67 protein-coding genes and 1 tRNA gene (2 of these 68 only partly in view) are annotated in these 52796 nt (G+C 64.7%); 34 read left to right on the forward strand and 34 right to left on the reverse strand.

Annotated features, from left to right (window positions below; translation table 11 throughout):
- The 9 genes from I6I07_RS19195 to dapC all read right to left on the reverse strand — a co-directional run.
- Positions 1 to 854, reverse strand: partial view of a TonB-dependent receptor plug domain-containing protein gene (locus I6I07_RS19195; protein ID WP_198483277.1) — the 5' end (the start) only. Its footprint begins 1786 nt before the window's first position; 854 of the gene's 2640 nt are visible here — the first part of the coding sequence; it begins with the start codon at positions 852 to 854; the stop codon falls past the left edge of the window.
- Positions 855 to 981: 127 nt separating this feature from the next.
- Positions 982 to 3612 (reverse strand): TonB-dependent receptor plug domain-containing protein, encoded by a 2631-nt coding sequence (locus I6I07_RS19200; protein WP_198483278.1) that lies wholly within the window; start codon positions 3610 to 3612, stop codon positions 982 to 984.
- Between the two features lie 265 nt (positions 3613 to 3877).
- Complete coding sequence (locus I6I07_RS19205) at positions 3878 to 4810, reverse strand: FecR family protein (RefSeq protein WP_198483279.1); 933 nt, start codon at positions 4808 to 4810, stop codon at positions 3878 to 3880.
- Entirely contained in the window at positions 4807 to 5295 is a 489-nt protein-coding gene (locus I6I07_RS19210) for an RNA polymerase sigma factor (protein WP_198483280.1), read from the reverse strand. The genes I6I07_RS19205 and I6I07_RS19210 overlap by 4 nt, the downstream gene beginning before the upstream one ends.
- Positions 5296 to 5419: 124 nt before the next feature.
- Positions 5420 to 7354, reverse strand: coding sequence for an ABC-F family ATP-binding cassette domain-containing protein (locus I6I07_RS19215; RefSeq protein WP_104021776.1), 1935 nt, complete (start codon positions 7352 to 7354; stop codon positions 5420 to 5422).
- Complete coding sequence (prmB, locus tag I6I07_RS19220; RefSeq protein WP_198483281.1) at positions 7351 to 8247, reverse strand: 50S ribosomal protein L3 N(5)-glutamine methyltransferase; 897 nt, start codon at positions 8245 to 8247, stop codon at positions 7351 to 7353. Before prmB ends, I6I07_RS19215 begins: the two co-directional genes overlap by 4 nt.
- A gap of 10 nt (positions 8248 to 8257) precedes the next feature.
- Entirely contained in the window at positions 8258 to 9397 is a 1140-nt protein-coding gene (gene dapE / locus I6I07_RS19225) for a succinyl-diaminopimelate desuccinylase (RefSeq protein ID WP_198483282.1), read from the reverse strand.
- Positions 9397 to 10218, reverse strand: coding sequence for a 2,3,4,5-tetrahydropyridine-2,6-dicarboxylate N-succinyltransferase (gene dapD / locus I6I07_RS19230; RefSeq protein WP_006395964.1), 822 nt, complete (start codon positions 10216 to 10218; stop codon positions 9397 to 9399). The genes dapE and dapD overlap by 1 nt, the downstream gene beginning before the upstream one ends.
- Positions 10219 to 10246: 28 nt before the next feature.
- Positions 10247 to 11443: a succinyldiaminopimelate transaminase gene (gene dapC / locus I6I07_RS19235; protein WP_198483283.1), complete on the reverse strand. Its 1197-nt coding sequence runs from the start codon at positions 11441 to 11443 to the stop codon at positions 10247 to 10249.
- A 46-nt stretch (positions 11444 to 11489) separates the two neighbouring features.
- Between dapC and I6I07_RS19240 the strand changes: the two genes are divergently transcribed.
- Positions 11490 to 11576: transfer RNA gene (locus I6I07_RS19240), tRNA-Leu, on the forward strand.
- Positions 11577 to 11608: 32 nt separating this feature from the next.
- Here I6I07_RS19240 and I6I07_RS19245 read toward each other — a convergent pair.
- From I6I07_RS19245 to I6I07_RS19270, 6 genes are all read right to left on the reverse strand, one after another.
- Entirely contained in the window at positions 11609 to 12856 is a 1248-nt protein-coding gene (locus tag I6I07_RS19245) for an Arm DNA-binding domain-containing protein (protein WP_198483284.1), read from the reverse strand.
- A 142-nt stretch (positions 12857 to 12998) separates the two neighbouring features.
- Positions 12999 to 13268: a hypothetical protein gene (locus I6I07_RS19250; protein ID WP_198483285.1), complete on the reverse strand. Its 270-nt coding sequence runs from the start codon at positions 13266 to 13268 to the stop codon at positions 12999 to 13001.
- Entirely contained in the window at positions 13261 to 13686 is a 426-nt protein-coding gene (locus I6I07_RS19255) for a hypothetical protein (RefSeq protein WP_198483286.1), read from the reverse strand. Before I6I07_RS19255 ends, I6I07_RS19250 begins: the two co-directional genes overlap by 8 nt.
- The gene (locus tag I6I07_RS19260; RefSeq protein WP_198487733.1) at positions 13679 to 14758 is read right to left on the reverse strand and encodes a hypothetical protein; all 1080 of its coding nucleotides are present in this window, start codon (positions 14756 to 14758) and stop codon (positions 13679 to 13681) included. The genes I6I07_RS19255 and I6I07_RS19260 overlap by 8 nt, the downstream gene beginning before the upstream one ends.
- Complete coding sequence (locus I6I07_RS19265) at positions 14755 to 15018, reverse strand: hypothetical protein (RefSeq protein WP_198483287.1); 264 nt, start codon at positions 15016 to 15018, stop codon at positions 14755 to 14757. The genes I6I07_RS19260 and I6I07_RS19265 overlap by 4 nt, the downstream gene beginning before the upstream one ends.
- A complete protein-coding gene (locus I6I07_RS19270; RefSeq protein WP_198483288.1) occupies positions 15015 to 17057 on the reverse strand; it encodes a DNA cytosine methyltransferase in 2043 nt (680 codons plus the stop codon). The genes I6I07_RS19265 and I6I07_RS19270 overlap by 4 nt, the downstream gene beginning before the upstream one ends.
- A 195-nt stretch (positions 17058 to 17252) precedes the next feature.
- On the opposite strand from I6I07_RS19270, the gene I6I07_RS19275 reads away from it, so the two are divergent.
- Positions 17253 to 17885, forward strand: coding sequence for a hypothetical protein (locus I6I07_RS19275; RefSeq protein ID WP_198483289.1), 633 nt, complete (start codon positions 17253 to 17255; stop codon positions 17883 to 17885).
- On the opposite strand, the gene I6I07_RS19280 is transcribed toward I6I07_RS19275, so the two are convergent.
- The 18 genes from I6I07_RS19280 to I6I07_RS19365 form a co-directional block, all read right to left on the reverse strand.
- Complete coding sequence (locus I6I07_RS19280) at positions 17882 to 18427, reverse strand: hypothetical protein (protein ID WP_198483290.1); 546 nt, start codon at positions 18425 to 18427, stop codon at positions 17882 to 17884. The two genes, I6I07_RS19275 and I6I07_RS19280, sit on opposite strands and share 4 nt — an antisense overlap.
- A complete protein-coding gene (locus tag I6I07_RS19285) occupies positions 18427 to 18699 on the reverse strand; it encodes a hypothetical protein (RefSeq protein ID WP_198483291.1) in 273 nt (90 codons plus the stop codon). The genes I6I07_RS19280 and I6I07_RS19285 overlap by 1 nt, the downstream gene beginning before the upstream one ends.
- The gene (locus tag I6I07_RS19290) at positions 18696 to 19076 is read right to left on the reverse strand and encodes a VVA0879 family protein (protein WP_198483292.1); all 381 of its coding nucleotides are present in this window, start codon (positions 19074 to 19076) and stop codon (positions 18696 to 18698) included. Before I6I07_RS19290 ends, I6I07_RS19285 begins: the two co-directional genes overlap by 4 nt.
- Positions 19073 to 19492, reverse strand: coding sequence for a hypothetical protein (locus I6I07_RS19295; protein ID WP_198483293.1), 420 nt, complete (start codon positions 19490 to 19492; stop codon positions 19073 to 19075). Before I6I07_RS19295 ends, I6I07_RS19290 begins: the two co-directional genes overlap by 4 nt.
- The gene (locus tag I6I07_RS19300; RefSeq protein WP_198483294.1) at positions 19492 to 20016 is read right to left on the reverse strand and encodes a hypothetical protein; all 525 of its coding nucleotides are present in this window, start codon (positions 20014 to 20016) and stop codon (positions 19492 to 19494) included. The genes I6I07_RS19295 and I6I07_RS19300 overlap by 1 nt, the downstream gene beginning before the upstream one ends.
- Positions 20016 to 20699, reverse strand: coding sequence for a hypothetical protein (locus I6I07_RS19305; protein WP_198483295.1), 684 nt, complete (start codon positions 20697 to 20699; stop codon positions 20016 to 20018). The genes I6I07_RS19300 and I6I07_RS19305 overlap by 1 nt, the downstream gene beginning before the upstream one ends.
- Positions 20696 to 20902: a hypothetical protein gene (locus I6I07_RS19310; protein WP_198483296.1), complete on the reverse strand. Its 207-nt coding sequence runs from the start codon at positions 20900 to 20902 to the stop codon at positions 20696 to 20698. Before I6I07_RS19310 ends, I6I07_RS19305 begins: the two co-directional genes overlap by 4 nt.
- Positions 20899 to 21690, reverse strand: coding sequence for a ParB/RepB/Spo0J family partition protein (locus I6I07_RS19315; RefSeq protein WP_198483297.1), 792 nt, complete (start codon positions 21688 to 21690; stop codon positions 20899 to 20901). Before I6I07_RS19315 ends, I6I07_RS19310 begins: the two co-directional genes overlap by 4 nt.
- A 10-nt stretch (positions 21691 to 21700) precedes the next feature.
- Complete coding sequence (locus I6I07_RS19320) at positions 21701 to 22600, reverse strand: recombination-associated protein RdgC (protein WP_198483298.1); 900 nt, start codon at positions 22598 to 22600, stop codon at positions 21701 to 21703.
- Positions 22601 to 22621: 21 nt separating this feature from the next.
- Entirely contained in the window at positions 22622 to 22981 is a 360-nt protein-coding gene (locus I6I07_RS19325) for a hypothetical protein (protein ID WP_198483299.1), read from the reverse strand.
- 24 nt (positions 22982 to 23005) lie between these two features.
- Entirely contained in the window at positions 23006 to 23461 is a 456-nt protein-coding gene (gene ssb, locus I6I07_RS19330) for a single-stranded DNA-binding protein (protein ID WP_198483300.1), read from the reverse strand.
- Positions 23462 to 23463: 2 nt separating this feature from the next.
- The gene (locus I6I07_RS19335) at positions 23464 to 24120 is read right to left on the reverse strand and encodes a hypothetical protein (protein WP_198483301.1); all 657 of its coding nucleotides are present in this window, start codon (positions 24118 to 24120) and stop codon (positions 23464 to 23466) included.
- Between the two features lie 59 nt (positions 24121 to 24179).
- On the reverse strand, positions 24180 to 24458 hold the full coding sequence (locus I6I07_RS19340; RefSeq protein ID WP_198483302.1) for a hypothetical protein: 279 nt from the start codon (positions 24456 to 24458) through the stop codon (positions 24180 to 24182).
- A 240-nt stretch (positions 24459 to 24698) separates the two neighbouring features.
- Positions 24699 to 24878: a hypothetical protein gene (locus I6I07_RS19345; protein ID WP_198483303.1), complete on the reverse strand. Its 180-nt coding sequence runs from the start codon at positions 24876 to 24878 to the stop codon at positions 24699 to 24701.
- Positions 24879 to 25338: 460 nt separating this feature from the next.
- On the reverse strand, positions 25339 to 25542 hold the full coding sequence (locus tag I6I07_RS19350; RefSeq protein WP_198483304.1) for a hypothetical protein: 204 nt from the start codon (positions 25540 to 25542) through the stop codon (positions 25339 to 25341).
- A 4-nt stretch (positions 25543 to 25546) separates the two neighbouring features.
- Positions 25547 to 25768, reverse strand: coding sequence for a hypothetical protein (locus tag I6I07_RS19355; RefSeq protein ID WP_100507280.1), 222 nt, complete (start codon positions 25766 to 25768; stop codon positions 25547 to 25549).
- Positions 25769 to 25770: 2 nt separating this feature from the next.
- Positions 25771 to 26442, reverse strand: coding sequence for a hypothetical protein (locus tag I6I07_RS19360; RefSeq protein WP_198483305.1), 672 nt, complete (start codon positions 26440 to 26442; stop codon positions 25771 to 25773).
- A gap of 571 nt (positions 26443 to 27013) precedes the next feature.
- Entirely contained in the window at positions 27014 to 28075 is a 1062-nt protein-coding gene (locus tag I6I07_RS19365) for a S24 family peptidase (protein WP_198483306.1), read from the reverse strand.
- A gap of 39 nt (positions 28076 to 28114) precedes the next feature.
- On the opposite strand from I6I07_RS19365, the gene I6I07_RS19370 reads away from it, so the two are divergent.
- From I6I07_RS19370 to I6I07_RS19415, 10 genes are all read left to right on the forward strand, one after another.
- Positions 28115 to 28333 (forward strand): hypothetical protein, encoded by a 219-nt coding sequence (locus I6I07_RS19370; RefSeq protein WP_198483307.1) that lies wholly within the window; start codon positions 28115 to 28117, stop codon positions 28331 to 28333.
- A 176-nt stretch (positions 28334 to 28509) separates the two neighbouring features.
- Entirely contained in the window at positions 28510 to 28953 is a 444-nt protein-coding gene (locus I6I07_RS19375; RefSeq protein WP_198483308.1) for a phage regulatory CII family protein, read from the forward strand.
- Positions 28950 to 29360: a Ref family recombination enhancement nuclease gene (locus tag I6I07_RS19380; RefSeq protein ID WP_198483309.1), complete on the forward strand. Its 411-nt coding sequence runs from the start codon at positions 28950 to 28952 to the stop codon at positions 29358 to 29360. Before I6I07_RS19375 ends, I6I07_RS19380 begins: the two co-directional genes overlap by 4 nt.
- Positions 29357 to 29647 (forward strand): hypothetical protein, encoded by a 291-nt coding sequence (locus tag I6I07_RS19385; protein WP_198483310.1) that lies wholly within the window; start codon positions 29357 to 29359, stop codon positions 29645 to 29647. The genes I6I07_RS19380 and I6I07_RS19385 overlap by 4 nt, the downstream gene beginning before the upstream one ends.
- Positions 29644 to 30384 (forward strand): phage antirepressor KilAC domain-containing protein, encoded by a 741-nt coding sequence (locus I6I07_RS19390; protein ID WP_198483311.1) that lies wholly within the window; start codon positions 29644 to 29646, stop codon positions 30382 to 30384. The genes I6I07_RS19385 and I6I07_RS19390 overlap by 4 nt, the downstream gene beginning before the upstream one ends.
- An 8-nt stretch (positions 30385 to 30392) precedes the next feature.
- On the forward strand, positions 30393 to 31211 hold the full coding sequence (locus I6I07_RS19395; protein WP_198483312.1) for a helix-turn-helix domain-containing protein: 819 nt from the start codon (positions 30393 to 30395) through the stop codon (positions 31209 to 31211).
- A complete protein-coding gene (locus tag I6I07_RS19400; protein ID WP_232625655.1) occupies positions 31208 to 31888 on the forward strand; it encodes a DUF6475 domain-containing protein in 681 nt (226 codons plus the stop codon). The genes I6I07_RS19395 and I6I07_RS19400 overlap by 4 nt, the downstream gene beginning before the upstream one ends.
- Positions 31885 to 32295, forward strand: coding sequence for a hypothetical protein (locus I6I07_RS19405; RefSeq protein WP_198483313.1), 411 nt, complete (start codon positions 31885 to 31887; stop codon positions 32293 to 32295). Before I6I07_RS19400 ends, I6I07_RS19405 begins: the two co-directional genes overlap by 4 nt.
- A gap of 295 nt (positions 32296 to 32590) precedes the next feature.
- A complete protein-coding gene (locus tag I6I07_RS19410) occupies positions 32591 to 32794 on the forward strand; it encodes a hypothetical protein (protein ID WP_198483314.1) in 204 nt (67 codons plus the stop codon).
- A 73-nt stretch (positions 32795 to 32867) separates the two neighbouring features.
- Positions 32868 to 33149 carry a hypothetical protein gene (locus I6I07_RS19415; protein ID WP_232625656.1) on the forward strand — a complete coding sequence of 94 codons (282 nt, stop codon included), beginning with the start codon at positions 32868 to 32870 and terminating at the stop codon, positions 33147 to 33149.
- A 341-nt stretch (positions 33150 to 33490) separates the two neighbouring features.
- Here the strand turns inward: I6I07_RS19415 and I6I07_RS19420 are convergent, their stop codons facing one another.
- Positions 33491 to 34165 carry a hypothetical protein gene (locus I6I07_RS19420; protein WP_198483316.1) on the reverse strand — a complete coding sequence of 225 codons (675 nt, stop codon included), beginning with the start codon at positions 34163 to 34165 and terminating at the stop codon, positions 33491 to 33493.
- Positions 34166 to 34327: 162 nt separating this feature from the next.
- On the opposite strand from I6I07_RS19420, the gene I6I07_RS19425 reads away from it, so the two are divergent.
- The 22 genes from I6I07_RS19425 to I6I07_RS19530 all read left to right on the forward strand — a co-directional run.
- Positions 34328 to 35119 (forward strand): DNA adenine methylase, encoded by a 792-nt coding sequence (locus I6I07_RS19425; RefSeq protein ID WP_198483317.1) that lies wholly within the window; start codon positions 34328 to 34330, stop codon positions 35117 to 35119.
- A gap of 175 nt (positions 35120 to 35294) precedes the next feature.
- A complete protein-coding gene (locus I6I07_RS19430; protein WP_198483318.1) occupies positions 35295 to 36080 on the forward strand; it encodes a hypothetical protein in 786 nt (261 codons plus the stop codon).
- The gene (locus I6I07_RS19435) at positions 36077 to 36574 is read left to right on the forward strand and encodes a terminase small subunit (RefSeq protein ID WP_061074211.1); all 498 of its coding nucleotides are present in this window, start codon (positions 36077 to 36079) and stop codon (positions 36572 to 36574) included. Before I6I07_RS19430 ends, I6I07_RS19435 begins: the two co-directional genes overlap by 4 nt.
- The gene (locus I6I07_RS19440; protein WP_232625657.1) at positions 36571 to 38646 is read left to right on the forward strand and encodes a phage terminase large subunit family protein; all 2076 of its coding nucleotides are present in this window, start codon (positions 36571 to 36573) and stop codon (positions 38644 to 38646) included. The genes I6I07_RS19435 and I6I07_RS19440 overlap by 4 nt, the downstream gene beginning before the upstream one ends.
- 46 nt (positions 38647 to 38692) lie before the next feature.
- Entirely contained in the window at positions 38693 to 38899 is a 207-nt protein-coding gene (locus I6I07_RS19445; RefSeq protein ID WP_061074212.1) for a phage head-tail joining protein, read from the forward strand.
- Entirely contained in the window at positions 38896 to 40395 is a 1500-nt protein-coding gene (locus I6I07_RS19450) for a phage portal protein (RefSeq protein WP_198483319.1), read from the forward strand. Before I6I07_RS19445 ends, I6I07_RS19450 begins: the two co-directional genes overlap by 4 nt.
- A 28-nt stretch (positions 40396 to 40423) precedes the next feature.
- On the forward strand, positions 40424 to 41551 hold the full coding sequence (locus I6I07_RS19455; RefSeq protein ID WP_198483320.1) for a head maturation protease, ClpP-related: 1128 nt from the start codon (positions 40424 to 40426) through the stop codon (positions 41549 to 41551).
- Positions 41552 to 41578: 27 nt separating this feature from the next.
- Positions 41579 to 41929: a head decoration protein gene (locus tag I6I07_RS19460; protein WP_198483321.1), complete on the forward strand. Its 351-nt coding sequence runs from the start codon at positions 41579 to 41581 to the stop codon at positions 41927 to 41929.
- Between the two features lie 81 nt (positions 41930 to 42010).
- Positions 42011 to 43015, forward strand: a complete 1005-nt coding sequence (locus I6I07_RS19465; protein ID WP_061074215.1) for a major capsid protein — start codon at positions 42011 to 42013, stop codon at positions 43013 to 43015.
- A 5-nt stretch (positions 43016 to 43020) separates the two neighbouring features.
- On the forward strand, positions 43021 to 43323 hold the full coding sequence (locus tag I6I07_RS19470) for a head-tail joining protein (protein ID WP_198483322.1): 303 nt from the start codon (positions 43021 to 43023) through the stop codon (positions 43321 to 43323).
- Positions 43320 to 43742, forward strand: a complete 423-nt coding sequence (locus tag I6I07_RS19475) for a hypothetical protein (RefSeq protein WP_198483323.1) — start codon at positions 43320 to 43322, stop codon at positions 43740 to 43742. Before I6I07_RS19470 ends, I6I07_RS19475 begins: the two co-directional genes overlap by 4 nt.
- 26 nt (positions 43743 to 43768) lie before the next feature.
- The gene (locus I6I07_RS19480; RefSeq protein ID WP_198483324.1) at positions 43769 to 43972 is read left to right on the forward strand and encodes a hypothetical protein; all 204 of its coding nucleotides are present in this window, start codon (positions 43769 to 43771) and stop codon (positions 43970 to 43972) included.
- 32 nt (positions 43973 to 44004) lie between these two features.
- Positions 44005 to 44940 (forward strand): phage tail tube protein, encoded by a 936-nt coding sequence (locus I6I07_RS19485; protein ID WP_198483325.1) that lies wholly within the window; start codon positions 44005 to 44007, stop codon positions 44938 to 44940.
- Between the two features lie 70 nt (positions 44941 to 45010).
- Positions 45011 to 45430: a hypothetical protein gene (locus I6I07_RS19490; RefSeq protein WP_061074219.1), complete on the forward strand. Its 420-nt coding sequence runs from the start codon at positions 45011 to 45013 to the stop codon at positions 45428 to 45430.
- Between the two features lie 65 nt (positions 45431 to 45495).
- Positions 45496 to 45807 (forward strand): DUF1799 domain-containing protein, encoded by a 312-nt coding sequence (locus tag I6I07_RS19495; RefSeq protein ID WP_198483326.1) that lies wholly within the window; start codon positions 45496 to 45498, stop codon positions 45805 to 45807.
- A 33-nt stretch (positions 45808 to 45840) separates the two neighbouring features.
- A complete protein-coding gene (locus I6I07_RS19500; protein ID WP_198483327.1) occupies positions 45841 to 48813 on the forward strand; it encodes a phage tail tape measure protein in 2973 nt (990 codons plus the stop codon).
- The gene (locus tag I6I07_RS19505; protein ID WP_198483328.1) at positions 48813 to 49154 is read left to right on the forward strand and encodes a phage tail protein; all 342 of its coding nucleotides are present in this window, start codon (positions 48813 to 48815) and stop codon (positions 49152 to 49154) included. Before I6I07_RS19500 ends, I6I07_RS19505 begins: the two co-directional genes overlap by 1 nt.
- Positions 49155 to 49159: 5 nt before the next feature.
- Positions 49160 to 50725 (forward strand): phage tail protein, encoded by a 1566-nt coding sequence (locus tag I6I07_RS19510; RefSeq protein ID WP_198483329.1) that lies wholly within the window; start codon positions 49160 to 49162, stop codon positions 50723 to 50725.
- Complete coding sequence (locus I6I07_RS19515) at positions 50716 to 51165, forward strand: hypothetical protein (protein WP_198483330.1); 450 nt, start codon at positions 50716 to 50718, stop codon at positions 51163 to 51165. Before I6I07_RS19510 ends, I6I07_RS19515 begins: the two co-directional genes overlap by 10 nt.
- Before the next feature lie 8 nt (positions 51166 to 51173).
- The gene (locus tag I6I07_RS19520) at positions 51174 to 51902 is read left to right on the forward strand and encodes a phage minor tail protein L (RefSeq protein ID WP_198483331.1); all 729 of its coding nucleotides are present in this window, start codon (positions 51174 to 51176) and stop codon (positions 51900 to 51902) included.
- 2 nt (positions 51903 to 51904) lie between these two features.
- Complete coding sequence (locus I6I07_RS19525) at positions 51905 to 52684, forward strand: C40 family peptidase (RefSeq protein WP_198483332.1); 780 nt, start codon at positions 51905 to 51907, stop codon at positions 52682 to 52684.
- Positions 52681 to 52796: the 5' portion of a tail assembly protein gene (locus tag I6I07_RS19530; RefSeq protein ID WP_198483333.1), read on the forward strand. Its footprint extends 499 nt past the window's final position; only the first 116 of its 615 coding nucleotides appear in the window; the start codon lies at positions 52681 to 52683; the stop codon falls past the right edge of the window. Before I6I07_RS19525 ends, I6I07_RS19530 begins: the two co-directional genes overlap by 4 nt.

Genomic DNA, 52796 nt, shown 5'->3' on the forward strand with positions numbered 1-52796 from the left:
GCGACCTGCTGTCGGGTCATGTTCGAAGTGTTCCAGCGGTAATCGAATTGCAGGTGGTTCTCGCCGGAAAAGCGGCGCAGGCGCGCATCGACCACACCGCCCGTGAAGCGGCCGTACTCGACCGGCACGAAGCTGTCGTACACCCGGACCTGGTCGATCAGGTGGGTGTCGATGAAGTACGACTGCGGATTGCTGGGCACGTTGCCAATCTGCAGGTTCAGGTTGCGGCTGGCCGGGTCCACCCGGTTGGTGGCGTCTGTGCCGTCGATCTGGAACAGGTTCTGGTAGGGGCTGGCGCCGTGAAATGAAATTCTTTCCACGTCGAGCGAGCCTCGGTTTTGTGAGCTGGCCGCGCCCGGATCGGTGCGCACCGCCGGATGCGTCGCCACCAGTGTGCTCAGATCGCGATTGGACGAGGGCGTCGCGGCGATTTCCTCGCGGCTATAGATGCGTTCGCCGATCTGCTCGCCGTAGACCCGCACCGGCTCCAGCCGCGACGCCGAGAACGGCGTGGCCTTGTCGGCGAAGACGATATAGCGCCGCGGCCCATCGGCGCGCAGCGCCAGGCCGGAGCCGGCCAGCAGGCGGTTCAACGCCAGCAGCGCCGAATACTCGCCTTGCAGGGCGGGCGAGACCTTGCCGGCGACGGCGGCCGGCGGGAAGGAGATTTCCAGGCCGGCCTGGCGGCCGAGCGCCAGCAGCGCGTCACCGAGCGCTTGGGCGGGAATGTCGTAGACGTGGGCGAGCGGGGCGCGCTGGGCCGCTGACGGCGCGGCCCAGGTCAGCGCCGTGCAGACGGCTGTGGCCCAGGCGCCGTAGCGGCGCCGGGACGAAGGAGTAAAGGAGAAAAGCATGGGGCGCCTCTGGCTGTTTTGAATTCAGCCAGAGGACGCGCCGGGCGGCGGCAGACCTCAGCGCCCGGACGGCGAAAACCCTGCATGCACCTGCAAGTTCAGACCAAGGGAAGGGGCGGGCGCTGCTTCAGAACCGATACCCCACCTGCAACCACAGTTCGCGTCCCGATTGGAACGTGCTGCGGTTGGTCTTCAGGTTCGGATTGCTGGCCGTGACCGCCGGCATGCGGTTCAGCAGGTTCAGCACTTCCACCGTGAATTCCAGGTTGCGCGCGAAGGTCGGCTGCCACGCCAGCTTGGTGTCCCAGGTCCAGTACGACGGCAGTTCGCCGGACTCGTAGCGGTCGAGGTATTCCGGCCGCGGGCCGACGCCGACGTAGATGGTGGCGTCGCGCTTGCTGCGCCAGTTCAGCTTGTTGCTCCAGGTCAGGCCGGCGCGCGGGTAGGCGCCGATCAGTGTGAGCGAAGCGACCTGGGGCTGGTAGAAGGTGCTGGGCGGCAGGTCGATGGCGCGGATTTCCGAGCCGTTGTAGATCACGCGGTCATCCGGATCGCGCGCATCGGCGGTGTAGCCGGTGACCAGGTCGCCGTTGGTCTTGCGCTTCTGCCAGCTCCACGATGCCTGCATGTTCCACCGCGTCGGCCCCAGGCGCCAGGGTTCCAGCGTGCGCAGCGTCAGGCTGACGCCGTCTGTGGTGGAAAAGCCGTCGTTGCCATAGGTGTAGCCCGCGGCCTGCGTGCCGCTCTTGGTCCATTGGTCGCGGCCGTTGCGATGCACGTAGCTGAGCAGGCCTTCGATGCCCGCCATGCGTTGGCGCAGCGACACCGCCCATTCATCGTCGTAGGGCATGCGCAGGCCACGGTAATCGACAAAGTATTCCTTGCCGCCGTCGGTCACGGGCTTGCCCTTGCTGTCGAGCACCTGCCGGCGCAGGCGGCTGCGTTCGGCTTCCAGCGCGGTCTCCAGCACTTCGCTGCCGTAGTAGCGCGACCAGCCCGCGCTCAGCAGCGTGTCGCCCGAGCCCAGCACGTCCCACTCCAGGCGGGTGCGCGGCGACAGGTTGTTGTTGCCCAGGAAAGTCTCGCGGTCGTAGCGCAACCCGGCGTCCAGCGCCAGCCGCTGCCATTCGATGCGGTCGGACAGGTACACGCTGGCCATGCTGTATTTCACATCGACCGTGCCGGGCAGGTAATGGACCTTGCTGAAGTCCTGGTAGGTGCCCTTGTTGTTGTAGGCGCGGCGGAACGAATACGAATCCTGGAAGCGCTTGAAGCCCGCGTCGATCTGCTGCAGGTCGGCGCCGGCGTACAGGCTGTGGGTGAAGATGCCGGTGCGCACCGGATCCAGATCGACGCGTCCCTTCAGGGTCCAGGTGTCCTGCCGCGTCTGTTCCTTGCCGAAGCCGCCCGCGGTGTATTGCGGCAGCTTGTAGGGTTGGTAGGTCACCAGTTCGTCGCCGACGGATTGGCGGTCGCTGGTGGCGTGGTCCCAGCCGGCCTGCAGCGTGAAGCGCCCGCCCTGGAACAGGTGGTCGAGGTTGCCGCTCAGGCCGTAGGCGCCGTGGTTGTTGTCCCAATGCGTATCGCGGAACAGGTAGCTGGACAGCGTCTCGCTGCGGTCGCTGTATTTCAGCGTCAGGTCGGCGGTGGTGTCGGCGCTGGCGCGCACACTGAACTTGCCCAGGAAGTTGTCGACGCGGTCGCGGTAGGTGTCCTGGCCCTGCTGCGGCTGGCCCTTGTCGTCCACCCCCATGTTCCAGCGCGTGATGTCGGATTCACGGCGCGACATGGCCAGCACCACGCCGGATTTGTCGTTGAAGGCGAAGTCGCCCACCACGGAGTAGAAGCGCTTTTTCCATTCGGGGGAATAGCCCGGCTGGCCCTGCGCCCAGCTGTTCTCCTCGCCTTCCGACACCTGCTGCTGCGTCATCTTCGAGGTGTTCCAGCGGTAGTCGAACTTCAGGTGGTTCTCGCCCGAGAAGCGGCGCAGCCGCGCGTCCACCACGCCGCCGGTGAAGCGGCCGTACTCGACCGGCACGAAGCTGTCGTACACGCGCACCGCTTCCAGCAAGCTGGTGTCGACGAAGTAGGACTGCGGGTTGCTGGGGACGTTGCCGACCTGCAGATTGAGGTTCTTGCTGGCCGGATCGACGCGGTTGGTGGCGTCGATGCCGTCGATCTGGAACAGGTTCTGGTAGGGGCTCGAGCCGTGGAAGGAGATGTCCTCGACGTTGAGCGAGCCGCGGTTCTGCGAGCCGCTGGCGCCCGGGTTGGTGCGCACCGCCGGGTGGCTGGCGACCAGGGTGCTCAGGTCGCGGTTGGACGATGGCGTTTCGGCGATTTCCTGCTGGCCATAGATGCGCTCGCCGGCCTGTTCGCCATAGACGCGTACGGGGTCGAGCCGCGAAGTCGAGAACGGATGGGTCTTGTCGACGAAGACGATGTAGCGGCCCGGGCCGTCGGCGCGCAGTGCCAGGCCGGAGCCGGCCAGCAGGCGGTCCAGCGCCAGCAGGGCGGAGTACTCGCCTTGCAGCGCGGGCGAGACCTTGCCCGCCACGGCGGCCGGCGGGAACGAGATCTCCAGGCCCGATTGGCGCCCGAGCGCGAGCAGGGCGTCGCCCAGCGCCTGCGTCGGGATGTCATACGCGATGGTGCGGGCGGGCGGCTGGGCGGCGACGGGAGCGGTGATGGCCAGCATGACGCAAAGGAGGGCGGCCGAGGCGCTGGGCCGGCGTTTGCGGTCAAGAGGGAAAGGCATGAAAACGTCCTACGCTGTGTTGATGTCAGCCGTAGGACGCCGTTTAGGACGCAACCCCTCATTGCAGAATTGATGAATAATTTATATTGATTCTTATTTACCGATTGGAAATGCCAGTGGAAGACGGCGAGCGCAGTCCGGGATATCGCGAGTAGTGGGGGGGGCGTGAAAGGGCGGCGCCGCGGAAAGTTGATGCGCCTGCGATGCAGGCGATGCCCTGCCATGCGGATCGCGCCGGACCCGCCAGCCCTGCAAGGGCAATCCCTCAGCGCAGGATCAGCAGGCCGGGCAGGTCGGTGATGCCCACCTTGGTCTGCGCCAGCAGCAGGTCGAGTGCGCGCTTGGGATCGGCGATGCTCGCGGTGCCGGACACGCGGGTGCCGCGCGCCAGTTCGCCCAGCACCAGGATGTGCTTGCCGGTGTAGCGCGCCAGCTGCGCGGCGGCGTCGGGCAGCGCGGTGTCGTTGAAGGCCAGCAGGCCCTGGCTCCAGGCGGGCGCGGTTTCGCGCGGCGCCGGGTCGCGGACCATGCCGCTGGCCGAGACCGTGATGCGTTGCCCCGGTTCGAGGGTTTGTAGCTGCCCGTCGGCGCAGGCCAGGCATTGCACCGCCACCTGGTGCTGGTAGACGGTGACGCGGGTCGCGTCGGCGTCGCGCGCCACGGTGTAGCGCGTGCCCAGGGCGGTGGCGCTGGCGTCCGCCGTGACGACCGTGAAGGCGGGGCCGTCGGCGCCGCGGGGCGTGGCCTCGAACAGGGCCTGGCCGGACAGCAGGCGCACCTCACGCTTGCCCGGGCCGAAGTCCACGGCGATGGCCGAATGCGCGTCCAGGATGGCGCGCGAGCCGTCGGGCAGGGCCACGCGCAGCGGCTGCGTGCCGCTGGCGTAGTCGGCGTCCGGCTGGAAGTCGCGCAGGGAATAAGCGGCCATGCCCGCGGCCGTGACGAGCGCCAGGGCCAATGCCGCGCGGCGTTTGCGCGGCGGGCGGATGGCCAGCTTGCCGCGGTCGATCTCGCCCATGCGGCGCCACACCCGCGCCAGCCGGTCAAAGGCGGCGGCATGGCGGGGATCGGCTTGGTACCAGGCGTCGAATTCCGCCTGCGCCTGCGCGTCCAGCGGCTGGCCGCTGTGGCGGATGACCCAGCGCGAGGCCTGTTCGTCGGCGGCCGTGGCGTTGCCGTGGGCGGCGGCTTTGTTCACGCGCTCAGGGCCTGGTCGCAGGCCAGCAGGATGCGCATCATGTGCTTTTCGACCGCGCTGACCGAGATGGCGAAACGTTCGGCGATGGCGCGGTAGGTCAGGCCTTCGTGGCGATGCAGGACGAACACGTCCAGGCTGCGGCGCGGCTGGCGCAGCAGGGCCGATTCGAGCCGGCGCAGCAGTTGGTTGGCCGAGGCGACTTCGAGCGTGTCGGCTTCGAACGCCGGCGGCTGCGCGGCGGCGTAGTCGGCCACCGCGACCATTTCACGGCCGCGCCGCCGATGCCAGTCGGTGGCGATGTTGGCGGCCACCCGGAAGACATAGGCGCGGTCGTTGTCCGGAAGGGTTCTGTCCTTGAACTCGGCCAGCTTGATCCACGTGTCCTGGGCGCAATCCTGGGCCACGTCGCGCGAGCCGGTGCGCATGGCCAGGAAGCCCAGCACTTCGCGGTAGTGCCGGATAAATACATCGGTAAGCGAAGACATGTCGCTGACGGCGGGCGCCAGATAGAGTCAGATTCACTTCATATTATAAATGATAATTATTATTGTTATTGCATGTTTCCCTGGGAAGGGAAGGGGCGGACGGCGCGCGCCGTCCGCTTGTCGATCAGGCTTCGCCCTGTTCGATTTCTTCCAGCGAGCCCTGCAGTTCGAGCCACTGTTCTTCCAGCGTTTCCAGGCGCTTGCCGTGTTCGCCGTGTTCGGCCATGACCTTCTGGCGCTCGGCGCGGCGCGCATCGGAATACAGGTCCGGGTCGGCGATGACGCCGTCCAGCGCCTGCAGCTTGACGCGCAGCTTCTCCATCTCGGTCTCGACCTTGGCCAGCTTGGCTTCCAGCGGCTTGCGCAACGCCGACAGGCGCTGGCGCTGCTCGGCCTCGGCGCGGCGTTGCGCCTTGCGGTCGACCACGGCCTCGCCGTTCTCGGCGTTTTCGCGCGCCGCTTCGGCGCGTTCGCCGGCGTTGCGGGCGGCCAGCCAGTCGCGGTAGTCCTCCAGGTCGCCGTCGAATTCGCGCACGGCGCCGTCGGCCACGATCCAGAAGCTGTCCACGGTGGTGCGCAGCAGGTGGCGATCGTGCGACACCAGCAGCATGCTGCCGCCGAATTCGGCCAGCGCGGCGGCCAGGGCCTCGCGCGTCTCGACGTCCAGGTGGTTGCTGGGTTCGTCCAGCAGCAGCAGGTTGGGCTTCTGCCAGACGATCAGCGACAGGGCCAGGCGAGCCTTTTCGCCGCCCGACATCGGGCCGACCTTGCTGTTGACCGTATCACCCGAGAAGCCGAAGCCGCCCAGGTAATTGCGCAGCTCCTGCTCGCGCGTTTCCGGCGACAGCCGCGCCAGGTGCGCCAGCGGCGTGCTGTCCACGTCCAGCATGTCGAGCTGGTGCTGGTGGAAGTAGCCGATCGCCAGCCCGCGCGAGGCGCGGCGTTCGCCCGCCTGCACCGGCAGTTCTTCGGCCAGCGTCTTGATCAGCGTACTCTTGCCGGCGCCGTTGGCGCCCAGCACGCCGACACGGCTGCCGGCGCGCACCATCAGCGTCACGTCGCGCAGGATCGGCACGTCGTTGCCGGCCGCGTCGGTGTAGCCGGCCGACAGGTGTTCCAGCGTCAGCAGCGGGTCCGGCACCTGCTCGGGCGAGGGGATGCGGATGTCGATGCCGGCCTCGGCCTGCAGCGGCGCCAGCACCTGCATGCGCGCCAGGGCCTTGACCCGGCTCTGGGCCTGCTTGGCCTTGGAGGCCTTGGCCTTGAAGCGGTCGATGAAGCCCTGCAGGCGCGCCGTTTCACGGGTCTGGCGTTCGTAGGCGATATTGGTCTGGCGCAGGCGCTCGGCGCGCTGCGTCAGGAAGTCGCCGTAGCCGCCGCGGTAGCGCACCAGCTTGGCGTGGTCGAAATGCAGGATGGACTTGGCCACCGCGTCCAGGAACTCGGTGTCGTGGGAGATCAGCATGACGGTGCCGGGATAGGCGGCCAGCCATTTCTCCAGCCACAGCATGGCGTCCAGGTCCAGGTGGTTGGTGGGCTCGTCCAGCAGCAGCAGTTCGGACGGCGCCATCAGCGCGCGCGCCAGCGCCAGGCGCATGCGCCAGCCGCCGGAGAAGCTCGCCACCGGCTGCGTCCATTCGGCCGGCTTGAAGCCCAGGCCGGCCAGCAGCTGTTCGGCGCGCGAGGCCGCGCTCCAGGCGCCGGCCTCGACCAGGGCCGCTTCGACCTCGGCGATCTGCGTGCCCTGGTCGTCGGTCAGCTCGGCGCGGCGCGCCTGCAGCGCGCGCAGCGGCGTGTCGCCGTCGATGACGAATTCACGCGCGGGGCGGTCGTCGGCATGCAGTTCCTGTTCGACGCTGGCGATGCGCCAGCCGGCCGGCAGCGCCAGGTTGCCGGCGTCCAGGTCCAGCGCGCCGGTCAGCAGCGCGAACAGCGACGATTTGCCGGCGCCGTTCTTGCCGACGATGCCGACGCGCTCGCCCGGGTGCACCACGAATTCGGCGTCGTCCAGCAGCACCTTGGTGCCACGGCGCAGGGTCAATCCAGAGGCGCGGATCACGTCGTCAACTGCTCGCGGGTCAGCAACAGCAGCTGGTCGGAGGCTTCTTCCGTATCCAGCCACACCGGCGACAGTTCAGGGAAGGCGGCTTCGAAGAAATCGCGCTCGTGGCCGATCTCCAGCACCAGCACGCCGTTCTCCGACAGGTAGCGCGGTGCCGCCTGCAGGATGCGGCGCACCAGGTCCATGCCGTCGGCGCCGCCGGCCAGGGCCAGGTGCGGCTCGTGGCGGTATTCCTGCGGCAGCACGTCCATCGAACCGCTGTTGACGTAGGGCGGGTTGCAGACGATCACGTCGTACTGGCGTTCGGGCAGGCTGTCGAACAGATCGCTCTGGTGCAGCGCCAGCCGGTCGCCCAGGCCGTAGTCGTCGACGTTGCGGCGGGCGACCTCGAGCGCGTCGGGCGACACGTCGACGGCGTCCACCTGGGCATAGGGGAAGGCCAGGGCCGACAGGATCGCCAGGCAGCCCGAGCCGGTGCACATGTCCAGCACGCTGTCGACGGCCTGCGCGTCCTGTACCCAGGGCGACAGGCCTTCGTCCAGCAGCTCCGCGATGGGCGAGCGCGGCACGATGACGCGCGCGTCCACGTAGAAGCGATGCCCGCGCAGCCAGGCCTCATTGGTGAGATAGGCGGCCGGCACGCGCTCGGTGACGCGGCGGTCGATCAGCTCCAGCACGCGGTTGCGTTCCTCGCTGAGCACGCGGGCGTCCAGGAAGGGCTCCAGCGTGTCCAGCGGCAGGTGCAGCGCGTGCAGGACCAGATAGACCGTCTCGTCCCAGGCGTTGTCGCTGCCGTGTCCCAGCGCCACCTGGGCGGCGTTCAGGCGCGATACGCCATAGCGGATCAGGTCGCGCAGGGTCAGCAGTTCTTGGCGGGCGGATTGATACATGGGAGGCTTTTTACTTGGCGGGCAGGAGGTTTTCCAGCGTGCGCCGATAGATGTTTTTCAACGGGTCCAGCGAGGCCAGCTCGATACGCTCGTTGACCTTGTGGATCGTGGCGTTGCAAGGGCCGAACTCGATGACTTGCGGGCAGATCTTGGCGATGAAGCGGCCATCGGACGTGCCGCCGGTGGTCGACAGCTCGGCCGTCACGCCGGTCTCGGCGTGGATGGCCTTGACCAGCGCATCGGTCAGCGAACCGCGCGGGGTCAGGAAGGGCTCGCCGCCCAGGTCCCAGTCCAGCGTGTATTCCAGCCCATGGCGGTCCAGCACTTCGTGCACCCGCGCCTGCAGGCCTTCCGGCGTGCTGGCGGTGGAGAAGCGGAAGTTGAACAGCGCCACGGCGTCGCCCGGCACCACGTTGGTGGCGCCGGTGCCCGAGTTCAGGTTCGAGACCTGGAACGTGGTGGGCGGGAAGTACTCGTTGCCCTGGTCCCATTCGATCGCGACGATCTCGGCCAGCGCCGGCGCCAACTGGTGCACCGGGTTGCGCGCCAGGTGCGGGTAGGCCACGTGGCCCTGGATGCCCTTGACCGTCAACGTGCCCGACAGCGAGCCGCGGCGACCGTTCTTGCAGGTGTCGCCGAGCACGTCGCCCGAGGTGGGTTCGCCGACGATGCAGTAGTCCATCTGCTCGCCACGCGCCTTGAGCGCGTCACAGACGATGGCGGTGCCGTCGATCGACGGACCTTCTTCGTCGGACGTGATCAGCAGGGCGATCGAGCCGCCGTGCTGCGGATTGGCCGCCACGAATTCCTCGGCCGCCACCACGAAGGCGGCGATCGAGCTCTTCATGTCGGCGGCGCCGCGGCCGTACAGGTAGCCGTCGCGCTCGGTGGGCACGAACGGATCGCTTTCCCACTTCTCGCGCGGACCCGGCGGCACCACGTCGGTGTGGCCGGCGAAGACCGTCAGCGGCGCCGTATTGCCACGGCGCGCCCACAGGTTGGTGACACCGCCCTGGGCGATGGTTTCGCAGGTGAAGCCGATGCGCGCCAGGCGCGCGGCCAGCGTCGCCTGGCAATCGGCGTCCGCCGGGGTCACCGACGGACGGGCGATCAGGTCCTTGACCAGATCCAGAACAACCGAAGCCGCCATTACGCCCTCAGCAGATCGTTGATGCTGGTCTTGGCGCGGGTCTGCGCGTCGACACGCTTGACGATGACGGCGCAGGCCAGGCTGTGCGAGCCGTCGGCCGAGGGCAGCGAGCCCGGCACCACCACCGAACCCGACGGCACGCGGCCGTAGGTGACCTTGCCCGTGGCGCGGTCATAGATCTTGGTGCTTTGCGACAGGTACACGCCCATGGCCAGCACCGAGTTCTCTTCGACGATCACGCCTTCGACGACTTCCGAGCGGGCGCCGATGAAGCAGTTGTCTTCGATGATGGTGGGGTTGGCCTGCAGCGGCTCGAGCACGCCGCCGATGCCGACGCCGCCGGACAGGTGGACGTTCTTGCCGATCTGGGCGCACGAGCCGACGGTGGCCCAGGTGTCGACCATGGTGCCTTCATCGACGTAGGCGCCGATGTTGACGTACGAGGGCATCAGCACCACGTTGCGGCCGATGAAGGCGCCGCGGCGGGCGACGGCGGGCGGCACCACGCGGTAGCCGCCTTGCTTGAAGGCGTTGTCGCCGTATTCCGAGAACTTGAGCGGCACCTTGTCGTAGAACTGCAGCGGGGCCTGGCCCATGATGGCGTTGTCGTACAGGCGGAACGACAGCAGCACGGCCTTCTTGATCCACTGGTGCACGACCCAGTCGTCGTTGATTTTCTCGGCCACGCGCAGGCGGCCCAGGTCCAGCCCGTCGATGGTGTGTTCGACGGCTTCGCGCACTTCGGCGCTGGCGTCGGAGGGCGACAGGTTGGCCCGGTCGTCCCAGGCTTTTTCGATGGTGGTCTGCAGGTCGAGAGTCATAGCGGCTCAGCTTTTGAAAGAAGGTTGGTCAAACAGAAGTATGTACGAAATGGGCGATGCGTTCGGCCGCCTGCACGCAGTCGGCCAAAGGCGCCACCAGGGCCAGGCGGACGCGCCCCTGCCCAGGATTCACACCGTGCGCCTCGCGCGCCAGGAAACTGCCCGGCAGCACGGTAACACCGGTACGGCCATAAAGGTCGCGCGCAAACGCGGTATCCGAACCCGGGGTGGCCGCCCACAGGTAGAACGAGGCCTGGGGACGCTGGACGTCCAGCACGTTCTGCAGGATCGGCAGCACGGCCTCGAATTTCTCGCGGTACAGGCGGCGGTTGTCCTTGACGTGGACTTCGTCGGTCCAGGCGGCGATGCTGGCCGCCGACACCAGCGGGCTCATGGCGCTGCCATGATACGTGCGATAGCGCAGGAAGCGGCCGATCAGCGCGGCGTCGCCCGCCACGAAACCCGAGCGCAGGCCCGGCACGTTGGAACGCTTGGACAGGCTGGAGAACGCCACCAGGTTGCGGTAGTCGTCGCGACCCAGGCGGCGCGCCGCCTGCAGGCCGCCCAGCGGCGGATTGCCTTCGTCCAGGTAGATCTCGGAATAGCACTCGTCGGAGGCGATCACGAACCCATGGCGGTCGGACAGGGCGAACAGGTCTTCCCATTCGTCCAGCGTCATGACATTGCCGGCCGGGTTGCCGGGCGAGCAGACGAACACCATGCGGGTCTTTTTCCAGACCTCGTCCGGCACCTGGTTCCAGTCGCAGGCGAAATTGCGCAGCGCGTCGGCGTTGACGTAATAGGGCGTGGCGCCGGCCAGCAGCGTGGCGCCCTCGTAGATCTGGTAGAACGGGTTGGGGCAGATCACCACGGACCCGGCCGCCGGATCGATCACCGTCTGGGTGAAGGCGAACAGCGCCTCGCGCGAGCCCAGCGCCGGCAGCACCTGGGTCTCGGCGTCCGGCGCCGGGATGCTGTAGCGCGACGCCAGCCAGCTGGCGATGGCCTGGCGCAGGGCGGGATCGCCCTTGGTCGACGGGTACACCGACAGCCCCTCCATGTGGTCGCGGATGGCCTGCGCGATGCGCTCCGGCGCGGCGTGTTTGGGCTCGCCGATCGACAGGTTGATGGGCGTCAGGCCGTCCGGCTGCGTGCTGGCCGAGGCCAGCAGGGCGCGCAGTTTTTCGAACGGGTAGGGGTGCAGGGCATCGAGGCGCGGATTCATGACGCAAGATTTTAACAAGCAAGCTACAATAGCGGGCTTGACCTTTGCGAAGGTGGCGAAATTGGTAGACGCACCAGGTTTAGGTCCTGACGCCGTAACAGGTGTAGGGGTTCGAGTCCCCTCCTTCGCACCAGCTTTATCCAGCAAAAACAATGACTTAGGGTTTTACCCTGTCATTGTTTTTGGCTGTTTTGGGGCTGTTTTGGCTCCAGATTGACAACTTAATGCCAGCTTTTCCCCGAAGAGGCCGACGGCCTTTCCTCCGGCATCAGGATCCGCAGCTGGCATCCATTTCCCGTACACGCGAATGATCATGGCCCAGTCCTTGTGGCCCATTTGGCGCGCGACCCACATCGGATGTTCCCCGGCTGAAAGCATCATGCTCGCGTAGGTGTGGCGCATCTGATACGGACGCCGATACCGAACGCCAGCCCGCTTTAGCGCCGTCGCCCAGACCTTCTGTACGGCCTGGCTGCTCGACCACCGTTCCCCCGTCCCGGGATTCCGGAAAACTTCCCCGTGCGGCTCCGCGCCAACCCAGGTATACGCTTTTTGGTCGTTGATCGCTTGGAGGGCTGGCCCCAGGATTTTCACGTCGCGCCGACTGGCTTTCGTCTTCGGCAGCTCGGCGACCCCCTTGGCGGCCCGCGTGATTGCCTTGCGCACCAGAATCACCCCTCGGCCAAAGTCGATGTCTGACCAGTTCAACGCGATTTGCTCGCTCGGGCGAAGCCCGCTCCAGAGAGTCACGATTGCGTAGTTGCGGGTTTGTGCGGGCAGCTTCGCCAGGATCGCTGCCTGCTCTTCTGGGGTGAAGGGATCCGGATCGTCGCTTTCCCCGTCGTCATCGTCCACGGGCTGTTCCTGCCGGCTGTAGTGGCGGCCACGCATGCAGTTCTCGTCCAGCAATTCGTCCTCGACTGCGTCGCCAAGCGCGGAGCGCAAGCAGCTTTGAATGTTGGACAGGCGCTTGTTGCTCAGCGGCTTGGTTGACGAAATGCTTGCGAGCCAAGACTTGATAGCGGGCCACTTGAGCTCCGTGAGCATCGCTGTGCCGAATTGCGGGATGAGCAGCCCGGCGACAATGCTCTGATAGCTCTGGAACGTACTGGCTTTCAGCGTCGGTTTCCGCGCGTCCAGCCATCCATCAAGATACTTTTCAACTGAAAGGATCTGTCCCGGCGTCTCCGCAAAGGTTCCGGCGCGCGCGCTGTCGGGAAAGGTGGCAGCGTAATCGAATACGCCTGTCGAAATCGCGTGCAGGATCGCCGCCCTGTGTTGCTCGGCCCGCTTCAGGTTAGCGGGCGTGGGCTTGAGAGGAATCCGCTCACGGCAGCGGCGACCCTTGTACTGGAACGTGATTTCGATGCTGCTTTCCGAGGCGGCTTTAACACCCCTCCCGTCTCTACCCATTTTTCGTAACCCTCCATATCTATAAGAACGCGGTCATCCGGCGCCCGGATCCACTCCTTGCCTTCCCGCCAGATGTCGTCTCGGATCTTCGAGCGAATCGCGTCCTCTGTATAGCCGGTGCTGGCCGAGGCTCGGGAAATAGTCACGAATCTGGCCATATGCGACCTCCCTTGTTTGCATGCTGCTTGCGCGCGCACTCGATGCAGATGCGGCCACCGGCGTCCAGCTGTTGGGGGAAGCACCAGCGCTGGCAGCGCGGGCACTCCTGTTGTCGCAGGCCGGCGCGCTTCTGGACCCAGAACCACTCTTCGCGCGCGCTGTAGCCGGTCGGCGGCAGGTCCCCCGGCTTGTAGTTGCCGGAGACGGTCAGGATGGCGGGCGTGCCGCCGAAGTTCACACGGATATCAGGCATGGCCACCCCCACTCACAGTGCGGGTCGCTGCACGCTGGATTCTGGCGAACAACTCCATGGTCTTGCGCAGGTCGTACTGGCGCACCTGGACAAACCCGCCAGGTACTCGCGCGTGATTGAAGATCACCGCCTCTTTGACCCGCCGGACGTATCCTTCCTCTTCCTCGCTTACAACGACACCCTCGCCGACTTGTTCGCGCAGCTGGGAGCGGAGTTTTGAGGCATAGAGGGCCCAGGCTTCCGCAGTGGCTGCCTGGCGCGTCGACACCCAGCTGCCGCGCTCCTGGGGGCCCTCCGCGCGATAGGTGCCCCAGCGTGCGCTGTGGGCGATGATCCAGCCGGGCGGAAGGAAGGGGTAGGGTGCATCGTCGGCCGGATTGCGGGGGCGCGCCGTGCGATCGTTGGCGATGCTAGACATTCTTTTCTCCTCCATTGGCGCGCTGCAGGCGGTCGGCGAGGACCGCGGCGCGGGCATATGCGCGCGAGTCGGTCTCCGTGTCTCGAAGTTCCGCCGGCAGCGGCGGCAGCACCACCAAGATATCCGTCACCAGGGGGGCGCCATCATTGGCCGTCTGGAACTGCTTGAGCGCGCGGATACGGCCGCTCGCCTCGCGTGACAGGGTGTCCCACAAGCTGCCTGGTATCCATCCTCGCCCCGCGCGCGCGTGGTTTTCCACTGCAGCTGCCGCCAGCTCCAAGGCAGCGTTGCGCCCGGCGTCAAACCCATCGCTCCGGCCGCGGGCGTACTCGGCAGCCAGGACGCTGGCCTGGGGCGCGGCATGACGGAACAGCGGCTCCGGTTCTTCGCCTGGTGCGCAGTAGCCGCGCGCCTCGACCAGATCGAAGAACAGCATGCAGGGCGAACCTTCCTCGTCCAGCGTCAGGTAGGCTGCGGCCTGAGTCTGCCCGACTCCATGCGCACCAGCCTGGGGCGCGGCAACGAGAGGCACCCACGCGCCGGAACGCTTGCGCGCTTCTTCGATGCGGTCGTTGTGGATCGGCCCTTCGTACCAGCCGTCGGAACGCGGTCGATACCAGAACAGCGCCTCCCCGGCTACAGGGGCGCTTGCCAGGGCGCGCAGTTTGTCGATGTACGGGCTATGGAAGCACCCGAATTGGTGTCCGCACTCCGGGCAGATTTCTTTCATCCCGGCTGGCGTCAGGTCGTTCGCCGCAGGGGCGCTTGCCAGGGCGGCGCGCAAATGTCGAATCTCTTCTGCCGCTTGCTCACACGCGTTGGCATCTAAGGCGTCCCATGTGTGCTTTCCTGCCGTGTAGTTCCTGGCCATGGCGCGAAGTACTGGCCAGCGCGTACCACCGGGCGGCTCATCGACTACAGGGGCGCGCAGCTTGGACAGCAGGGCGTCGAGCCGGTCGGTCAGTTCGCCTTCTTCGTCGACCACACGGCCGGCCTGGCGCAGTTGCTGCACTACATATTCGAGGTATTGCACGACCGCCTGAGCGGCATTGTTCTGGATCTGAAAGGTCATTTCTGTTGGTCTCCGGACAGCGCGTGACGTGTGCAATAGGTGTCCCAGGCCTTGAGATAGGGATGATCGCGGCCGTTCTTCCAGGCGTTCTCCAGGATCAGCGACAGGCTGATTTCGCCCTCAGGGGCGAGCAGGCGTTCCTTGCAGAAGCGCACAAATGGACGGAGGGCGCCACCGACGAGGTTATGGTCGAACGCGTAGGGATCTGCGGGTAGGTCAGGTGTTGCAGCTGAGGGATGGAACAATGCAAGCTGACTCATGCTGCCATCCTCAAGAAGAGTTCGCGGGGTGCGTTGGCAGTGATCAGGGCTATGGCTGGGGGCGGGCTGACGCTGTTCCCGACCATATGCACCTGCTCGGTCTTGGTGAACCGGCGGCCATCGTGGCCTCGGTCGATGATGTAGCTCGGCGGGAAGCCCTGCAGGTTGTAAAGCTCGGCGGGCGTGAGCATGCGCAGGCGGATGTCCACGACGACATAGGGGGTGCCCTTGATGTAGACGGTCACCAGCGCCAGGCGGTCCTTGGTGGTGACGGTGCTGGCGGGCTCGCGCAGGTCCCCCAGCTGGCCGCCTTCGCCGTAGTAGCGCATCAGGAACGCGGCCACCTGCAGGGCGCCCGCCTCATGCTCGGGCGACAGGTCGTATTCGACCAGTGCGTGGTGTTGGCCGGCCGCGGCCATCGTGCCGAGGGAATCAGCCAGTTCCGCGCCGGTGCTGTGGTGCCGCAAGGTGGCGAGGCGCGCCGCCACCACGCCGTGATGGCCGCCAGTGGTGATGGTCGGCATCGCGTCATCCGCACCGCGGCCGGGATGACCGCTGGTGTTCGTGACCAGGTGCGCCGTGATGAGTTGCTGCTGACTGCCGCTGTTGGTGATCGTGGAGGCCGGTCGCCGCAGGTCATGGGCCGGCGTCGCGTTGAATCCACCATTGGCCTGGACCATGAAGCCGGTAGCGACAGAAAATCCGCCGTTGCTTGCGGTGAGCGTACCCACCGGATCGGCGGGGTCGTTGCAGCCGTAGCTCCAGCGACGGGCGCCCGGCTTGCCCTCGCCGTGGCCGGCTTGAACGAGATAGCCTGCGGCTACGGCATGTTTGACGCCGCCAGCCGTAGCCACGCCGATCGGCTGTTGGAGATCGAGGCATCGCGGGGCCTGCCCCTTGCGCTCGCCATACCCTGCTTGAATCAGCACGGGAGTCGACAGCATCAGTTCGCCTCGATGGGCGGCGGTGATCGTCGGCGCGGATCCCAGGATGTCGTGCATGCGGTCGCCGCCGTGGTGAGTGGCCGGAACAAGCGCTGGCGCGACGACAGCATGCGATCCGCCCCGGGGCTTTGCCGTGATGGTGCTGATCGGCTGGCTTGCCGCATGGGAGCCGTCCCGGCTCCAGTTGGCGATCGGCACGATGAACGGATCCGCGCTGTCCAGCACGTATCGTTTCATGCCACGGGCGATGCGCCGCATGGTGGCGTCGGCGAGAGGGCGGGGGCGATTGAAGATGCTCTTGCCCTCGATGGTCCAGTCGATACCGTCGGCAGCTGCGCGCCGCTGTCGCTGGGCCTTGCCGGGATTCTTGAAGTGGGTCGCGGTAGGCCAGACGATCGGCTGCCCATCCCGACGCGCCATCATGAAAAGGCGGGTGCGAGTCGTGCCGGCGCCATAGTCGGCAGCATTCAGCTCACGCCATTCGACGATGTAGCCCATGCCGCGCAGGATCGCCACCAGGCGGTGCCAGTGTTTGCCCTGTTGCTTGGGGTCGGGGACCAGATACTGCTGCTCGACCGGTACGCGCTCGCCTGGATCCGCCACGCGGTGCACCATGCGACCGCTGGCGTCCGGCACCATGTCCAGCGTGACCACGCGGCCGGTGCTTGGGCAGCGCTTGGCGACCAGCCGGCCCCACTTCAATATCTGGACCACGTTCTCCAGGCTGATGATGTCGGGCGTGACGGTCCCAGCCCAGCGCACGGTTACCCACGCGAGCGCGCGGATTGCCCTATTGCGCGGCTGGCCGCCCTTGGCCTGGCTGTGATCGGTGCAGTCCGGCGACAAGTGCAGCCAGCCCACTTCCGCGCCGCCCGTCGCCTGGCGCGGGCATACCTCACGAACGTCGGCGATGAGGTGCTTGGCCTGGGGGTGGTTGACCTCATGCATGCTGAGGGCGGTCGGGTTGTGATTGATGGCGATGTGTACGTGCTGGCCTGTGGCCATTTCGTAGGCCGTGGACCAGCCGCCGCCACCGGCGAAAATGTCGACGACGAGCTTGGCGGAAATGCCGAGTACAAGCTGGGGGGTCAGCATGCGGACTCCGTGGAATAGAGGTAGTGGTGAGCCCTTCGCGCGATGAAAGCAGCGCCGGGCGATAGCGAGAGAAAATTGAGCTGCGGCATGGGCATATCTGTAGCGGGCGCGGGGCTCAGATTCAGATGCACCACCAGCAGACACGTTTTGGCGATTCGGTTACGATCCGATCGCTAATAGACTGCTGGAGCGCATGTGGACTTGCCTACTTTTCTCAACGAAGGCTTGAAGAATCTGATCGCGCTGTTGGGTGTGGTCGCCTGGCCCGCAACAGTGCTTTTTGTTGTTTGGCTCTTTCGCGATGAGATAAGGCTGAAGATCCAGACCTTGGCTTTGATGCAGGCTCCGGGCGTCAATCTTCAATTCGGGAGCGGGATGCGGCAAGCCGAGCAGGAGGCTGTCGAGGCACATATAAGGAAGCCGGGCGCCAATGCTCAGGTCCAGGAAGAGATTTCTTCCGATGATCTGCGCGAGTTGTCTGATGTGTCTGCCCCTTCACGTCCGCTAGTAAAAATTGCCGCCGCATCCAGAATCGTTCAATTCACCTTTAGTGACGTGGTCGCGGAACTCAGAAAAAAGGCTGGGAAGCACGGGGTCACGCGTGACGGAATAAAGAAGCGCCGAGTCGATAGCATGGTTGAAGATCTGCGCACGCACCGCGGCATGACCGAGGGCTTGGCCCGGATGATTTTGAAACTTAAGGAATTGCGGGACATCGCGGCGCATGATCCCTACGGCGTAACCGCCGAAGATGCGATGCGCTATACAAAGCTGGCAGAGGATGTGAAGCGAGGAATTTGGGACTTGCCCGATCGTGATGTGACCTAGGTCCTTGTGCCCGGGCCGCTTTGCTGTGAGGCACGATGTCGCGCCAGCGCTGCCTTGTAGCTGGCCTTGGCTTCCTTCTTGGTAGGCATCCATTCGCCCTGCACCTCGCGGTGCTGGCGGTAGGCCTCCCAGGTTTCCCGGTACATTCGGTACTCGTAGGAGCGGCGCCACGATGCGAAGCTGCCGCGCATCTCGCGGGCTTCGAACTTCGGCAGGCGGAAGCCGCACAGGAACTCGCCGAACGACTCATCGCCGTCAGCGCGCAGGTATTTCTCGTAGCGCGTCAATTTCGGCGGGGGCGGCAGGTGATGTAAGGCGGTTGCCTTGCCGGCCTCGGTGGCTGCGAAAACCATGTCCCCATCGTTCAGGAAGGCGGGCGAGCGGCGGACCTCCATCAAGCCTCCGCCCACCAGCTTTTCAAGGTGCGGCATGTCGTGGTGGCCGGAGCCGGCGACAAAGTGGTTGCGGTGGGGATTGCGCTGATCGGGGCGCACGCCGATGGTGTGCTGAAGCAGCGAAATCTGGTAGCTGGTCGGCGTCATCAGGTATCCCCTTGGCGCGGTTGGGCGGCGCGCCAATCGCGCACCATGTTGATTAGGTAATGCTCCGTGGGCACGCCCGTCTTGACCGCGCGCCAACGGAGGCCTTTCATGATTGCGACGGCTTCCGAAGCGGGCAACCCGCCGCGCTGCGCCAGGCGCTCCAACGTCTGGCCGTGGTTCCGAAGGGCTTGCGCTTCGTGGGGTTGGATCATGGCGAAGGGGATTTCGCTCAGCAGGATCGCGCCCATGATGGGCATCGTTGCGCGGCTCATGCTGCACCGCCTGCGCTCTGCTGGGCGGCGTGATGGGCCGCCGCTTCCTCGGGGGTCGCCAGTTCGAAATGGGGATGCTCGATGCCGTCGGGCGTCACTACCACCATGCGATGTGTCTGGAATAGGCCACCCAGGCTCCAGTTGCACGGCTGCCCGTCCGGATCCTTTCGGGGCGAGCCGGCACCCGTAAAGCGCCCGACGCAGGAGAAGCCGACATAGCGCGCCACGTCGTCCCAATCCTTCCCCGCGCCGGCCGCGATGAAGTCGAGTCCGTTCTGCAACGCGCTGCACATCGGACACTTCACCGTCGTGAGTTCACTGCTGCTGGCCTGGGCTATGCAGGCGGTCTGAAACTCGTCCAACGTCATCCGCTTCATGCTGCACCGCCTTTGCCCTGCTGGGCGCAGGCGTGGCGAAAGCTGTCGATGTCTTCCTGCGTCACAAGGAACGTTTCAATGCCTTCGGCGCTGTAAAAGTGGACCTCGGCGTTGGCTTGCAGCCACGCCTTGACCACCCCATCGAGTTCCTTGATCTGATCCTGCGTGAGGTCGACCAGATAGTCCTCGGCACATTCGCCGTGGTTGTCCGAGGCGTTCACCTGCATTTCCTCGATCAGCCAATTCACGTCGAAGAAGCTGGCAGGGTCGGGGGTCTTCGTCACGCCCAGGCGGAACTCCGCGCCCACCGCGAGCCGACCGTCGTCGTCGAGGTCCTGCAGAGCTTCGTCCTTGCCTCCATCGTGGAAGACTTCGTCGTCGGTGCTGTAGCAATCGAATTCAGGCGTCTTGTCCATCACGCATCCCCCTGCGGCTGGCCGTTGCGCCGGACCCAGATGCAAACCGGCCCCCAGTATTCGGTGTCATGGATGGACAGGACAAACCAGCCTTCGCCCTCGGGGCGGGGCGGTTCCCATGCGCTGATGTTGGAATCGCCGGAATCGCCCCAGTAAGCCACCGCGGCCGGGTGGTCCTCAGCTTCGCTTTCCAGATAGGCGATATGGGTTTGCAGTTGCTGGACGTGGGACCAGGCGGCGGCCTCGGCCTCCTGGCCTTCTCTGAACGCAGGGTGCGCCGGGTGCGTCCAGTAGCCTTCGCTGTCGCGTTGGACGGGGGCGGCCTGAAGCGGGGCGGCACGGGAGGGCGCTTTGGCTGTATAGCCCTTCCAGAAGTGCCAGGTAAGGCCGCAGGCACATGCCAGGGCGCCCAGGCCGAGGGCAGCTTTGATCGGCTCCTGCTGGATCGAGGCTGTGATGGTGAAAGCGGCCCAGACGAGGATCGCCAGGGGGAGCATCCAGTGGGTGACGAGGAATCTGCGCATTACTTCCCCCCTTCCTGAGCGGTGAGGGCGGCGGCACGATCCAGGCGTTCAATCTCGGCCAGGATCAGGGCGCCGGCCTTTTCCAGATTGCGGCGATACGTCGACGGCTTCCACCACTCGGCGGCCCACGGCCAGTTCGGTCCAGGCTCGCCAGGTTCCGGGTAGTGGTAGCGCCCCTGGGAGGCGTAGCAGGCTGCAGCGCTCGCCATGTCGCCAGCGGTGTACTGGTCGTCATGCTCCGGCGTCCATCCTTCGTTGCTGACCTGCCGTTGGCGCTCGGCCAGCACGTCGCGGGCGGCGGCGGTAAGTGCATCGCCAGCGGAGGGAGCGGGGCGGCGCAATGCGTTCATCGCTTCGTACAGCAGCAGGGTGGCGGTGTCTTCGCGCCCGTACCGTCCGATGTACTGTTCGATGCGTTGCGCGACCTCGGCTAGGGAGCCGTACTCCTGCGCTTGGGCGCGGATCGCCGCATTGTCCTGGGCGTTGACCTGGGCCTGTTCCATGCCGCCGAACCACATGGCCTGTTCCTTCTCGGTGTTGCCAGTTCGGGCGAGAGTGTTGTCCGGTGCCCAGGCGGGCACCTCGGGCTGTTCGGGGGGGGCGGGTACGTCGAGGGCGGCGCCCATGAGGCTGCTGAGCGCTTCATCGGGGGCGGTGGTGGTCTTGGGGGCGGGGGCGTTCATGCTTCGCTCCTTTGCTGGGCCGCTTCTACCGCGGCGTTGATTTCGCTGGCGTCCTGTTGCACTTCGTAGGTCTTGCCGACAAAGGTGCGGACGTAGGCGCGGATGCCGTGCCAGGCGCTGCTGGCGCCGGCCTCCTGAATGCAGGCGATGGCGTCGGGGGCCAAATAGACGGCGGCGCCGTTGGAGTCGGTGAGCTTGATCATGCTGCCGCGCCTTCTTCGCCCAGAACCCAGCGCAGGGCGGCGGCATAGTCGCCCTGGGCCTGTTCCAGCGCGGCCTGGATCTGCTTGCGGGATTTCACTCGGGGGCGCTCGCCCATGACGGCGGCTTGCTTGCGGCTGCGCTCGTGCGCCTTGACGCCTTGGCCCGCCTGGACCAGTTCGGCAACCTTGGTGCGCTGCTCGGCGACCGGCAGCTTGGCAAGTGCCTTGGCGTGCGTGAGGGTGATCTGACCGGCTTCGACTGCGTTCTGCACTACCCTGGGGCTATCCAGCAGTGCGAGCGTGTCGCGTACCGTGGCGACGGTGCAGCTGTAGATGACGGCGATCTGGTCTTCGCCTTTGCCCAGGACGAGGTGGCGGCGCATCTTCTCGGCGCGCCCGAGCGGCGTGTCGGCCGTGCGCGCTTCGTTTTCCCCGACGATGGCATCCAGGGCGTTTCTGCGCTCGCCGTGCCAGACAACGCCGGGAATCAGGCGTGGAGGCTCGCCGCGGTGGTGGCGCCACTGGTTGGCAAGACGCGCAGCCTTGACGCGTTGCCGACCGAAGACGACTTCGGTTTCTCCGGTTTCGGGGTTCTTGGAGATCCCGACCGGCTCCAGCACGCCCTGGAAGTCGATGTTGCGCGCCATCGCTTCGTCGACGGGCAGGTGTACGCGGGGGTCATAGAGCGGGCTGGCCTCGTCGGTCACCAGCACCAGCTTGTCGGGGTCGAAGGTGAGCAGATTGCTTTGCCCTTCGGCGCCGTACACATCTTTGGATTTCTTAGCCATGTTGCAGTCCTCAGAATTGCTTTTCGCCGCCGAGCGCGTCGACCAGTTCGGTCAACAGCTTGGCGAGTTCGCCGGTCATGAGCGCCATATCCGAATCGAATTTCTCGTCGTCGTTGGTGGCGATGGCGTCGTTGCCTTCTTTCAGCACGTCCAGCGGCGCCAGGCGCTTGATGTCCAAGGCTTCGGTCAGCACGAACGAAATGCGGTCGGCCCAGGTCATGGCGAGCCGTGTGCATTGCTTGCCCGACTGGACATGGCGGCGAGCGTCTTCGGCGTCGATGGAGTGCTTGACGTAGCGGATAGCCGCGCCGCTTTCGCCGGACGAACGCAGCTCGGTGTCCTGGTCGATGCTGAAGTTGGACGGCGCTTCGTCCTCGGCCAGCCAGCCGGTCATGGCCGAGGCGGGGGGCTGCGCGACATAGAGGTTTTCCAGCGGGAACGGATCCACGCACTTGGCAAGCAGCCCGACCACCTCGTCCGCCTTGGACGAAGCCGCGGCGTCGATCACCAGCCAGCGGTTGAGCGGGTCAATCCAGACGCGCGTGTCCCGGTAGATGCTGAAGGCGCGCGGCAGCAGCTCGTCGGTGACGCGCTCCTTGATTTCCTTCATCTGCTTGCGGCCCGGCTTGTGGCCTTGCTGCTCTTCGATCTCCTGGGCGCGCGCCTTGGCGACCTGGTTGATGACGCTGGCCGGGAGCAGCTTGCTCTCGGCGCGCAGGGTCAACAGGATTTGGCCGCCCACGACGTGGGCGAGGCCGCCACTCTCGCGCGGCGGAACCCAGCCGAGTGCCTGCATTTCCAGGTTGTTGCCCGGCTTGTACGTCTGGCGCTCTAGCGCGGCCTCCAGGTCATCGCCGAACAGCTGCCAGTCGGCGGACAGGCGGTAAATCTTGAGGTTTCTGAACCACATGGGAATAGGCTTCCAGTCGAGTTAATGAGGAACCCAGCCGATCATCTGGCGCTTGGTCGCCTTGCTGATTCGAGGGGCGCCGTTCTTGTCGAGCAGCGGGGCCCGTCGCATCACTTCCAGGCGCGAAGTGCGGCCGCTGGCGCGGGCGAGCTTGATGAAGTCGTTGGCGAACTGCGGAGCGTCGAACGGGGCGGAGAGCTGGGTCGTCTTGCCTTTGGCCAGGTGATACTCCGTCTTGACCTTGACCCATTCGGTTTCGTCGGCCGGGGTGAGGTGGGCCCGAACTTCTTTGGTCAGGCTTTCGAGGTGCTTCTGCCAGGCACGTTCTGCGGCCTTCCTGGCAAGGGTTTCGGTCATGCCGAATACGCAAAATGCGCTCATGGCGTTCTCCTGCGGAGTGGGTGGCTAGAAGGGGATGTCCGGGTCGGTTCCGTCGCTGGGCGGGGCGCTGGCGGGGCGTTGGCGCCGCCGGCTGTCTGAGCCGTCCGGGGCGTCGGCGGCGTGGCCGCCTTCGGCTTGACCGTCACGGCCGCCGAGCATCTGCAGCTGATCGCCGATGATTTCGGTGCTGTAGCGGTCGCCGCCGGTGTCCTTGTCTCGCCACTTGCGGGTCTTCAGGCGGCCCTCGATGTAGACCGAGCGGCCTTTCTTCAGGTATTCGCCTGCGATTTCGGCCAGGCGGTTGTACATGACGACGCGGTGCCATTCGGTTTCTTCGCGGCGTTCACCGCTGGCGCGGTCTTTCCACGTGGACGTCGTGGCGATCGACATGCTGCAGACGGCGGCGCCATCGGGGGCATATCTGATGTCCGGGTCGCGCCCCAGGTTGCCGACCAGGATGACTTTGTTGACTGAGGCCATGGCTACTCCAGGACGTGGCGCACGAGAGCGGCCTGGACTTCCAGGGCCAGCTCCTGCAGGCCGAGCTCGTTGTGGATGACCTCCTTGCAGCTGATTCCCTCGAGGTCGGATTCGCTGCTGTGGGAGGCGTGCCGGGAGTCCGCCAACCGGCGGCGAATCCGCCAGAGGTCCCCTTGCAGGCTCTCGGTGACGTAGGTGGCCTCGTTGGCATATCGAACGTCGGTGAAGCAGATGCGCCGGATGCCGAGCGCAAGCAGGGCATTGACGCGGTCATTGGCCCGTTCGAGCCAGTAGTTGTCGGCCGTGACCTGGCGCCTGTATTCCGTGCCCCACAGCCGCATGATTTCTCTCGGCGAGCGAGGAGCCCACAGGTCGTAGCCCAGGGACCTGGCGCGGGCGATGAATTCCTCGTTGGCGCTCCTGCGGATCTGAAGCGCGGGCGAGGGGCGCTCCTTGAGCACCCTGTCGGCAAAGGCGCTGACGTCTACCGAGAACGCCGCGACGATCTCATCACGCAGTGCATCAGCGAAGGCCATGCGGGCGAAGCCACGCGTCTTGGCCAGAATGTCGGCGCAGGTGTCTTTCCCGGCTCCGGCGCGGCCAACGAGGCCGACGATTCGGTACTGGGGATATGCGCCCGGGGGCGGTGTGTGTTGCATGGGTTCAATCTCTTTCCATTTCTGCTGGCCGCCCAGGGCGGCGTGGGCCAGGCCGGTGGCTATCGCCGCGCGAGCTGGTCGAGGTAGGGGTACTGCGGAATCTCGGCCGTGAGCGTCGCGCCGTCGGGGTTCGTCCAGGCGCACACGTACTCGTTTTGCACCGGGTCATGCAGCAGCCGGCCATGCTTCCCGCAGCTGCGCGCAAGCATCGTGGTCCGCTTCTTTTCGTCTTTGGCGAGCAGTTCGCGGTCGTGGGCGCCGACGACGTTGCCGAGGGCAAAGGTGAGGCCCAGCAGCGCGGCAAAGCCGGCCGCGGCCAGGATGGCAATTCGTTTCATGGTGGGGTCCTTGGCGGGCAGGTCTGCCCTGGCGGAAAGTGGCGCGTCACTCGGGGAAATCCGGCTTTATCCATGTCCGGCATGGGCCTGTGCGCCTCAGGCTGGCGTGCTTCAGGGAGCGGGCTGGATGGCCCGGTGCTGCTCATGTGGTTGAGCCGCTGTCTTGCGCCGGCGGCGATGCGGCGCCAGCCCGCTCCCTGAAACCCCCTCGGGCACGCCGAGGGGAGGCTGGGGAGGGCCTTACTGCGCCAGCTGGGCCTGGAACTTGCCCAGGCCGCAGACGAGCTTCTTCTTGCCGACCAGGTGCTCGACGCTGTGGCCGCGCCCGCGGGGCTTGACGGCGGTGACGGTGACTTCGATGGGCGGCTTGCCCTTCGGGCCCTGCAGCTTGTAGGTTTTGCCGGGTTCGATGGTGACCATGGGGTCCTCTGTAGAAGGTGGCGCGAGCCGCGCGCCGCGGTATTTCGATGGCGTGTCGTATGAACAGCTGCAGTGGCAGCCCTGCGTAGCGAGGCGCGATGGTTGCTGGCTGTCGCTGCGCAGGCTCAGGCACAAGCACACGCAAAGCAGATGGGCGAAGGTTCGGAGTGGGAGGGTCATCGGCGAGGCCTTTCGTGGTCGTTGGATGACCGTCTATCCACCCGCTTTATTCGCCAAGGGTTTTCACCAATGCATGACCTTGCTTGCGTGGCCGAGAACGTCGAAGAGGGCGGTTACGAATCTGCGCAGGCAGTGCGCGGTGGCATTCAGCATTGATGACTCCGAGGGGATGGACGATGCCCCGGGCGGTGGCGCCGCCTGGGCGTGAAAATCAGGGGGCGCCCGCGTTCACCCGACAGCGCCTGCCGATACCCCGCACGCGGGGCATGAGCCGGGGCTGTCAGGCGTCCGGGTCGAACGCGGGCATGTTGCTGCGGTCCAGAGCGTTCCAGCGCTCGGTCAGCGTCTCTTCGTCGACCTTCGCTTGGATCTGGTGGTCGCAATATCCGCAGGTGATCCAACTGGCCTCGGCGTGTCGGTTGCTGTCGACGTAGGCTTCATCTGGGCACCCGCATTCCGGGCAGGGCTTGAGCTTCATGGTCATTGACTCACTGCTGGGGTTGACGGGGAGGGCGCGGGACGGCCACAAGCGTTCCGTAGTCGTCCATGATTGCGTTGGAAAGCACCGGCAGTCCCCAGGTATCGGCGCTGACGCCTTCCCAGGCGCACCAGTAGCGGCGGTCGTAGTACCTGCGGTTGCCGAACGCGCCGCCGGGCGTCTCGTCCATATAGACACCGCCGACGTGGTCGTGGGTTTCGATGGCGGCCATCTTCATTCCCTGCCGTCGGCGCCGGCCTGCTCGATGGCGGCCTCGATGCGGCCGAGCATGTCGATGGTGTGCCCGCGCAGGCGCTGGATATCGCTGTAGGCGACGCGCAGCGCGGCGACCAGATCCGGCGCGGCCACGGGCAGGCCGTAGGCGGCAGCGAAGGCGGATTGATCGACGTAATACTCCTTGTGGAACGTGAGGTCCTGATAAACCGTCACACCCAAGAAGTTCCAGTTCACGCGCGGTTCGTCACGCTGGTCCGGCTCCTTGGGGAGGATGACGCTGCCCCCGACGCGGCCCAGGTTGTTGAGTGCGCACATGGCGCTGTACACGGCCTGGGCCTGGGCGGCGGTGAGGATCCGCGCAGGCTTGGCGCTGCCTTCGTGCAAGAGGCTGGCGAATTGCGGGGCCTCGACAAGTGCGCGGCAGCGCTCGAGCGTCATGTCTTCCCAGGCTGCGCCGTTCCAGGCGCGCTGGTCCAGCTCGATCAGGTCATCCTCGCCGTAGGTGTAGCCGTCGCCCTGATTGGCGACCGCGAAGATGTCGTCGCCGATCTTCACGATGAACCCATGGTCGCCGTCAACGATGGCAGCCCAATCCGGGCGATCGGCCAGCAGGCGCTGCGCAGCAGCGATCCAGCCGGCATAGGTGGTGGTGTCGGTGGTGGTTTGCATCCTGGTCTCTCCCTGTCTCCCTCACCAGGTGGTGGGGGCGCATTCATTTGTCAGCCATCGCTCATGGAACGGGCTGGCAGATGAATCTGGGGCAGGGCACCACCTGACCACTCCCGCTCATCGCGGCTCCAGGTGGTGTCTTGCCCAACATGCCGCCGCCGTTGAACCCGTAGGCCAGGGCGGTCATGGTTTCCGGACTTTTCCCGGTGGTCATCAACCCGATTACGCGCCATCGGTCGATTCTTGGCGTCCGTGAGGAACGCGCTCAGTGCTGCCAGGTTCTGCGCCTGGCCGGCCTTAGTCTGTTCGGCCACCGTGCATGAGCGTTTTTCGGCGTCTTTCTGTCCGGGGCGTCCGCAGGCTCCCCTGTCGCAGCGCCTCTCGGCGTGTGCGGAACGTTTTGAGAATCGGTTTTTAAAGAGCGGCGCCGCGAACGGCTTGATGAAATTTAACCATAGTTCAATCTCAAACACAACTATAGTTCAGTTCGAGGCGTGATTTGTCCGCCTATCGGGCACGCTCGGCGAAAAAAAGCCACCCGGAGGTGGCTTTTTGGCAGGGGTGTGGAGAGTTAACGCGAAATCAATCGGCGATCGACACCGTTGCGTAGGTCGTAGGGTGACCAGAGTATGCGCCCGATGATTCGCACGTCGCCGCCTTCGTCATCGTTCATGGGCGCGTCTGGGTAGCGCGGGTTTAGAGAGCGCATCAGCCAGTTGTTGGAGCGATCCCGCGCAAGACACTTGACCAACATCTTTCCGCTGCGATTGATCGCATAGATCGTCAAGGGGTTGATCTGTGTCTTATCGGTGATGCGGTCTTCGAAGAAGAGCATCGGCGCCCGATTGCGTATCACGGGCTCCATGCTGTCGCCGTCCCCATAGACGATGCGCATTCGGTCTACCGGTAGGCCGAAGGACATCAGGAACGACTTGCGCAACAGGATTTCGCCGATCTGAGTTTCTTCATAGTTCTCGATGCCGAGGCGACCTGCGGCCAGGCGCACATCCAGCTCGGGAACAGGCATGAATTCGTGGTCGTTGGCCGAATAGCCAGCGTCGGCGATATGCACGTCGGGCTGTGTGCTGATCTGAAGAGGCGCACGTTTGGCGGCGGGGCGAGCGGCGTCCACCTCCCAAGGCATTGCCTCCCGGAGCCGCATGGGGAATTCGTCGGCCGCCAGGTCCATATCGACCAATTCACCCGCTTTGCCAGTGGGGGCGCTGGATTTCGACGGCCCCTTCGTTTTCACGCCCATCTGCCCGAGCGCGAGTAGCAATGCACCTTCCAATTGCTTGGTCAGATCTTCAGGTAGGGCGCGGACTAGCGACTCGGGTACCGATGGGAAAGGCCACGGCTCGGTCGTTGCTGCCGGTGATGCACCAGCGTGCATGTCTGGGCCACCGAGGGCCAGCCAGTCACTCGACACGCCGAGGATCTTCGCTGCCTGCGCGTTGTTCGCCGCATTGAATGCCTGCGATTTGCCGTCGATGACTTTTTTGACGGCTTGATATGACGTGTCCAGTCCTTCCGCGAGCTTCGACGCAGAAATAGAGGCGGCTTTCATTGCCGCTGCGAGGCGGTCGCGATACTCAACCATAGTTGTAAAAGTACCCGATTTGGCGTGAACCATAGTTGCTTTCAATCGGTGAACTATGGTTCAATCACCAGTATGAATAAGACCGAAGCCATCGAAATGCTGGGCGGAAACGTCACCGCCGCCGCCAAGGCCATTGGGGTTTCTTATCAGGCAGTCAATAAATGGCCCGATGAGTTGACCCAAAAAATCCAGGACCGGGTGGTGGCCGCTGTTGTGCGGCTGCATCCGAGAGACTGGGAAAAGCGGTGGCCGAATCTCGTGCCGGGAGGCGCCCCTCATGCACACCCCTGATTCCTCAATCCTTTTCGCAAAGCTGCCGCCGATCAGAGCGGCCAATGGCTCGTTGAAACGAACTCCGTCCGCGCCTGACGCGATCCAGAAAGGTCCGGTTGTCACGTCGCAATGAATTCCATGTCGCACATCGTAGGGCGCCAGACCAGCAATAAATACGTTCGGGAATCCACAAATTGAACATCACCACCGCAGCAGACTTGACAGTACATGACTACAAGGGCGGCAGCGAGGCCCTGGGGGCTGTGATCGGCATGTCGCCCGCCGTTCTGCGCAACAAGGTCAACCCTAACAATGCAACGCATCACCTCACCCTGGCGGAGGCCGACCGAATCGTCCGCCTGACCGGCGATACGCGCATCCTGGCAGCGTTCGCACATGCGCACGGCTTCTTGCTGGTCAAAGCGCCGGAATCCTGCGGGGACAGCGACATGTCGGTGCTGGAGCAGGTGGCCGCGCTGATGGTCGCCAACGGCCAGCTTGGGAAAGAAGTCTACGACGCGCTCGCCGATGGCGGCGTCGACCTGGCCGAGGTGGAGCGTGTCTCGGCGGCCGCGCGCGTCCTCATGGAGGCTGCCGCGGAAGTGGCGCGCCGTATCAAGGGTATGGCCGAACGATGAAGGGCAAGCCCCGGACCGCGGTGGAGCGGCGTTTTCATGACCTGCTGTGTTCAGTCGTGGGCTGCGCCGCATGCCGGTTCGGGCACAGCGTGGTGACCCACCACGTGAGCGTCCATCACATGCGGGGGCGCACGCGGCCGGGAGTGCAGTTCTTCGTTCTCCCTCTGTGCGCTGGTCATCACCAGAAGGGGACGGGGGCGTCGTGGATGAAATCCGTTCACGAGGACAAGGCCGAATTCGTCACCCGCTACGGCACCCAGGAGCATCTTCTCCGCCTATGCGTGATGTTCGTCCTGGCCCGAGGGCACAACGTTCCCGACGCCGCCTTGTGCGCTGCGGGCATTGATCCCCAAGTCGCAGCTGCGGCGCTCGCGATGCGACAAGAAGGCGAGGGGGGCGCATCGTGAACGTGCATGGCTACGAGGTTCCCTGCTGCGCCGTGGATGCCGCGCTCGAGGTCATGGCCTCCGGTGCCGACTTTGACACCAAAGCTCTTGCCAAGGTGATTGGCCGTCACTACCCATTCCCCAAGGGCCACATGAGCCGCGAGGGCTATCTGACTGTCTGCCTGGATGCCGCGCACCGCCTGATCCGGGATGCGCGCTCCGACCTCGAGGTGGTACGCCGCGGCTTTCACGCATTCAAGCATACGTATCGGTGGCGTGCGCGCCCCCAACCACAGGAGTCCCAATGAACGCGCTCATCATCGCTACGACCGCCATTCGCCAGGACGAGGAAGGTCGCTTCAGCCTGAACGACTTGCATCGCGCCGCCGGGGGCGAGCGCCGCCACCAGCCTTCGGACTGGGTCCGCCTGCAGCAGACGCAGGACCTGATTGCCGAGCTGGGCGACATGATTCCGGGAATCCCCGGAATCTTTTCCAGGCAAGGCCTGGGCACCTACGTCGCCAAGGAACTGGTCTACGCCTACGCCATGTGGATCAGCGCGGCTTTCCACCTGCGTGTCATCCGCGCCTACGACGCCCTGCAATCGCCGGCCGTGCCCCAGGACTTCGCCGCCGCGCTGCGGCTGGCCGCCGACCAGCAGGACGAGATCTACCGCCAGCGCCAGCAGTTGCTCGAGCAGCAGCCCAAGGTCGAATTCGCCGAGGCGGTGCGCAGCACGGTCGACGGCATCAGCATCCGGGACATGGCCAAGCTGCTGGGCACCGGCCAGAACCGCTTCTTCCGCCAGCTGCGCGCAGACCGCGTTTTGCTGGAGGACAACAAGCCGTACCAGGAATACCTGGACCGCGGCTACTTCCGACTGATCGAAATGCCCTGGCGCGCCGATGACGGCCAGGTGCATGTGTCATTCAAGACCCTGGTGACGGGCAAGGGCCAGGTGTGGCTCCAGCGCCGCTATGCGCCCCCGGCGCCCGCCCAGGCCCCGGCATGCACCCCGAACGGGCTCGCGCACGCCGCAGCATAGGAAATCCCATGAGCACTATCGTTATGTCGGCCTGCTGGCCGCTGCAAACCAAAACCCCGGCGCAAAAGGCGGTCCTCGTTAGCCTGGCGGACAACGCCAACGACGAAGGCGTGTGCTGGCCGTCCGTCGGGAAGATCTCGGAGAGGACGTGCCTGTCCGAGCGCGCGGTGCAGGACGCAATCAAGTGGCTTATCAAGCACTGCGCGGTGGCGGCGAGCGGCCGGACGGGGCGTTCCACCGTCTACACCGTTACCCCCGCGAGATATGCACCCCCGCAGGATCTGCACCCCCGCAGCAAACGCACCCCCGCAGAATCCGCGCCCCCGCAGCAGGTTCACCCCACCCCCGCAGCATCTGCACTCCAACCCCCGCAGGATCTGCACCCCACCCCCGCAGCATCTGCACCCAGAACCGTAAAGGAACCTACAGATGAACCGCAAGGGAACCGCAAAGCGGGCGCCGAGGCGCCCCCTGTGCCTGACCCTGACCGCCTGACCACCGAGCAGGCCGCGAAGCTCACCAAGGACGAACTGTGGAAGGCAGGCAAGTCCCTGCTGAACCAGCTGGGCCAGATCCCGCTGGAGCAGTGCGGCGCCTACGTGGGTAAGCTGGTCAAGGACTACGGGGCGGACACGGTCATGGAGGCGGTGCGGCAGGCTGTGGTCGAACGCCCGGCCGAGCCGCGTTCTTACCTCATGGCTACGTGCAAGTCGATCCGGGCCGGGGGCGCGCGGCCGGCAGGCGGAAAGAATCGCCAGGAGCATCTGGAGGAGCGCAACCGACAAGCCGCGTTAGCCGCCGCGCGTGGGGAAGGGGTTCCGGCATGATCGACGCTGACAAGCCGGCTCTGTTCGAATTGGTTGGGAACGTGTATTCGTTCTACGCCCGCGAGGCGTCTGTCTTCGTGTTCAACGTCTGGTGGGAGGCCGTGAAGGCATACGACCTGGATGCGGTGTCGCAGGCGTTCAGTCGGCATTGCGCCAACCCGGATTCGGGCCAATTCCTGCCCAAGCCGGCCGATGTGGTCAAGATGCTGCACGGATCCACCCAGGACGCCGCGCTGCAAGCCTGGGCGAAAGTGGACCGTGCGGTGCGCGGCGTCGGCACCTGGGCAAGCGTGGCCTTCGATGACCCTCTCATCCACCGCGTGCTGCACGACATGGGCGGATGGTCGCCGCTGGGGCGCAAAGAGGAGCGGGAATGGCCGTTTCTGGCCAGTGAGTTCGTGAATCGCTATCGGGGCTACAGGGGGCGCAGCGAGCGGCCCGAGTATCCGCCGATTCTGCTGGGCGACGCCGACGCGCACAACGGGCGGATCGGTGCGGAGGCCGGAACCCCAGTTCTGATTGGCGACGCAGGGCGCGCGGCTCTCGTTGTGGCCGGGGGCGCCTGCCGCCCGTTGGTGGAGTTCCACCGGCCGGAGGTCCTATCCCTGAGCGCGCAGTCGCAGCAGGCCCTGCTCGCTTCGGCCGGGATCGACGAAGACATGGTGGCCCTGTCATGACGCAGATGACGCTTGAGCGGGTTGGTGAGTATCGGCGCTTGAAGGCCAAGGACCAAGCCCAGAGGCGCTTTCAGGCGCTGGGCCGGCTGCCCAAAGACAAGATGAACGGCACCGAGAAGGCGTATTCCATGCGCCTCGAGGCGATGCGCCAGCGCGGCGAAATCCTGGGCTGGCAGTTCCACCCGCTGCGCGTCCGGCTGGCCGAGTCGACGTTCTACGAAGTGGACTTCCTGGTTCTGCAGGCCGACATGCGCCTGGCCATCCATGAGGTGAAGGGCGGGCACACCACCGACAAGGGCCAGATCAAGATCAAGCTCTGCGCCGAGGTCTTGCCCTGGTTCGTTTTCTACAAGGCAACGAAGCAACCCGAACGCCGCGGGGGCGGCTGGGTGCTGGAGGAGTACTGATGCATGCGCAAGCCATCTACGACGAACTCAGGCCGGGGGCGCGCAAGCGCTTCCTCAGCGCCTATGGCCGCCTCAATGGTGCAGCCGCTGCCGCTGCGCTCGCCGCCGGCCACCAGCGGGGAGGATTGGAGGTTCCAGTGCGAGGTGCGGCACATCCAGAGGCTGCCCTTGATGGAGCGCCAACCGTATCTCGAGCGGGTGGAACGCCAGCGGGGGCGGGACGGGCGCCAGGCCCTGGAGGCCGAACTTACCCGGTTGCACGAGCTGGCGAGGGCCAAGCGACAGGGCGGACCGAATGAGCCACGACCTGCAGCGCTGGGAAATGCGCAACCCGGTCGAGGTGCTCATCAGCCGCGAGACGGCGGCGGCCAAGCGCAGCTGCGCGGGATGCGTCCACACCAAGGTCGTGGAATCGCCATTCGGTGATCTCGTCAGCCGCTGCCTGAAAGGCAGGCCCTATGGACGGAAGTGCAAACGGTTCGAGGTGATCAATGTCTAGGCTTGGGCTTTCCGGGGATGAGTTGCTGTGGAACTGGGCGCGCTGGTGCTGGTCCGGCCCAACCGTGGGCAACATGGCTCAGTTCATCCCGGAAGAGGATGAGTTTCGTCCCATCCTGATAGATCAGGCGGTGGCGGTCGACGGCCTGCACAAGGCGCTTACGCGTCATGAGGCAATGATCATCATCGCGGAGTATCCCCAGCGGCATGAACGCTTCGCGGGCATGGAAGCGGCGGCGCGCGCCGAGCGGGCACGGGTCTGGATCAGCCGGATCACTGGAATCAATCTAACCAACGCCCAGTACAAGCAGTGCCTGGGCTTCTTCAAAGACAAGGTGCAACGTGAAGTTTGGTAAAGAGGTCATTGAACTGATGGCGGCATGTCCGGGGCGCGACTTCCGCATGGTCGAACTGGTGCGGCATGCAACCGGGGGGCGTGAGTTGACGACGCGCGAGCGCAATGCGGTTCGCCAGGGCGTGCTCCGAGTGGTCCAGGAGTTGATCAGTATGGGGTCTGTGCTGCGTCGGCCATCGCGGCCTGGGGTGCGGAATTCTGCTTCTTACCGTTGGCACAGTGCGACATGAGGTAGGTGCAAAGTGCGACCGGAAACGCGACAATTCAATCCGCCACAACTACGCCCGTAGCAAACAAAAAAGCCCGCAAGCATCCGCTGCGGGCTTTTTCGTTGAACGGGCGCTAGAGAAGTGCTACGGCACGCGCCACGGACGCGGAAATAGCTGCGAAAGACATGAAGTAAACCGTGTTGATCTCCACAGCCGTCTTGCTCCAGAAGACGCGAAAAGCCATGGACTTGACATGGATGAAGACGGCACTGAAGGGCCCAGACAAGGCATGCACTGAGTGCGATACCGAGGTGTAGCGGTCAGATGTCGGGGCGTGCTGATCCAGGACATCCTTGCGGATGCGCCAGTGGAGGAAGACCCCGTTAGCCACGATTAGGAAGTCGTACGGCTCGAAGTGGCGACGGTCAATCTCACTGACGAAGTCGCCGTCATTGCTCTTGAGGGCTTGATCTCGAACCTCTTTTGCCCAGTTTGCATGCGCTTCGCCAGCGGATGACCGTCGTCCGTATCTAGCGCTCAGCGCCGTATCGAGGGCTTGAGCGAACGCAGCGGCGGGAACCTGCGAAGAGTTCACTCGGCTATCGCTAAAGTGGAACCGCATTAAGGTGTATAGAGCCAACGCCGCAGCTAAGAGCCACACTCGATAGGCATGCTCGGGGGGTATATCGAATTTGACGAATTCAGCAAGGAATGAAGGCATTTTCAGTTGCAGGAAGGCTGCGCAGGCAATCGCCGCGGATACAACTAGTGCGTTGCGCCTTTCCTTGCCGTGGTCATCTATTTCCATTTTTATAGTTTATTTAGCAGGACGTTCTTCATACAAAAAGGCGGCGACAGCGTAGGAATCGCGAGTTCCCAAGCTGACAGCCGAAGCACGGACCAAGCCCGTGAACGACCCGAGGCCGCCCTACCTGTACAGGCGGGCGCCAGTTTACATGGACGCTCACAAGTGGCAAAACCGATAATTCCCTGGCTGGGTGGCAAACGCCGCCTAGCCGACAAGATTCTTCCCCATTTTCCCAAGCATTCCTGCTACGTCGAACCCTTCGCGGGCGGGGCGGCACTGCTGTTCGCCAGGCCGGAACCGGCCAAGGTCGAGGTGCTGAACGATATCAACGGCGACCTGGTCAACCTGTACCGCGTGGTGCAGCACCACCTGGAAGAGTTCGTGCGCCAGTTCAAATGGGCGCTGACCAGCCGGCAGATGTTTAAGTGGCAGAAGGAAACACGGCCCGAGACGCTGACCGACATTCAGCGCGCGGCCCGCTTTTATTACCTGATGCAGAACTGCTTCAGCGGCAAGCTGGAGGGCATGTCGTTCGGCACCGCGACCACGGCTCCGCCGGGGTTGAACCTGTTGCGGCTCGAGGAAACCCTTTCGGCAGCCCATCTGCGGCTGGCCCGGATCTACGTGGAGCACCTGACGTGGCGTGATTGCGTCAAGAGATACGACCGGCCGCATACCCTGTTTTACATGGATCCGCCGTACTGGGACACGGCAGGCTACGACGTCGAGTTTCCCCTCGAGGAGTATCACGCCATAGCCGAGGCCATGCGCACGATGCGAGGGCGCGCTCTGGTGAGCGTGAACGACCATCCCTTGATGCGTGAAGTCTTTGCAGGTTTTCCCGCGCGCGTGCTGGACATTCGGTACACGGTGGGCGGCGGCAGGGGCGTGCCGCGTGCCGAGTTGCTGATCCAAAGCTGGCCCGAAGCTGGCGAAATCGCCGGGGGCCCCTAAGGAAATCGATCCGGTAAGGGTAATTCGAACCCCGGCCGCTCGCTAGTCATGGGGCCATCATAGGGGGGTAATAATAATTTCGACCGAATAGCCTGTTATTTCAAAGGCTTAGTGTTTGGCCTCACTCCGCGGCGAGAGGTTCCGCCCTGTGCGAGGGGGTTATATGGGAGGGGGCATGCTGAAGTTCACGTCCAAGCTGCGCGAGGGCGTGGACTACTACGCTGCAATGCGGCGTCAGTTGCCGTATGCCACCTCCGTCGCACTCAATAGAACCGCGGAGGCGGTGCGCCAAGCGCTGTTCCAGAAAACCCTCCAGGTATTTGACCGGCCGACGCCGTACACCTTGAATGCGCTGCGCGTTGCGCGCGCGACGAAGGGTAACTTGGTCGCGACCATTGCCTACCGCGATGGCGCAGGCAAAGGCACTTCCGCCGATCGCTACCTGGCGCCGCAGGTGCTGGGTGGCGGCCGCCGATTCAAGAGGTCGGAACGGGCGCTGCAGCGAGCGGGATTGCCGGCGGGCATGTTCACGGTGCCGGGGGCAGCTGCCGAGCTTGACGCTTACGGCAACATGTCGCGGGGCCAGATAGTGCGCCTCCTGTCCTACTTCGAGGCGTTCGGGGAGCAAGGTTACCGGGCGAACGCGACGGCGCGAAGCCGCGCGCGGACTGCCAACGTCGGCACATCCCGCGAAGGCTACCGACGGATCAATGGCGTCCAGTACTTCATATCCCGGGGTAAGGGCTCAATGAACGGGCAGCGGCGCCAAGTCTTGCCCGCCGGCATCTGGCGCAAGACTGGCACGCATGGGGCCGATGTGGCCCCGGTGCTGCTGGCAGTCGATGCGCCGCATTACACCCCCCGCTTGCCGTTCTATGAAACCGCGACCGCCGTGTATGGCGATCGCTTCGACGTGGAGTATTCGACCGCTTTGGACGCCGCATTGGCGACAGCCCGATGATCGACCTGGAAAAGAAATCTACGCAGGCAAGGTTTGCGCAGCTCGTTGGGGTCACCCAGCCGGTTATCAGCGGCCTGCTGATGCGCGGTGTTTTGACCAGCGGCGACACCTTGGGCAACTGGCTTTTGGCCTACTGCGGGAACCTGCGGGACGCTGCCGCCGGGCGCAACCGCGATCCGGACACGGCCGGCCTGGACCCGACCGAGGAAAAGGCGCGACTGAACGCCGCCCAGGCCGACAAGGTGGAAATGGAGAACGCCGAGCGCCGGGGCGAGCTGGCGCCGGTCTCGGTGCTGGAGGAGGTCCTGGTGCGCGCGGGGACGAAGGTGGCCGCCACTTTCGACGCCATTCCGGGCGTCCTGAAGCGGCGTTTGCCGAACCTGACCGACGCGGATTTGACGATTGTGCGCCGGGAACTGGCTAAGGCGCGCAACGCCGTGGCCGCCCTGTCCTTGGAGGATATTGAATCGGAAGACGATAACGAGGGTGAATGATGCTCGTAGAAGACAACCGCGCGGGAGTTGCACGCGCGCTTCGTCGCGGGCTGGCATCCTTCGGCGCTCCGGAGCCTATGACGCTTCGGGAGTGGGCAGAGCGAAATTTCTACCTGTCAGCCGAGTCGTCCTACGTTGAGCAGAACTGGGAGGCCTGGCCGTTCCAGCGTGCGATCCTCGCATGCATCGGCAGCGATGACCTGACCGAAGTGGATGTCATCAAGTCGGCTCGGGTCGGCTACACGAAGATCGTTCTCGCCGCGGTCGGGTACTTCGCCGAACATCGGCGCCGCAATCAGGCGCTGTGGCAGCCGACCGATAGCGCGCGTGACGAGTTCGTCAAGACCGAGCTCGAGCCCATGCTGCGCGATGTCGAGGTCATGCATCCGATTTTTCCTACTCGGCTCGCGCGTCACAAGGACAACACGCTGCTGGTGAAGAAGTTTATCGGCAGCGCGCTTCACCTTCGGGGGGGCAGGGCGGGGGACAACTACCGCCGCCTGTCCGTTAGCGTGGCAATCCTTGATGAGTTCAGTTCGTTCGACTCGAACATCGACGGCGAGGGTGATCCAGGTCAACTGGCTGCCAAACGTCTGGAGGGGGCCACGTTCCCCAAAATGGTGATCGGCTCGACCCCCAAGCTGAAAGAGACATGCCTCATGGAAAAGCGGGCGGCCGGCGCAGATGCACGGTATGACTACCATATCCGTTGCCCGCACTGCGATGAGCACCACGCAATCACATGGGGCGGAAAGGACGAGCCTCACGGCTTCAAATGGCTGAACGATGACCCCGATACGGTGCGACACCTCTGCCCGCACTGCGGGACCCTGATCGCCCAGGGCGAGTATCTTGCAGCATCCGAGGATGGGTTTTGGCACGGTTCCGACGGAACCACCATCGACCGTGATGGGGTATTCCGCAATGCGGCCGGAGAGGTGGTCCCCGCGCACAAGCGGGTCGCATTCCACGTCTGGACTGGATACAGTCCGATGGTCAGCTGGTCCAAGATCGTCCGCGAGTTCCTGGACGCCTACGCAAAGGCCGAGCAGGGCGACGATGAGCCGCTGAAGACCTTCTGGAACACCACGCTGGGCCAGGCTTGGGAAGGTGAGATCGAGAAGATCGAGGCCGATGAGTTGAAACGTCGGGCTGAGATTGAGGCGTACAGCTTGCCTGGCCAGGCCGAGAACGTGGTGCCCATGGGCTGCACTTTGCTACTTGCTGGGTGCGACACCCAAGGCAACCGCGTCGAGGTGGCGGTTTGGGGCTTCGGCCGTGGATGCGAAATGTGGACCGTCGACCACCAGATCTTTCACGGGAATCCGGCGGAGGACGAGGTTTGGAACAGCGTGGCGGAATACCTGTTCGAGCGTCGGTTCCAGCATGAGGGCGGCCAGCAGATGAGCATTTACGCCACCGCGATCGACTCGGGTGGCCACTATTCAAACGCCGTGTACGACTTCGCGCGCCGCAACAAGGCGCGGCGTGTGTATGCGGTGCGTGGGCGGCCATTCGGAGAGAAGGCCATCAAGGATGGCGCGGGACAAGTCGATATCGACTGGCGTGGCAAGCGCGTGAAAAAGGGTGTGATTCTGTGGCACGTGGGCACCAATCGAGCGAAAGATCTGCTCCATAGTCGGCTGGCGATTGAGTCTCCTGGGCCTGGATACGTTCACCTCTCTGCGGACCTCTCTGACGAATGGTTCCGCCAGTTCTCCGGTGAAGTGCGGGTCGCCCGAAAGACTGCGACGGGTGTTCGCACCCTCTGGACGGCGATTCGCAAGCGTGTGGAGACCTGGGACTGCGCGGTGTATGCCCTGTGGGTAGCGGAACACTTAGGGCTGACACGCAAGACGGAAGCGTGGTGGGACGCGATGGCGGCCAAGTTGGACGCCATGCCGCCGCCTGCGGATTCGGTGGAAGCGGATGACGCTCCAGTCCCGGACTCCAGCGGCAAGGTGCTTCCTCAGGCAGCTCGAGGCGAGGCGACGGTGGCTAAATCCCGCACGCCGCCCCGGCCCGCCCGTCGCCGCTCATCTTCCTCCAGCTATTTAAAAGCCCGCAGGTAGCGCGTGCGGCGGGTATTACCAACGGCTATAGAACAGGGCGACAGAAATGGCGTACACCCCGGCCGACCTCGAGAAGCTGGACCGTGCGATTGCGGGCAGCCAGCTTGAGGTCCAGTACGACGGCAAGCGCGTGCGCTTTCGCAGCATCGACGAGCTCATGCGAGCGCGAGCGCACGTATCCGCAGAAATCAACAAGGGCAAGCGGCGCCCGCGGCAGTTTCGACTGCGCAACGCTGGAAAGGGAATTCGATGAGCTATGCCACGCACCGCCGCTCCGGCCTTCTGGTGCCTCGGCGTCTGAATGCGCAGATGAGTTCCAGCTATGAGAGCGGCAGCGCGACCGGCAGCCGTGCGAAGAACTGGAACCCCTCTGCGGCCGGCCCGAACGCGGCCGCAACGCAAGGGCTCGCCCTACAGCGCCGACGGTCCAGGGACGCGGTTCGAAACGATCCGTGGGCCTCGGCCGCCGAGCGCAAGTGGGACAGCAATGCGATCGGAACTGGCATTCAGCCGTACCCCCAGCACCCCGACAAGGCCGTGCGCAAACTATTGAAGGAACTGTGGGCCGACTGGTGTGTCGAGGCCGATGCAGACGGGCGTCTGGATTTCTACGGGATGCAGTCGCTGGCGGATCGGTCCATCTTCACAGCGGGGGAAGTCTTCGTTCGCCTTCGTCGGCGCCGCCCCTCCGATGGTCTGGTCGTCCCCCTGCAGCTCCAGTTGATCGAAGGCGACCAGGTGCCGGTGGAGCGCACCTACGCGCTGCCCAACGGCGGTGAGGTGGTGAACGGCATTGAGTTCGATGCTATCGGCCGCAGGACAGCGGTTCATATGTGGAGGCGTCACCCGGGCGAATTCGGGCGATCCAGCCCGGCGCAGGAGATCGTGTCGGTGCCGGCCGACCAGGTCATCCATGCTTTCCAGATGGAGCGTCCTGGCCAAGTCCGTGGGGTGCCCGCCCTCGCAACCGTATTGCTGCGCCTGAAGTCGATCGACAACTTGGACGACGCGGTGATGTATCGCCAGGAAGTCTCCAACCTGTTCGCCGGCTTTATCACGAAGCCGGATCCCGACGAGGATCCCACAAACCCGCTCACCGGGGGGCAAGACGACTATGTCGAGGATGACGACGGTATTCCCCTAGTGTCCATGGAGCCCGGCACGATGCAGGAACTGGCTCCGGGCGAGGAGGTGACGTTTTCGACGCCTCCCGGTGCCGACAACAACTATGAGAGCTTCATGCGCCATCAGCTGATGGCGGCGTTTGCCTCGGTCGGCATTCCGTATGAGCTGGCAACTGGTGATCTGCGGAACATCAGCGATCGAGCGTTGCGGGTGTTGGTGAATGAATTCCACCGCCTGATGGAGCAGTACCAATGGCATTGCCTCATTCATCAGATCTGCCGTCCAGTGTGGGCGGCCTGGATCGACGCTTTGGCGTTGGCTGGAACTATCCCGATGCCGGACTACCACCGGCGCCGCCGAGAATGGCTGCGTGTCCTCTGGGTGCCGCAGGGTTGGCCGTACTTCCACCCGGTGCAGGACATCGAGGCCAAGCAAAAGCAAGTGCGATCCGGCTTTACAAGCCGCTCTGCAGTGATCCTGGCCCAGGGCGATGACCCTGACCAAGTGGCTGCGGATATCGCGGCGGATAACGCTGCGGCGGATGCTGGGGGGGCGGTGTTTGACAGCGACCCGCGACGGTCGACGGCGGCGGGCAAGGCTATCCCGCAGAGCGACGTGGAATAGCCGCAACAACTATAGATATGGAGCCATCATGGCAAAGAAGCTCTGGTACACGATCACCGCTAAGGCGCAGGCCGATAAGCCGCTGGTCGAGATCCGCATTTATGACGAAATCAGCTTCTGGGGAACCACGGCAGCAGCCTTCGTGGCCGAACTGGATGCAGCTGCAGCGGGGGGCGCCGACATCCTGGTGTCGCTCAATAGCCCCGGAGGTGACGTTTTCGACGCGCTGACGATCTACAACGCGCTCCGGCGTTACGCTGGACGCGTGACGACCCGCGTTGATGGCGTCGCAGCGTCGGCGGCTTCACTGATCGCGATGGCTGGTGATCAGCTGATCATGCCCGACAACGCCCAGCTGATGATCCACAACGCCTGGACCCTGGCTGGCGGCACGGCCGAGGACCTTCGCGCGATGGCGGACATGATGGACAGGATCCGCGATGGCGTCGTCGCGGCCTACAGTCGCAAGAGCGGCCTGGCGGCGGACAAAATCGTGGAAATGATGGATTCGACCACGTGGATGTCCGCGATGGAGGCTCAGGCGCTGGGTTTCTGCGATCTCATCGAAGACCCTGTCCGTCTCCAGATGTCGTCCGAGCTGGCCGTCGAGGTGCTTCGCAAGCACAAGAACCTGCCGGCCGAGGTGGCTGCGATGCTCGACCAGCAGGACGCCGCAACTCCGTCGCCTGCTCCTGAGCCGGTTGCTGTCCCGCCCGAGCCGGCTGCGAATCCACCGGGAGCCGCGCCGACGGCACCGGCCACGCAGCCGCAGGCGAATGCGACCCAGCCCACCGCCGTGGTCGCGCATGTCTACGCCGCCTGCCGCACTGCCGGTGTGGCACACCTTTCGGAGGGGGTTCTCCTCTCATCCGGGCTCACCAGCATAGAGCAGGCGGACGCGCGGATCGCGCAGGCGGCGGAAATTGCCGGGGTGTGCCTTGCAGCCAAGATGGCCGACAAGGCGGCAGAGTTTGTCGCTGCGGGTCTTTCGGTTGACCAGGCCCGCGCGAGGCTGTTCGACGCCGTGACCGCAGCGTCTGGTATCGCCATCGACAACACCCAACGGCCCGATGCTACGCCGGCTAAAGCCGTGCCGACCCTCTCGATTACCAACTTCTACGAGGCTCGTGCTGCGGCACGCCGCCGCGCGTCCTAAGCAGCACTTACTCATCCTGGAGAAAGCATGAACATCCTGCACGAAAAAGCCCGTACCGCCGAATTCCTCTTGTCCGAGGGCGCTGGCGAGATCTCCCGCGAGAAAATCACCCTGGCCGCCACGGCGACCGGCTACCCGTCCGGCCAGGTCCTGGGGCAGATCACCGCAACCAAACAATACGCGGCGTACAACCCCGCCGGCACCGATGGCACGGAAAAAGCTGCTGCGGTTCTGTACGGCGCCGCCGACATCTCGACGGATCCCCAGCCGGCGACCGCCATCGTCCGGCTGGCTGAGGTCGCGGTCTGGTCCCTGACCGGGCTGGACCCCGAAGCCCGGGCCGACTTCGCGCCCAATTTCCTCGTCGTGCGCGACTAACTCGCGACTGCGGCACCCCGTTCAAGGACCAACGCATGGCCCGCCTTAGGCGGGCCATAGTCATTTTCAGGAGCCTAAAACATGGCACACATCGATATCTTCCGCGATAACGCGTTCTCCCTGGCGTCCTTGACGGCCGCCCTCAACGTGCAGCCCGAAGGCCAGGCCGTACCCACCACGTTGGACAGCATGTTCGACGAAGACGGCGTTTCGACGCTGACGGTCTCGATCGAGCGCGAAAACGGCAAGCTCGCCCTGGTGGCCGATTCGCCCCGCGGCTCGCCCGGCCAGACCAGCGAAAAAGACCGGCGCGACCTGATCCCGTTCAACACGCTGCACCTGCCGCTGCGCGACACGATCTACGCCGACGAGATCCAAGGCGTGCGCGCCTTCGGGACCGAGAGCGAGCTGGAAGTGATGCAGAGCATCGTCAACAAGCGCACCGTGAAGCTGCGCGCGCGTATCAACGCCACACTCGCCTACCATCGTCTGGGCGCCGTCACCGGAAAGATCTTCGACGCCGACGGCGAGCGCGTGCTGCTGGATCTGTACCAGCGCTTCGGCTACACGCAGAAGACGGTGAACCTGGGTCTGGGTACGGCCAGCACCAAGGTGCGCCAGAAGGTACTGGACGCCAAGCGCCTGGCCGAAGACGCGCTGGCCGGTTCCGTCCAGATCAAGGGCTGGCTCGGCATCATGGGGCGCGGCCTGTATGACGCGTTCACGGGCCACGATTCCGTCGAGAAGGCATTCGACCGCTGGAAGGACGGCGAATTCCTGCGCGCCGATATGCGCAAGGGGTTCATCTTCGAAGACGTCGAGTGGAAGGAGTACTACGGCAAAGTGGGCGCCGTGACCTTCCTCGATCCGACCGAGGGCTACCTGGTGCCGATCGTTACCGAAGATCTGTTCCAGACCCGCTTCGCGCCGGCCAACCACATCGACGTGGTCAACACCCCGGGCCTGCCGTTCTACGCCTCGCAGGAGGTTCTCCAGCACGGCATGGGCGTCGACCTCAAGGTGCAGTCCAATCCGCTGACGATCAACACGCGGCCGAACGCCGTCATCCGGCTCAAGGCGTCGTAATCGCCATGTGGGACAACGCGATTTTCGATGAAGCGTTCGACCAGGCAGGGATGCGCGAGCTTGCCAGCCTGGTCGGCGTTGTCCCTGCCGTCGATTTCATGGTCCGGTTTGACCGTCCCGACGTTATCGACGAGGCGACCATGGTTCATTCGACCGACTACGAAATCGAATTTACGACGTCGGCCGCGCCGGGCCTGAAGTACCACAGTCTGCTCGATATCGGTGGCAAGCGCTATCGGGTCCGGCAGGAGCCGACGGTGCGCGGAGACGGGCATTGGACCCGTGCATTGTTGGAGTTTCTGCCATGACATCCCTGGCGCAACAGTACGTGCTGGACCTTCGCTTGGCCCTCGCGGGGGCGCCCGGTGGATTTCCGGCAGCCGTTGAGGCTTCCCCCATGCGCGCGATCTCGCGTGAGGACCCGAAAGTGGTCTCCGTGCAGCTGGGGGCTGAGTCGATCCAGGAGCTTTTGCCGCCGCGTGCCACTCGGGTGCGAGAAGTCCATCTGATCGTTCACACGTGCGGCGACGATCACCTTCAGCTGGCCGAGGAGGTGTTCGAAGCGGCGCAGCCGATCGTGATGGGGTATTCCGGACCCAACATGGTGTCGATTGTGGAATTCGGCACGGACGAGCCCAAGTATGCCAATGGCGATCTTCGCCGACAGGTGGTCACCAAGCGCTACCGCATCACCTATCAGACCGATGAGCATTCCCTGGGCGCCTGACGCTCAGGCACCCGAAGGAGAGCAGCATGTCCGCAACGAAACCGACCAGCATTCCGGCGGGTCGCGTCGATACCGAGCCAGCCGGCGCGTCTTCCGAAGCGATCAACCCAGCGGCATCGGGACCTGACAAGTTCCACGGCCAGGGCGGCAGCTACCTCCGCGATCCTGCCACTGGCGAGCGCGTGCTTGTTGAGCGGACGTCGCCGTGCGACTGCGGTAGCACCGCCTAATCCCCCGAATCAAGACATTTACGGAGCCAAGAATGGCCAAATCCATCCGAAAGACGCTGTTGCTGGCCAAGATCCAGACGGCGGAAGGGGTCGACCCGGTTCCCACCGGGGCGGCTAACGCGATCCTGCTGCGCAACGTGACCGCCACGCCCCTGTCGGCGGAATTCGTCGAGCGTGCGCTGCTGCGGCCCTACATGGGCAACGCGGGGCAAGTCGCCACCACCCAGTACGCCCAAATCGAAGGGGAGGTCGAACTTGCCGGATCCGGCACGGCCGGTAAGGCGCCGGCCTGGGGGCCGCTGCTGCGCGCCTGCGGCTTTGCCGAGACGGTCACCACGGGTACGGATGTGCGCTACCTGCCGGTTTCCGAAAACTTCGAGCGCATCGCGTTGCACTACTACCTGGACGGTGTGTTCCACAAGATCCTGGACGCTCGCGGCACGGTCTCTTTTGACCTGACTGCCAAGGGCATCCCGTTCATGCGCTTTCGTTTCATGGGCGTCTATTTGCCCATCACCGACGGCGCCAACCCGACGGACGTGGACTACAGCGCTTTCCAGATCCCGAAGGGCGTCAACAAGGCCAACACGCCGGCCTGGTCGCTGGGCACCTATTCCGGGTGCTTGCAGTCGCTGACCTTCGACATCGCCAACCAGTTGGTCTGGCGCTCTCTGATTGGTTGCGAAGGGGCCGAGATCACCGATCGCCAGCCGACCGGCAAGATTTCCCTCGAGCTGCCGCGCATCGCCCAGCTGGATTGGCCGGCGATCGTGCTGTCCGGCGAAGGCAAGGCGCTGGCGATTCAACACGGAACGGCGGCGGGCAACATCATCGAGATCAAGGCGCCCACCGCGCAATTGACCAATCCGGCCTATTCGGACCAGGACAACGTGGCAATGCTGGGCCTGGACATGAACGTGAACCCGGGGCCGAACGGCAACGACGAACTGGAAATCATCGTTCGCTGATCCGCGGCGGTCGAACCCTGCAACTATCCGCGCCCGGTACAGCCGGGCGCTTTCAATTTTGGAGCTTTCCATGGCTTTTGTTGTTACCAAGCGCGCCATCGCTGCGAGCGAGATCAAGTTGGTGGTGAACGGCGAGGATGGGGCGCCGGTCGAGATCAAGTTCGTTGCGCAGTACAAGCGCAGCCCCCTGGATCAAATCAACGCCCTGCATGACGCCATGACCAACGCCTACCGCGAGCGGCTGGGCCAGCCCGTGCTGCCCGTGCCGGCGGGGCAGAAGGAGCCCGCCAAGTGGGGCTATGCCTCCGACGTCGACTTCATCAAGGACAAGATGACCGGCTGGCTCGGCGTTCGTGACGGGCAGGGCGATTCGATTCCGTTCTCGGTCAAGGCGCTGGACCAGGTTCTCAAGGACTGGCCCGAGCTGGTGATTTCCCTCTTCCAGGGCTTCTGGCGCGCACATCAGCAGGTGCAGGAAAAAAACTCGTAGGGGCCGCGCGGCACTGGGCGACTGGTGGCCGTAACGCGGCAAGCGCGTTCGACCCCGATGACTTGGTGCTGGCGGCGCTGACTGCGGCTGGCGCGCCGGCGGACGTGCTTACCGCAGCTGGCGCCAACGCCGCCGTTGAGCCCTTCGAGGTGTTCGAAGAGAACTGGGAAACCGTCAAGGCATTTCTCGAATTGGAGACGTGCTGGACCTGGCTTGTCCCTGCGATGGGGCGGCCCATTCGATCAGGAATTGCGGCATCGGAGATTCGGGCAACCCTTGAGGTCCTTCTGCCGTCGGGGGCGGACTTGAGGCAGACATTCCTGGATATCCGTGCCATGGAGCGCGCTGCTTTGGAGGTCTTCTTGGAGCAAGCGTAAGTCCACACATTGAACTTTCAGCGGCAGAATCATATGAATGACAAGGTTCTCGGCGTCAGACTGACCGCGGATGAGGCGGATCTGATACGCGGATTCTCGGCGTCCGGGGCCGCCGCGGAGCAATTTGCCTCCACCACCGAGGCGTCTCTGGGGCGCGCCAGCGCGGCCTCGGCGAAGATGGGGGCGTCAGCGGGGCAGATGTCCCAGGCCGTCAATGCGTCGGCTGCGGGCAGCCAAGCATTTGCGCAGACGTCAGAGCGATTCGTCCAAGGGCTCGAGCGCCAGGTGCAGGCGATCGGCAAGACGAAGTCGGAATTGCTCGAATTGCAAGCAGCCGAGCTGGGCGTGTCGGCGCGCGTAGCTCCGATGATTGCGAAACTGCGCGAGCAGGAGCTGGCGCTAGGGACATCGGGGCGCGCCCTCGACAAGTACGGGAATAGCGCTGCTCAGACCGCAGCTGCAATGCGCGGTGTACCTGCGCAGCTGACCGACATTGTCGTGTCGCTGCAGGGCGGACAGCAGCCCATGACGGTGCTGCTGCAGCAGGGCGGGCAGCTTAAGGATATGTTCGGCGGCGTCGTGCCCGCCGCGAAGGCCCTTGGAAGCACGCTTCTGGGCCTCATCAACCCATACACGCTGGCCGCCGGCGCGGCGGTGGCGTTTGGCATCGCGGCGTACCAGGGAAGCGAGGACGCCGCACGCCTGAATCGAACGATTCAGCTCACCGGGAACTATGCGGGCGTGACCGCGGAGAAGATCCGGGGCATGGCCGCTGCCGCGGCCGGGGAGAACGGAAGCCACAGCAAGGCGCAACAGGCTGTCGAGGCACTGGTTGCGACAGGCCAGATCTCGGCCGACACCATCCAGCTGATGTCCAGCACGATGGTGACGTTCCAGAAAGTCTCCGGCCAGTCGATGGACGATATCTCCAAGGATTTCGCCAAGATGCCGGAGGGGGTCACGAAGTGGGCAGAGGAGCACAACCGCTCGCTCAACTTCATGAGCCTGGCGCAATGGGATTACATCCGCACGCTCGAAGAGACGGGCAACCGCGAAGGCGCCATGCGCGAGACTTCGCGGGCCCTGCACGACTACCTCGGTAACGAAGCTCCTGAAAAGCTGGGCGCTCTGGAGCGGGCCTGGCGCAGTGTGAAGGGTGCGGTCGACGGCGCCTGGGAGTCGATGAAGCGCGTGGGGCAGGAGCAAGACCCGCTTGAGGCGCGGATTGCCACCTTGCGCGAGAACATCGCATTGATGCGCCAGCGCGATGCCGGGCCGGCCGGCCTGAATGATGCGGGCCGGGCGCGGGTCAGCAACGCTGAGGGTGCCCTGGGCGATGCGCTCAACCAGAAGGGCCTGGCCGACGCAGTCGCGCAGGTTCAAGGCCTCAACGCTGCAGCGAATGCTGCGGCCATCGAGGCGGCCAAGGGGCTGGACGCCTACGACAAGCAGACGAGCAAGGTCCGCCAGCTGACCGAGGCGCTGGAAAAGAACGCGCGGCTGGAAGCTGCAATCCGGGCCGTGGACCCCTCGGACGTTCGGATCTCGGCCAAGGCCATCAAAGACCGCGAGGATGAGACTCGAAAAAAGTTTCTGGACAAAGATGCTGTCAGCGCTGGTCAGAACGCGATATCTGGCCAGTTGGCCGCAATGCAGGCCCAGGCCAGGATGCGCGAAGAGGCGCTCAGGGCTGAGACCACCGCGCTCGAGGGCCAGCGCGCGGCCGGTCTGCTGTCGGAAGAGGCTTTCATTCGTCGGCGGGCAGCCGCGCAGCGCGCCGCCCTGAATGACGAACTGGAGATCGCTCGAAAGCAGGCGGACATCGCAGGCGGGAAAAAGCAGCTCGCCGAGCGAGAGCGCTACGCCGGGCGCGTCCAGGAGCTGGAAGCGCAGATCGCCCGCTCGCAGCAGCAGGAAGCTACGGACATCGAGAAGTACCAGGCGAAGATCCGTGGCGCCCTGAGGGCAACGCAGCTCGACATAACGAACTACAGCGAAACGCGAGCGCTGCAGGAGAGCAGGCAGAACAACGCGCTCACCCTGGGCAGCAATGATCGTGCGCTGGTCGACTCGATCAACCAGGCCCAGGACCGGTTTCGGCGCATCCGCGACGGCTTCACGGACAAGATGCTGCGCGAGGGGGGCGCTGGTGCGCTGGACTCCCAGCAGTACCTGCAAGGCATCGCCGAGATCGACGCCGCCATGCAGGCCCAGATCGCGCGTGAGCGCGGTTACATGGATGAGCGGCTGGCGCTCCAGGGGGATTGGAAGAACGGGGCCATTCGGGCACTGAACGACTGGTCGGACGCTTCGGCCAACGTCATGGCCCAATCCCAACAGGTGTTCACAAGCCTGTTCCAGGGAATGTCGGACGCCGTGGCCTCCTTCGTCGTCAGCGGCAAGGCGAATTTCGCAGATTTCGCCAAGAGCGTCCTTTCTGACCTGGCGCGCATTGCCGCACGCCAAGCGACGATGGGCATGTTCACCGCCGTCGTCGGATCGCTGTTTGGGGCTGGCTCTGGAGCCGCGGCGGGAACGGAGGCCGCTGCCAGCCAGGTTCAGGCGTCGGGTGGCGATGGAATCGGCTCGCTGATCGCGTCGAACGGTTGGACGGCGAACGCCAAGGGGAATGTCTACGAATCTCCGAGCCTGTCTGCGTTCTCGAGTGGCGTCTATGACAAACCGCAGGTGTTCCAGTTTGCGAAGGGGGCGGGTGTCTTCGCCGAGGCGGGGCCCGAGGCGATCATGCCGCTTCGTCGCGGGCCGGATGGCCGTCTCGGTGTGCAGGCCCATGGCGGTGGAGAAGGGGTGGCAGGGCCGGCCTCCATTCAGGTCAACGTCTACGTCCAGTCGGACGGCAACAGCAAGACCGAGGGTCCGCAGGGACTTGAGCAATTCGGCCGTGAGCTCGGCGAGTTCGTTGATGGAAGGTTCCGGGTGCTTATGTCGAAGTCGTACCGCCAGGGCGGCACGTCCTGGAATGAACTGAATGGGCGGAAAGGGTGATGAGCAATTTGGAGGTGTTTAGCTGGTTGCCGAGGAGAAATCCCCAAGCGGACGTGAGGTTCAGGGTGTTGCGTGCGCAGTTCGGCGATGGCTATGAGCAGGTGGCGCAAGACGGCCTGAACTCTCGGACCGAATCCTGGCCGCTGTCCTTTTTTGGGAGCGAGGCGGAGATTAGGCCGATCAAGGATTTCCTGGATCGTCACGGCACCTGGCGGGCGTTCCTGTGGACAGCGCCCCTCGGCGAGCAGCTCTCCTACAGGGCGAGCGACTACCAGTTGATACCGAACGGTGGTGGCTGGTATTCCATTTCTGTAACTTTCACGCAGCGGCACGTGCCGTAGGCACTATGGAACAACTCGAACAGATCAACGTCGGTCAGCAGGCCAACGACGGCACCGGCGACCCTCTGCGCGACGGCATGCAGAGGGTCAATGCCAACTTCACCAAGGTTGAAGCGGGCGTTGATGTAGTGGAGCAAGGTGTGGCGGCCGCAACCGCGACCGCCAACGACGCTAAGACGAAGGCCGACGCCGCCGTACCGGCCGTCGAGAAAGGCATGGCTGGCGGGGTGGCGCCGCTGGACGCCTCGGGCAAGGTGCCGACTGCGCATTTGCCTGTGCAGGCGGACTACATCCCCGTGGAAGAGAAGGGCGCAGCCGGGGGCGTGGCACCGCTGGATAGTTCTGGCAAGGTGCCGGCGGTCAATCTCCCGGCCGCGCAGGATTCCATTCCACTGACGCAGAAGGGGGTAGCGGGGGGCGTGGCTACGCTCGACGACTCGGGCCAGGTGCCGGTAGCCCAGCTGGGCGGCGCGGTGAAGTCGACCGAGAAGGGGGCAGCAACCGGTGTTGCAACGCTGGACGCCGGGGGCAAGGTCCCGACCTCGCAATTGCCGCCCATCCCCTCGGGGCCGCCGGTGGCCTCGATTGCGTGGTGGCCGCTGCGCACGTCCATTCCGGCCGGCCAGATCCCCGCGGATGGGCAGACCGTGAGCCGCGCCACTTTTCCCGACCTGGCGGCCATGGTCACAGGCGGCAAGGTGCCGGTGGTGACGGAGGCGGATTGGCAGGCAGATCCGCTTAAGCGCGGCGCCTACACCCTCGGCGACGGATCTACCACCCTCCGTATGCCGGATTTCAACGGGCAATCTTCTGGCTCGCTGGGCGCACTTTTTCAACGCGGTGACGGGGCGCTTTCGAGTGGTACGAACGGACTTATCCAGCGCGACGCGCTCCAGAACATCACGGGTCTGACCCGAAATCTTCTAGGGTTGCCCAGCCAACTTGACCCTGGGAGTGGCGCACTCCAGAAGCAGGACATCGGCACCAGCGGATCAGGCGGCACGGCTGTGACGTTGCAATTTGTGAACGTGGGCTTTGATGCATCCCGCTCGGCGCGGACGGGCACGGAAACTAGACCGACAAGCGTCTCTGGTGTCTGGACCATACAGGCATTCGGCGCTGTTACCAATCCCGGTAGCGCTGACGCTGCGCAGTTGGCGAGCGATTACGCAGCGTTGAATTCTCGCGTCCAAACCTTGGACGGGAAAATCGATTTCGTAATCCTCTATCCGAATGGAGGCTCAGAGGCCGCCCCTGCTTCAGTCGCTGCGAACGCCACCTACGTTGTGCAACTGCCTGCGTCCATGTTGGGTAGCTTCGTGATGTGCCGCGCCGAGCTTCTGTATTCGGACGGATGGGCAGAGACGGGTTGGTATACCGATAGCTCCGGTGGTAACCGGGCCGCTGGTACTCGCGCAGGGCAGATCAGCGGCGGCGCGATCATCGTCCGCACTGGTGTTACCGACGTTTGGCCGACCCCGAACCTTGGCGGGACGCCTACGCAAGGTGCTTTGGTTACGCCCAACAAATGCCGAGTTCTGGTGTGGAGGATCAAGGGGAAATGGAACTGAGCATCTACGCCCAGGAGGGCGGAAGTCATATCTTCGTGGGGGGCGAATGCCCTCCTGGCTGGGTAGTCATGAAGGGCGAGAGGCCGGGGCCGCTTTACATCGCAGATGCCGAAGGTGAGTGGCATGCGCCGCCCGCAGTTGTGCCCGCGGTTGTATCCCGCTTCCAGGGGCGCCAGGCGCTGCGGCTATCGACCATCGAAGACGGGCGCATCGTCATCAACGACACATCGGGGCCGAGCCCGGCCAAGCGCGACTTGCTTGCTGTCGTGGAAGATCTTCTGGCCGCTCCGACCACGCCGGCCTACTACCGCGAGGCGTGGAACGACATTCAGCAGTTCGAACGCGATAGCCCGATGTTGCTGGCGATTGCTGATGAGCTGGGCCTGACCGCCGCGAACCTGGATGACCTGTTCATCCTCGCCGCGACGCTGCGGGCATAGGAGGCAACATGCGAATTTATGCAGATGTGCAAAAGCTCGACATCGGCGATTTGATCGAGCTGTATGAACTGGACGCGACGCCCATCGGTGGCACCCTTCAGCGCTTTCATGGCTACTCGCAGATTGGGCCGATCTTTTGGCAGGGCAAGCAATACGAACCCTGGTCTATCACGGCGGCCGGCTTCGAGCAGGTAGGCGAGGGGCAGCAGCCCACGCCCACCCTTACGGTGGGAAACATCGGAATGGGTGCCGATGGTGTGCCGGTGGTGGGTGTCATTTCATCGCTGTGTATCCATCTGAATGATCTGGTTGGCGCCTGGGTGCGTGTGCGTCGGACGTTGGGCCGCTACTTGGACGCCGAGAACTTTCCCGAGGGCAACCCAACCGCGAATCCGGCGGAGGAACTGCCGGTCGAGGTGTGGATAGTTCAGCAGAAAACCGCCGAGACTGCCGATGTTGTCGAGTTCTCGTTGTCAAGTGCGTTGGATTTCGATGGCCAGCAGCTGCCCGGGCGGCAGATTATCGCCAGCGTGTGCGCGTGGCTGCGGAAAGGCGGATATCGGGGGCCGTACTGTGGCTACACCGGTAGCCGCATGTTCGACCTGGCGGGCAATCCCGTGTCGGATCCTGCGCGCGATCGCTGTTCGGGGCTCATGTCGGACTGCAAGAAGCGGTTCGGTGAATACGAGGTCATTAATTTCGGGGGCTTCCCCTCTTCGGACCAGATTCGGGGATAACCATGCACAAGAAGACGATGGAGGCCATCCGCGCCCACGCGGTGGCCGAGTACCCGCGCGAGTGTTGCGGGCTGGTGGTGATGGCCGCCCGCCGCGAATCCTATGTGCCCTGCAAGAACGCAGCAGCCAGCGGCGACCACTTCGTACTGGCGCCCGATGACTACGCGGCGGCCGAGGACGCTGGCCGGGTGGTGGCAATTGTGCATTCTCACCCGGACGACACGCCGGCACCGAGCGAGGCCGACCGCGTAGCGTGCGAGGCCACGGCGCTGCCCTGGTACATCGTGGCTGTGACCAAGGTCGATGACGGCGAGGTGGCGGCGGGCGAGATCCGCGGCTTCACTCCGGTCGGCTTTCAGGCCCCGTTGCTGGGCCGCCAGTTCGCGCATGGCGTGCTGGATTGCTATTCCCTGGTGCGCGATTGGTACAAGCGCGAGCGCGGTATTGACCTGGCCGACTTCGCCCGAGAGGACGGGTGGTGGGAGCCAGGCCGGGAAGGCGATCTATATATGGACCACTACGCCGAGGCGGGCTTCCGGCCGCTGGCGGTCGGCGAGCAGATCGGAGCCGGCGACGTGATCTTGATGCAGGTCCGGTCCAACCGCGCGAACCACGCCGGCGTGTTCCTGGGCGCCGAGGGTTTGGTGGAGGCGCCGGGCCTGTTCCCGGTGCCAGATGCGATGTTGCACCACCTCTACGGCCGGCAGTCGGAGCGGGTGGTGTACGGCGGATATTGGCGGGAAGCCACCCGCCTGGTGCTGCGATACAAGGATGAAGCATGATCGAGACGTTACGTACTGTGCGGCTGTATGGCCGCCTGGGAGCCGAATTCGGCCGGGTGCATAGGTTGGCAGTCAACAGCACCGCGGAGGCCGTGCGCGCCCTTTGTGTGCT

Origin of the sequence: Achromobacter deleyi (assembly GCF_016127315.1) — a bacterium.
Classification (GTDB): domain Bacteria; phylum Pseudomonadota; class Gammaproteobacteria; order Burkholderiales; family Burkholderiaceae_B; genus Achromobacter; species Achromobacter insuavis_A.

What these genes read in the sequence shown, in the direction of transcription:
- I6I07_RS19470 (WP_198483322.1), top strand. Translation starts at nt 43,021, where the DNA reads ATGTGGGACAACGCGATTTTCGATGAAGCGTTCGACCAGGCAGGGATG.
- I6I07_RS19420 (WP_198483316.1), bottom strand. Translation starts at nt 34,165, where the DNA reads ATGGAAATAGATGACCACGGCAAGGAAAGGCGCAACGCACTAGTTGTA.
- I6I07_RS19260 (WP_198487733.1), bottom strand. Translation starts at nt 14,758, where the DNA reads ATGACCTTTCAGATCCAGAACAATGCCGCTCAGGCGGTCGTGCAATAC.
- I6I07_RS19415 (WP_232625656.1), top strand. Translation starts at nt 32,868, where the DNA reads ATGGCTCAGTTCATCCCGGAAGAGGATGAGTTTCGTCCCATCCTGATA.
- I6I07_RS19300 (WP_198483294.1), bottom strand. Translation starts at nt 20,016, where the DNA reads ATGCGCAGATTCCTCGTCACCCACTGGATGCTCCCCCTGGCGATCCTC.
- I6I07_RS19370 (WP_198483307.1), top strand. Translation starts at nt 28,115, where the DNA reads ATGAATAAGACCGAAGCCATCGAAATGCTGGGCGGAAACGTCACCGCC.
- I6I07_RS19515 (WP_198483330.1), top strand. Translation starts at nt 50,716, where the DNA reads ATGGAACTGAGCATCTACGCCCAGGAGGGCGGAAGTCATATCTTCGTG.
- I6I07_RS19340 (WP_198483302.1), bottom strand. Translation starts at nt 24,458, where the DNA reads ATGAAACGAATTGCCATCCTGGCCGCGGCCGGCTTTGCCGCGCTGCTG.
- I6I07_RS19440 (WP_232625657.1), top strand. Translation starts at nt 36,571, where the DNA reads ATGATGCTCGTAGAAGACAACCGCGCGGGAGTTGCACGCGCGCTTCGT.
- I6I07_RS19395 (WP_198483312.1), top strand. Translation starts at nt 30,393, where the DNA reads ATGAGCACTATCGTTATGTCGGCCTGCTGGCCGCTGCAAACCAAAACC.
- I6I07_RS19400 (WP_232625655.1), top strand. Translation starts at nt 31,208, where the DNA reads ATGATCGACGCTGACAAGCCGGCTCTGTTCGAATTGGTTGGGAACGTG.
- I6I07_RS19525 (WP_198483332.1), top strand. Translation starts at nt 51,905, where the DNA reads ATGCACAAGAAGACGATGGAGGCCATCCGCGCCCACGCGGTGGCCGAG.
- I6I07_RS19270 (WP_198483288.1), bottom strand. Translation starts at nt 17,057, where the DNA reads ATGCTGACCCCCCAGCTTGTACTCGGCATTTCCGCCAAGCTCGTCGTC.
- I6I07_RS19325 (WP_198483299.1), bottom strand. Translation starts at nt 22,981, where the DNA reads ATGAGCGCATTTTGCGTATTCGGCATGACCGAAACCCTTGCCAGGAAG.
- I6I07_RS19200 (WP_198483278.1), bottom strand. Translation starts at nt 3,612, where the DNA reads ATGCCTTTCCCTCTTGACCGCAAACGCCGGCCCAGCGCCTCGGCCGCC.
- I6I07_RS19435 (WP_061074211.1), top strand. Translation starts at nt 36,077, where the DNA reads ATGATCGACCTGGAAAAGAAATCTACGCAGGCAAGGTTTGCGCAGCTC.
- I6I07_RS19210 (WP_198483280.1), bottom strand. Translation starts at nt 5,295, where the DNA reads ATGTCTTCGCTTACCGATGTATTTATCCGGCACTACCGCGAAGTGCTG.
- I6I07_RS19480 (WP_198483324.1), top strand. Translation starts at nt 43,769, where the DNA reads ATGTCCGCAACGAAACCGACCAGCATTCCGGCGGGTCGCGTCGATACC.
- I6I07_RS19450 (WP_198483319.1), top strand. Translation starts at nt 38,896, where the DNA reads ATGAGCTATGCCACGCACCGCCGCTCCGGCCTTCTGGTGCCTCGGCGT.
- I6I07_RS19310 (WP_198483296.1), bottom strand. Translation starts at nt 20,902, where the DNA reads ATGATCAAGCTCACCGACTCCAACGGCGCCGCCGTCTATTTGGCCCCC.
- I6I07_RS19305 (WP_198483295.1), bottom strand. Translation starts at nt 20,699, where the DNA reads ATGAACGCCCCCGCCCCCAAGACCACCACCGCCCCCGATGAAGCGCTC.
- I6I07_RS19245 (WP_198483284.1), bottom strand. Translation starts at nt 12,856, where the DNA reads ATGGGTAGAGACGGGAGGGGTGTTAAAGCCGCCTCGGAAAGCAGCATC.
- I6I07_RS19250 (WP_198483285.1), bottom strand. Translation starts at nt 13,268, where the DNA reads ATGCCTGATATCCGTGTGAACTTCGGCGGCACGCCCGCCATCCTGACC.
- prmB (WP_198483281.1), bottom strand. Translation starts at nt 8,247, where the DNA reads ATGTATCAATCCGCCCGCCAAGAACTGCTGACCCTGCGCGACCTGATC.
- I6I07_RS19335 (WP_198483301.1), bottom strand. Translation starts at nt 24,120, where the DNA reads ATGCAACACACACCGCCCCCGGGCGCATATCCCCAGTACCGAATCGTC.
- I6I07_RS19430 (WP_198483318.1), top strand. Translation starts at nt 35,295, where the DNA reads ATGCTGAAGTTCACGTCCAAGCTGCGCGAGGGCGTGGACTACTACGCT.
- dapE (WP_198483282.1), bottom strand. Translation starts at nt 9,397, where the DNA reads ATGGCGGCTTCGGTTGTTCTGGATCTGGTCAAGGACCTGATCGCCCGT.
- I6I07_RS19255 (WP_198483286.1), bottom strand. Translation starts at nt 13,686, where the DNA reads ATGTCTAGCATCGCCAACGATCGCACGGCGCGCCCCCGCAATCCGGCC.
- I6I07_RS19265 (WP_198483287.1), bottom strand. Translation starts at nt 15,018, where the DNA reads ATGAGTCAGCTTGCATTGTTCCATCCCTCAGCTGCAACACCTGACCTA.
- I6I07_RS19355 (WP_100507280.1), bottom strand. Translation starts at nt 25,768, where the DNA reads ATGGCCGCCATCGAAACCCACGACCACGTCGGCGGTGTCTATATGGAC.
- I6I07_RS19280 (WP_198483290.1), bottom strand. Translation starts at nt 18,427, where the DNA reads ATGACGCCGACCAGCTACCAGATTTCGCTGCTTCAGCACACCATCGGC.
- I6I07_RS19490 (WP_061074219.1), top strand. Translation starts at nt 45,011, where the DNA reads ATGGCTTTTGTTGTTACCAAGCGCGCCATCGCTGCGAGCGAGATCAAG.
- I6I07_RS19315 (WP_198483297.1), bottom strand. Translation starts at nt 21,690, where the DNA reads ATGGCTAAGAAATCCAAAGATGTGTACGGCGCCGAAGGGCAAAGCAAT.
- I6I07_RS19290 (WP_198483292.1), bottom strand. Translation starts at nt 19,076, where the DNA reads ATGAAGCGGATGACGTTGGACGAGTTTCAGACCGCCTGCATAGCCCAG.
- I6I07_RS19365 (WP_198483306.1), bottom strand. Translation starts at nt 28,075, where the DNA reads ATGGTTCACGCCAAATCGGGTACTTTTACAACTATGGTTGAGTATCGC.
- I6I07_RS19390 (WP_198483311.1), top strand. Translation starts at nt 29,644, where the DNA reads ATGAACGCGCTCATCATCGCTACGACCGCCATTCGCCAGGACGAGGAA.
- I6I07_RS19460 (WP_198483321.1), top strand. Translation starts at nt 41,579, where the DNA reads ATGAACATCCTGCACGAAAAAGCCCGTACCGCCGAATTCCTCTTGTCC.
- I6I07_RS19410 (WP_198483314.1), top strand. Translation starts at nt 32,591, where the DNA reads ATGAGCCACGACCTGCAGCGCTGGGAAATGCGCAACCCGGTCGAGGTG.
- I6I07_RS19445 (WP_061074212.1), top strand. Translation starts at nt 38,693, where the DNA reads ATGGCGTACACCCCGGCCGACCTCGAGAAGCTGGACCGTGCGATTGCG.
- I6I07_RS19360 (WP_198483305.1), bottom strand. Translation starts at nt 26,442, where the DNA reads ATGCAAACCACCACCGACACCACCACCTATGCCGGCTGGATCGCTGCT.
- I6I07_RS19345 (WP_198483303.1), bottom strand. Translation starts at nt 24,878, where the DNA reads ATGGTCACCATCGAACCCGGCAAAACCTACAAGCTGCAGGGCCCGAAG.
- I6I07_RS19500 (WP_198483327.1), top strand. Translation starts at nt 45,841, where the DNA reads ATGAATGACAAGGTTCTCGGCGTCAGACTGACCGCGGATGAGGCGGAT.
- I6I07_RS19320 (WP_198483298.1), bottom strand. Translation starts at nt 22,600, where the DNA reads ATGTGGTTCAGAAACCTCAAGATTTACCGCCTGTCCGCCGACTGGCAG.
- dapC (WP_198483283.1), bottom strand. Translation starts at nt 11,443, where the DNA reads ATGAATCCGCGCCTCGATGCCCTGCACCCCTACCCGTTCGAAAAACTG.
- I6I07_RS19405 (WP_198483313.1), top strand. Translation starts at nt 31,885, where the DNA reads ATGACGCAGATGACGCTTGAGCGGGTTGGTGAGTATCGGCGCTTGAAG.
- dapD (WP_006395964.1), bottom strand. Translation starts at nt 10,218, where the DNA reads ATGACTCTCGACCTGCAGACCACCATCGAAAAAGCCTGGGACGACCGG.
- I6I07_RS19465 (WP_061074215.1), top strand. Translation starts at nt 42,011, where the DNA reads ATGGCACACATCGATATCTTCCGCGATAACGCGTTCTCCCTGGCGTCC.
- I6I07_RS19380 (WP_198483309.1), top strand. Translation starts at nt 28,950, where the DNA reads ATGAAGGGCAAGCCCCGGACCGCGGTGGAGCGGCGTTTTCATGACCTG.
- I6I07_RS19285 (WP_198483291.1), bottom strand. Translation starts at nt 18,699, where the DNA reads ATGAGCCGCGCAACGATGCCCATCATGGGCGCGATCCTGCTGAGCGAA.
- I6I07_RS19455 (WP_198483320.1), top strand. Translation starts at nt 40,424, where the DNA reads ATGGCAAAGAAGCTCTGGTACACGATCACCGCTAAGGCGCAGGCCGAT.
- I6I07_RS19295 (WP_198483293.1), bottom strand. Translation starts at nt 19,492, where the DNA reads ATGGACAAGACGCCTGAATTCGATTGCTACAGCACCGACGACGAAGTC.
- I6I07_RS19510 (WP_198483329.1), top strand. Translation starts at nt 49,160, where the DNA reads ATGGAACAACTCGAACAGATCAACGTCGGTCAGCAGGCCAACGACGGC.
- I6I07_RS19505 (WP_198483328.1), top strand. Translation starts at nt 48,813, where the DNA reads ATGAGCAATTTGGAGGTGTTTAGCTGGTTGCCGAGGAGAAATCCCCAA.
- I6I07_RS19485 (WP_198483325.1), top strand. Translation starts at nt 44,005, where the DNA reads ATGGCCAAATCCATCCGAAAGACGCTGTTGCTGGCCAAGATCCAGACG.
- ssb (WP_198483300.1), bottom strand. Translation starts at nt 23,461, where the DNA reads ATGGCCTCAGTCAACAAAGTCATCCTGGTCGGCAACCTGGGGCGCGAC.
- I6I07_RS19350 (WP_198483304.1), bottom strand. Translation starts at nt 25,542, where the DNA reads ATGACCATGAAGCTCAAGCCCTGCCCGGAATGCGGGTGCCCAGATGAA.
- I6I07_RS19520 (WP_198483331.1), top strand. Translation starts at nt 51,174, where the DNA reads ATGCGAATTTATGCAGATGTGCAAAAGCTCGACATCGGCGATTTGATC.
- I6I07_RS19475 (WP_198483323.1), top strand. Translation starts at nt 43,320, where the DNA reads ATGACATCCCTGGCGCAACAGTACGTGCTGGACCTTCGCTTGGCCCTC.